Source organism: Myxococcales bacterium (assembly GCA_023898405.1).
Lineage (GTDB): Bacteria > Myxococcota > UBA727 > UBA727 > JABDBI01.
In genome coordinates this window covers 1,268,772-1,312,500 of the sequence record CP060221.1, presented here as the reverse complement: position 1 = coordinate 1,312,500, position 43,729 = coordinate 1,268,772, and the positions used below count along the sequence as shown (strand labels likewise).

Sequence of the window (43,729 nt, the reverse complement as noted above, 5' to 3'; positions counted from 1 at the left end):
TCTAAGGAACTCTGCAAATTGGCACCGTAACTTCGGGAGAAGGTGTGCCTTTTCTGGTGATTAGACTTGCTTTATAAGCTGGAGAAGGTTGCAGTGACCAGGCGGTGGCGACTGTTTATCAAAAACACAGCACTCTGCAAAACCGTAAGGTGAGGTATAGGGTGTGACGCCTGCCCGGTGCTGGAAGGTTAAAGGGATCCGTTAGTCGTATGGCGAAGCGGTGAACTGAAGCCCCAGTAAACGGCGGCCGTAACTATAACGGTCCTAAGGTAGCGAAATTCCTTGTCGGGTAAGTTCCGACCTGCACGAATGGCGTAACGATCTCCGCACTGTCTCGGGCTGGGACTCAGCGAAATTGTGCTTGCTGTGAAAACGCAGTGTACCTGCGGCAAGACGGAAAGACCCCGTGAACCTTTACTGTAGCTTGACACTGATATTCGGGCAAATTTGTGTAGGATAGGTGGGAGACTTTGAAGCGGAGGCGCTAGCTTTCGTGGAGTCGTCCTTGAAATACCACCCTGGTTTATTTGGATATCTAACCTAGGCCCGTTATCCGGGTCGGGGACACTGTCTGGTGGGCAGTTTGACTGGGGCGGTCGCCTCCAAAAGAGTAACGGAGGCGTACAAAGGTTTTCTCAGCCTGATTGGAAACCAGGCGACGAGTGCAATGGCATAAGAAAGCTTAACTGCGAGACCGACGGGTCGAGCAGATGGGAAACCAGGTCATAGTGATCCGGTGGCTCCGTGTGGAAGGGCCATCGCTTAACGGATAAAAGGTACTCCGGGGATAACAGGCTGATCACGCCCAAGAGTTCATATCGACGGCGTGGTTTGGCACCTCGATGTCGACTCATCGCATCCTGGGGCTGGAGCAGGTCCCAAGGGTATGGCTGTTCGCCATTTAAAGCGGTACGTGAGTTGGGTTCAGAACGTCGTGAGACAGTTCGGTCCCTATCTGCCGTAGGCGTAGGAGATTTGAGGGAAGCTGACCTTAGTACGAGAGGACCGGGTTGGACAAACCTCTTGTGAACCGGTTGTCACGCCAGTGGCACAGCCGGGTAGCTATGTTTGGACGGGATAACCGCTGAAAGCATCTAAGCGGGAAGCCTCTCCCAAGATGAGATCTCCCGAGTGAAAAACTCCTAAAGACCCCTTGTAGACTACGAGGTGATAGGCTAGAAGTGGAAGCGCAGTAATGCGTGAAGCTGACTAGTACTAATAGGTCGTGAGGTTTAGTATCTCCAGGTAAGGTCAAGGTTAATGCGTTAACTATTTCACAGCAAACGGATTTTTAAAGTTTATCTAATGATATAAAGTTTTTCGGTGGTTATAGCGGTGGGGTCACACCCGATCTCATCTCGAACTCGGAAGTTAAGTCCACCTGCGCCGATGGTACTGCACGTTTCACGTGTGGGAGAGTAGGACGCCGCCGGATTTTGTTTTTTCCCTCTACTTGCGTAGAGGGTTTTTTTTGTCTTTTTTTTGTCTGGTTGCTAGCACAGAGGTAGTAAAAAACAAAACCATTTTTTGTGATCTTTGATTCGACTGGGAGTTTAGCTAAGCTTATGAAAGCTTGCCTGTGCATCATCTGTGTAAAAGTTGCAGCAAAGCTAAATATGAGCCTAAAGATCCATAGCTGTTTCGTTGGGTAATATTGCTAAAAGAAGGTGAAAGGTGAACGGTAAAAAATAGTGGTTTTTTTGCTTAGGAGCCCGCTGGCAATCTTTATTGCTCGATATAGTGTTTTATAAAAATATGAGAAGTTGATGGTTTTAAATTGTGTAAAAATTTTTTCAGAAAAGACCCAAATTATCACTTGGCTATTCTTGCTTTTTGCGGCAAATGGATTTTCGGGAATCGATTTTTCAAGTTTGGCTTATGATTATTCAGGGCTTCCCGATCTTTCGCTGTACCAAGCCCAGGATAAATCCAGCTTGGATTATCGTTATTACCAATCGCAATCGAATAATTTGATGATCATTTTGCATGGATCCGGATACCATGGCCGCTATTTGCACAAACTTGCTAAAACTATAAGCGACAAAAAAATCGCTCAAGTTGTAATCCCAGACCTGCGTGGGCATGGTTTGAAACCAGCTAGAAGAGGAGATGTCGATTATATCGGTCAACTTGACGATGATTTGGATGATCTGTTGCGGTTTTGTATGGGAAAATATCACCCAGAAAAAATATTTATCGCTGGTCATTCTTCGGGAGGCGGCCTGGCATTACGGCTCATGGGTAACGAAAAAAGGCGACAAGCTGATGGATATGTTTTGCTTGCTCCCTATTTATCTCATGATGCACCCACCACTAACGATAAGTCTGGCTGGGCAGAACCCTCGCTTTTTAAAGTTATTCTCGCCCACACACTCAATGGCTTTGGTTTGCATTGGCTTGATCATTCGGTCACGCTAAGATTTAATTTGCCCGAAAATTATCGAGACGGCACAGAAACGCTGGCTTATACCCACGCATTGATCACATCTTTTAGCCCAATTGATTATCAAAGCGATTTGCAAAAAACAGCTAAAAGAACGCTTGTATTAGTGGGGGAAAATGATGAGGCTATGAATGCATCTGAATACCAAAAAGTATTACCGCAAAATAATAATTTTGAACTTACTATTTTGCCTAAAATTAACCATATGGGCGTTGTAGTCAGTGAGCAAACAGTAAGCGCTATAAACAAATGGCTGCAATAAAAACCTCTGATAGCATTATTTTGGGCAAGGATTGAATTGATTAAAAACAAATTATTAAGATTTTATCTTATCTGTCTCACAGCAGCTGGCGTCCTTATTCATTTTTTTGGTGCCTTGAAACTTTTTCAATTAGATGTACCGCAAGCAAATCACCTCATTATGCTCATTGTGGACAGCCTGGTGGTGTTTGGTCTGTTAAAAAGATCAACGTGGGGCTATTGGCTGGCAATTTTATTGTACATTCAGCAGTCTTTTATGCAGCCGTACTGTGCATATCAAAACTATCTTTTTACAGGTGCTGTATATCAGCTCATATTGACGAGCCCATTGGTAATTATCGCGCTTGTGATTTTGGCTGTGAATAAACAGCTGTTCGTGCAAAGAGGTAACTGATGACCAGGAAGCACTATTAATGAAAAGCTTAACAGTGGTTTGTATGGCTGTGTTATTTAGTTGTGTGCCTGCAGAAAGAGCTGTGAGGAAACAAGTAACAAAAAATGTAGAGAGTTTGGATTTGAAAGAAGTTACTGAGCCAAGGTCAGAGCAGTTTTTACAACAAATGGTAAAGGAAATTCACTTTACTGGCGTAGCATTGGTAATACATAAAGGTGAAGTGATTCATGCCAAAGGTTATGGCAATGCTAGCTCTGTTATGCCAAATACAGTCAATACTCATTTTCACGTTGCCTCAATTACTAAGCAGTTTACAGCTGCCGCAATTTTACAGCTTAGTGAAAAGAAAATTCTTAATATTGATGGCCATATAAATTCATATTTACCAAAAAAGTATAGGTCTCAGAAATGGGGCGGGGTTACAATTCACCACCTTCTTTCTCATTCAAGTGGAATACCTGATTATGCCGTTACACGTGACTATTACCACGTTAAAAAAGGATTTTGCTTAGGTAATACGATCGATGGGATGATTAGAGAAGCGATGGCCAAAGACTTAGAATTTTCGCCAGGGACCAAATTTTCATACACCAATCTAGGTTACACCTTACTCGGCAATATTATTGAAAATCTAACAGGTACATCATTTGAGAAATATCTAAAGGAAAATGTCTTATCTCCCATAGGCATGCATAATTCCGAAGTGCATATAGAAGGGCACACAGCAAGTGCTAAGGAAGCTCAAGGATATCGCTTTAGCCAAGAGCAAAAAAAGCTCATACCAGATGATGAAAAGAGCCTTCCAGTAACAGCGCCTGATGGTGGTCTGATCACAACCCTTAGTGACTTCATTAAATGGATCCAGTTATACCGAGAAAGTGGTTCAAAAATTCTTAAACCCGAGTCAGTGCAAAAAATACTAAAACCAGCGATAAAAACTGGATGGAATGGTCCGGCTAGCATTCTTGATAATGTGGGCTATGGCCTATTTTTAGGCAATTCTTTTATTAGCCACATGGGAGAAATTGTAGGTTTTAAAAGCTATTTTGTTTTTGATAGAGCTCAAGATGTTCTTGTTGTTGTTTTTGCCAACAGTACCACCACTGATCCAATTCAAGTAGCCATTGGACTTATGGAAAAACTTGGATATTTACGAGAATCAGCGTGAAAAATAAAATAGCATCAATATTCTTTGCATTTGTTGTTTTAATATCGTCGTTCTTACTGATTATTAACTACCCGCAATGGTATTATTTTGAGGATAATCTCGAATACAAGCAGTTTAGGATTTTCTACGACAAGCCAATTTCCAAGAATGCTGTGCAAGTACTGGATCGAGTCGAAGAGTTAATTAAGCAATCATCGTTTTTCGAACCGAATTTGAAGTTTAAAATTTTCCTACGCAATGACCCTAAAAAATACAACATATTTCCGTTTCAGTTTAACGACAAAGGATTTGGGCAAACCATCCAGTTTGTGAGTAACAATATTTTTATAAATCATTGTGATTTGGACGCGAATATTTCTTTTAGTGGCCTGAGCGACTCTAGGGATCTGGTTTCAGTTATTGCCCATGAGATTGTGCATGTACTCATAGAAAAGCAGTTCGGATATTTTGCCAGAAGAATAAAACCACTTTTAATAAGGAGTGAATTTTCTTCCTTTGGATATCAGTGGAAAGAAGAAGGTTATGCTGAACATATCGCTGGAGGCTCTCCGGGGCTTGGTTCATTGGGTGATGGTGTAAAAACCTTGAAACGAAATGATGTTCCGGCCAACAAGGTACATCATGCCGAGTATTTTAAATATTGGTTGGCAGTAAAATACCTTCTTGAGGCAGAAAAAATTACTCAAGCGGATATTTTTTTAAGGGACTATGATTTAGAAGAACTAGTTTTAAAAGCCACCAGCTTTTATGAAAAACAAGAGAAACCTGCTCGTAATTTTTAGAATTTAACAACACTCAGATACTCTATGAAAGAAAATGTGACTATTGAACTTAACTCGGCACCACTTGAAGCCAACAAAAATTTTGTTCGTGAAGCATTGCATGAATTCAATGTGCAAAAGATAGGCAAAGATGAGGAAATGTCTTTTTTTGCCTATGATGAAAATAGAAAAATTATTGGCGGATTGATTCTCTATGCCGAAATGCGGTCAATTTTCATTGATATACTTTGGGTTTGTGAAAACCATAGAGGATATGGAATCGGATCTGAATTGATGAGAGCAGCTGAAGAAGAAGGATATCGAAGAGGAGTGACCTACTCCACAACAGATACTTTGGCTTTCCAGGCCGCTAGGTTCTACCAAAAACTCGGTTACCATGAAATAGGTGTGGTGAAGGATTACATAGAAGGCCATGACCGCATTTTTTTTCGCAAAGCGCTCACAAGGGAGTAGCTCATCTGGCCGCCAATCAATTTTGGTTTGGGGAGCAATGAAACACTAAACCGGCATAAAGAATTTATAGTTTGATTTTACCTTTGTTTTTTGCTGTTTTTATTCAAGATTTTTTCTGGCTAAATTTAGATATGCGGTATTTACCCAGCCCTCAAGAATTTTTTGGGATAGCCGATGAAAATAGGGCGCTTAATATAAAATCTACTAATTAATTAGTTGACAGGTGTTCGCTTTGTCGATATTTACTGGTTAGCTAGTAGGAGATCTCGCGATGGTACGCCCCCGTCAACCTGGACTGACCCAAAATGAACTTGAAGTAATAAAAATACTTTGGGAAAACTCCCCCCTCACTGTTTCTGAACTAAGAGAATTATTAAAACGAAAACCAAAACCGGCCTACACTTCGCTGTTAACGCTCATGCAGGCTATGGAAAGAAAAGGCTATGTTTCACACAAAGTTTTGGGCAAAGCCTATGCTTATTTGCCTGTACTCAAGAGAGAAAATTTCCTTACCATCGAAATTAAGAGAATTGCCAAAAGCCTCTTTGGCGGAAGTCCTGGCGAGTTGGTGCTGAATCTTGTTGAGCGCGAGCAACTGAATAAAAAAGAAATAGCTTCCTTGAAAAAGCTACTAGAAGAAAAGTAATGAGCCTCATCGGATTTATGCTCATCTTAGTCTTGCTAGGATTCATGAGCCTTTGTGCAAGCATTTTAATTATATTTTTGGATTTGATTGCCGCAAAACCATCACAGAAAATTTTCTTTTTGAAGCTTAGCTTGGTAATCCTTTTTGCTTCATCCATCGCCGTATCTAGTTTTTCCTATTTTTCAATTCCAAAAATCGTTTTTGAAATAGCCTCAAGCGAGATTTCAGATCCAGTTGAGCAGATAAGTACTTGGCAAATTAAAGTTGCTCAATTTGATCTGTTTATGGTTATTGGGATCGTTTATATTTTTGGAGCTGCTTTTTTGCTTCTTCGAATTTTTCGTTCCTATCTTGCATCATTGCAAATGCTTAGATGCTCTAGTCGTACTTTGATTAATGGGCATGTCGTCTTGCTAAACAAAAATATTACATCACCTTTAAGCTTTGGATTTTTTAGAGGTAAGATTTTTTTTCCCAATGATTTTGGGAGCCGCCTAAATAATCGAGAAGTTGAGCAGGCTCTTGCACATGAATGTGCACACGTTGAAAACTATGATCCTCTTTGGAAATTGATATCCCTTATTGTCCGCTCATTATTATTTTTCGCCCCCTGGGCATACTTTCTTCACAGCAAATTGATGTTTGAAATGGAAGTGCGTTGCGATGAATCAGCACGTGAAAACACTAAATCAAGTGTGAAGGAATATGGCAGTTTTTTACTTGCAATGGCCCAAGAGCGATCTTTAAGTTTGGTTTTTAGCAATTTCACCGGCTCAGTATTAAAAAGGAGAATTACTGCCATGAAAAAGTCAACAACATCGAGACCAGTGCTAACGGTGCTTTTATGTTCTATCTTAATATCGCTTAGCGGAATAGCGACTGCTTCGGTTTGTCGTGAACATTCTTTTAAAAAGCAATTCAAAGTAGAATCCGAGGTGTTTTTTGGTAACCAGCTTTTATCAAACCCTAAACTGATAGCTTTTGAAGGTGAAAAAGCGGTTATTGAAATAACCAACAAAGAAAATAACGAGCTTTTCAAATTTTCTCTGGTGCCATCAACATTTGAAGAAGGACAAATTAAGCTCACATTTGAAATAAGTAGTACCGGTGCCGGTCATTCGTTTGATGTTAAACCCTACATTATTATTGCACCAGGTCAAAAAGGAACCATTAGTGTGGCAACAGATTCAGGAAAAGTTGTTGAATTAAAGACGGTTGCAACTATTCAGACAGGAACCCGGTAAAAGGTGTCCAATTATAGTCTCTTCTTGTCAGCAGCCAACACCAGGAATACCATTAAAAAGAGACTTTTTCTTGAGTACGCTGGGATTTAAATAGACAGTTAAAAGTAAAGAAAATTTATGCCCACTAAGAATAACTAGAAGCAAAGTTTTGTATTTTTAACGTGGGCGAAATCGTTAAATAATTAGAAAAGCTAAATAAGTTTTTGAACTACAACAGTTGGAAGCACATGAGTAATTTTTTGTTTAAAAGTCTTCTTGTGTTCTAATTTTTAAAATAATCAACTTCGGCAAAGCTCAATTATGACAGATTGTGGAGTAATTCTTAGAATAAAAATAATTTGTGTGCATTATAAATGCCAAATTCACCTAAAATAACAGTAAGATAAGAACAAACACGAACTAAATTAAAAATTTTTTGGTTCGCCAAATTGAAAAACATAGGTGAAATTCGATGTTAAGAACTTTAATGTTGGTATCGGTGAGTTTGCTGTTTTTTAGCTCTGCGAGCGGCGCAGAAGAATCTTCGAATAATTCGGGGAGCACTGGTTATGATAAGGGCTTTTATGTTAAATCTTCCAACCAAAAATTTGATCTTACAGTCAATGGACGTGTGCAAGGACGAGCGACCTATCAATACGATAAGAAGAATGAATTGGGTTTAACTTTGCCCGCAGCACGATTAGGTTTTAAAGGGCATGCACTCGATCAGAGATTTAGCTATAATATTCAACTTGGTTTTGATAATGCGGTGCCATCACTTAAAGAGTTTTCTGCAAATTTTGATATTTTTCCTTACGGAATTCAATTTAAAGCGGGCTACTCTACTTCTGTAGGATATTCTTGGTTAGAAGGAGTTTCCTCGGGTAAACAAGATTTTGTTGGGCGTTCAAAGGTGTATTCTGAATTTAGCCTTGGCAGTCTTGTTGGTTTTAGTTTCCACAATGGAAACCAAAAAGGAATTAATTGGGACATTGGAATTTATGAGGCAGGTCCTTCAGCGCTTTCTGGAAAACGTTTAGGGTTAGCTTTGGGTAGTATTTCCTATAACTATGGGGGCATAGATAGCAGCACCGAGACAGATTTTAAAGGTGGAGATTTACGTATGAGTGCTACCCTTGGGGGCTTTATAAAAAGTCAAATTGTTGATTGGAATTTTGTTGGCTATGGTGCATCTCTTGGAGCTTTGGCAAAATTCTATGGAACAACAGTAAATACAGGTATTTATTTGGGTGAACCAGAAGCCAATCCGATGCTTGTGGATGGAAAAACAGAACAGAAGGTCTCCAAAGAAAGCATGCAAATTGGAGCACTTTTGCAAGCTGGCCACATATTCCAAAAACGATACGGAGTCGGTGTGCGCTATGGCCTGTTAAGCGGTGCTGCAAAAGTTACGACTCAGCATGAAGTTTTAGGATCTTTATCTCTTTATGCTTTTCAGCATAATCTAAAGTTACAGATGGACGGTGGAGTTAATATTAAAAAGGATTCAGTCGCACCAAAAATCGAAGCCCAAATACAGTACGCATTCTAGGTATATAAAAAATAAAGAAAGAGAGGCCTTTGAGGCCTTTTTTTTGTGCTTTTTTAATAAAATTTATTTAGTTAATTTTGTATGTAAGATTGATCATAATTTCTCAGCGATACAGATTCCGCTTTGAAGTTGGTAAGAGTGTTTTCAAAACGAAGAGTAGAAAAATACTAAGCATGGCTATGGAAGGAATTTAAACTTTTTCCGAGAGCAATTTCACCCTCAAATAATCTAGCTTAACTATTTTTTGCCAATTATAACTGGTGCTTTGCGCTAATATACTGAAAATTATAGCTCACTTCGTTTTTGCACAGCTGTTGAATCACTCGAAGCAAATTTGATCGTCCAAACAAAAATATTTCATTTAGACGAAAGCAATTATAAAGGCACCGATATTTCCAAGCATAAAAAATGAAAGGCGTAAAAATATTTGCCACTTGTTATAATCAAGATCCATGAGTGGTGGGTAGTTGTGTCGTCGCCCGAACAAAAGAAATGCATACATGCGTATCAATGAAATTCCTATAATCACGAAAATTGTATGAAAAAGAATTATAAAAAATACACCTGAATCTAGTGCCAGGCTAAGTAAAAAATCTTCCCCAAAAAAAGTCGATGATAATGGAAAGGTGATAATTCCTAAAATTCCCATTAAAAGCACATTGGCTGCCAAAGGAAACTGTTGAAATAGTCCATGATAGCGACGAAGATCAATTACGGAAATTCGTTTCAATATATGACTTAGAGCTTCAAAAGAAAGCAAGGCCGATGTGAGAAGACCAATAGAGTAGAGAGCTCCTCCCTTACCACTCTTCAAGCTTAAAAATGCAAAGATTGAACTCAGTATGGCAAAAATTAGTACTTTTCGAGCACTTTTCTTTTCACCGAGTGCGCAAAGCGAAAAAAGAGAGGCCAAGGATAATGAGAGAACTCGCGTTACAGGAAAGATGAAGTTTATCACGTTTACTATAATCAACGAGAACGCCAAAAATAGAGCGGGAGTTACTGAAAAGAGGGTTGGCTCATTTTGCTCTTGCGGTTTTAAATTAATTTTATCGAAAAATTTATTTGTTCTATTGATGAGGGCATTAATTTGATTTGATAAAAACAGGGTCGGGTTTACAACAAAGTAAGCAATCAAGTATTCGAAATATCCGTCATTGACAGCAAAAGCATAAACAGTTGCTTTTAATTTATTTGGAAACAAATGTGGCATAGAAAAATTATTAAGCCAGCCAAATGTTTTTAGGCTTCTTTGCATATGTAAGTGAGTGGTCAAAATTGAGCCTGACACAAGAAGTTGAAAGCATCGCAAAATAGCATTGCCGATCATGTGAATAAAGGCTAAATGTTCGAAACCCAATGAAAGTTCAACTAACATCAGTCCAACTTGTGCGATAGAGGCATAACCAATTTGTCCCTTTATATTTGATTGAACTTGAGCAAATAAAGTTGAACAAAAAGCTGTGAGAAGACCAATTGCTCCCAATAGAAATACAAATCCTGGTGTATGGTACCAAATTGGCATTGTTCTCATGAGAAGAAAAACACCTGCATGAACTGATAGAGAACCATAAAAAATTGCGCTTGAATGAGTGGGGCCCTCCATAGCTTTTGGAAGCCAAAAACAAAATGGAATTTGAGCTGATTTTCCTAACACGGGAAGCAAAATACCTAGACTCAAAATCCAGCGATACATGTTTGGAATATGAGAAAGGATGGAATGAGAATTAAGATTTTGGAAATCTCCAAACAGGCTGACATCTTGCCAGAAAAAATGTGTCACCAATATACTTGTGAGAAGGCCTAAGTCACAAAAACGGTAGATGTAATAGGCCTTTGTTGCGGCGGCGACAGCCTTTGGGCGATGCCAAAAATATGCAATCAACAAAAAGGAAGCTAATCCAACGATTTCCCATCCAGCAAAAATAAGATCCATTGTTCCTGCAAGTACGATGAGATTCATGCCAAATATAAAAGTAGAAATAATAATAAAAAATCTTCTATATTGCGGATCTCTATGAAGATAGCGATGTGAGAAAAATCCGATTAGGCTAGAAATAAATGCTATGGCGAGCAAAAAGGTAATGCTGTAATTATCGTAGAAGAGCCTAATATTTATAGAAAAGTGGGAATCAAGGTGTGCTTGGGAAATATCAAGTGTTCCTGGACTTAAAGATGAAAAAAACCACGTGAAACTTGCTGTTATTGCTGTAATTAAATTTGAAAAATAAAAACAGCGCACGAGACGGTACGAAAAATTTTCTACTTTGACCAAGTCATTGATAAAAAAATATGAAAATCCTAGAATAATAGCAATTATCAAAGGCCCTATAAGCGTAAGCAACAAGGTAACAAAAAATATAGCCGAAGAGATCATGTTGTCACCAAATCATCGAATGAATGCCACGAATGCTGATCGGGGCTAAACAGTGTGAGAGTATTTTTTTGTGGGTGCAAAGAAGCGAGTCTGGTCCATGAATTTTCGATCCAAGGTCGCACTGCTGGATTGTCGTAGATCGCCTGTTCAATAATTGATTCATATTGTTCAATAACAACCAATAATCGGATTGGGTCGTGCAACTCTGTCATCTGAATAGGAATTCCTGTTCTGAGATCGTCATCGAGACCATTACCAACTCCGATTAAACTCATTACATTATGAGATAACTTGCTTCCGCACCCGTAGATGGCTGGATCCAAGCGTGAAAAATAATAATCGAGATTAATGCCTGCGCTAACGGGAATCGCTGCTGTTAAAATAGAACTTAGAATTGTTCCCTGCTGATCTGAAGTTGGATCGTAGCTTTGCAACAGAGCCCTTCTTTGTAAATCAATTTTTTTACTCCGTTCTCGTCGACCAACGACGAGAAGTGCGTTTGAAGCATGACCAAGTTCTGAACGTGGCTCAAATAGAGCACGTGATCGATGATAGACCTCTCGCAGAGCTTGTTCTGGTTTGATATTTTTCGGTACGAGGGCAAATCTTTCACAGCGCTCTTTGGCATTTTTTCTCGATGTGTTGAAAACGTGTTGAGAAAATTCTTGAAAAAGCTGTTGCTTATCGTTGGGAATTTTATCCAAGTCAAAGAACTCAACACGATCATTGCACGTATCGTGATATGCACCAAGGAAGTGAGTTGTTTGTGGAATAGTAATTCCTTTTTTATCTACGAGTGCTCTAACGTCATTTCGATTAGCCATGGTTGCAAATATTCGAGCATTATTATTTCCAGGTTTACTTGAGCATGCACCACAATCATAGGCGGCAAAATGTGGATTATTTACGCTCGATGATCCGTGTCCAAACATGACAACAAGAGGAGAAAAATTATTGCATAGGCCCATATTTTTTAGCGTAGAGTAAACTCGCAATGCCATTTCATCGATGGTGTAGCCTGGTTTAAGCCCATTTATTAGGGCGGAGTTTTCATCGCGTTCGTAGATGGGGCAAGCAAGCTGTTTTTCTTTATTGAGTTGATAAGATTTTTGCCATTTTAATGGTCTTAAAAAACTGCTCAATAACCGGAATAATGAAAGATGCCCAAAAGTACATGCGCTTAAAAATCCCAATAAAGTTGAGTTTGCGCCATGGCGAGCCATAAAAATAGTGAGCTCCACTAAATTTGAAATGGGTGATTTTTCGTTTGAGTTTTCCGAAGTCTCTCTGATTATGTAGCTTGGAGTGATCGCTGGAGGACAAATTTTCTGAACTAACCCTTCATTAGCTTGGAAAAAACTATCTATTCCGTAAAATCCTGGTGTTCCGAAAGTTTCTACATCATCACTTTCAAATTCTAAAATTCTTCTAAACGAACATTCTCTATCATCGATGCAGAAAACCGCTTGGAATTTTTTAATGCTTCTATCGGAAGTTGCACTTGTTGATGATGAGAGTATTAAAGAAACATCCTTGTAATATGTATTTTCTAGGGCCCTATGCCATATTTTTTTTAGGAAATAATCGTTGATGTATCCGATAGATTCTGTAGATATTTTTTTACCAATGTTACACAAAAACCAAGTTGTGGAATAAATATCAGTCATATCCCAGTGATGAGGAATTTCCCTCGTGGCTTGGTAACAATCATAGTCAATTGGATCGAATTTTTCATACCTTTTGAGATACTGGTATTCAAAAGCTATTTTAACATGCAAAAGCTGAACTAAATCGATAGAGCATGGGTGACTTAATGCTTCTGGGTTTTTAGAAATTACATTGACCATACCTGACCAACCTGGATGTGTGAGCAAACTTTCTTGCAGGTAGGGGGTGTAGAGTTTGTTGTCCCGCACAATTTTTGAGAGCATAGCAGTGATTGCTTGCTGTGAAGGCATGGAGAGCCATTCGGCGAGCTCTTTATTATTTATCCATGGCTTAAGGGGTAACTCAGACGATTCTGCTAAATTTTTAATAGCTTCAACAAAAGAAGGTGCATTGTTGATGTATGGCCATAAACTAACTCCCTGATCGACAAATGAACCAAGCAAGCGTATCAATAATTGATGAATTTCGTGATCGAAGTTTACCCCAACCTGCTCAATAATTAGGTTGCGAATAACTTTGGTATTTTTTCGGAAGTGATTTTTTGTATTGCTAACTTCCGTCATAATTTTTTTTATATCGGAGTTTTTAATTGCATTTCGTTTTGCAAGAAAATTAAGCGTTTTCATATCGCTGACAGGTACATAGTCAAACAGAGCTCTTTCAAATATTTCTAAATCGGAATGTTGTTCTTGTGGAAGATGAATTTCAAGTGATCGTTTTAGGCATTTGTAATCAATCACTTTCTCTTGGAATTTGCTGCGATAATAATTGAAATCCATAAAATAGCGAGATTGGAGTATTTCACTCGCACTTAAAACGGCTTCGTCAAACGGCTGTCCTAGGTATGCCAATAAGATATTTTGATGGACAAAATCTTTAATAGGGCCTTGAACCGGCAGTAATTTTTCTAGTTTTTGAACTTCACATAAAAGACAGTATTCAACTTTGTGATTATGCCGATTCATAATTGAGCCTTATGCAAATTTGTGAGTTGATAGAGGATGATCGGAGTTTTTGCTTAATTTTTCAAGTCCAATGAGATTAAGCCGATCAATTCCGATTTCATCAATCCATGAATAGAGGCAAGAGAGAGTAGTATGATCTACTAAATTTGCTTGAGTGAAATCGACGATTACTTTTTTATTGGTATTGAGTTCTCGGTTTATATACTTTTGTAATGAAAAATAATTAGAGAAGATAGCAGGTCCCAACACTGTTATCTGCGAATATGTTGGGAGTTGATCAACTCTTACGCTTATACTGATAATAGTTTTTAGTTTGACTCCTCTGATGAGGTGAATGATGATTTTTAATAGCATGCCGGTAGTAATTCCGACTAGAAGATCTGAGCACAAGGTAACCACAAGTGTTGTCATAAACAAGGCGAGTTGATCAATTCCGATTTTGTAGGTCTTGATAAAAGTTGATGGTGAAGCAAGACGAAGTCCTGTAACTATTAGCATTGCTGCTAGAGCAGCGAGTGGGATTTGTTGTATTAGGGGAGCAGCCCAAACAACTGCGATAAGCAAAAAGCATCCGTGAAAAAAATTTGACCAATGATCTTTTGCTCCATTATCGATATTTGCTTTGCTTCGGACAACTTCTGAAATCATCGGAAGGCCGCCGATAAAAGCGCAGATCAAGTTTCCGATACCGATTCCTAGCAAATCTTTATTAAGATTTGATTTTGTTTTAGTTTGGTCGATTGAATCAACTGCGATGACGGTGAGAACTGACTCAATGCTCCCAATGAGGGCAAGCATGATAATAAATTTATATGCCGTTGGTTCCATGAGCACAGAAAAATCAGGAAACACCAAAGAGTTAAAAATATTACTTGGGATATTAACCAAATTACTTGGCCCTACTAAAAAATCATGATCGAGCACATGATAGGAGTGAGGAATTTTTAGGTGCCATATTATTCCTAAAGGAACCACCACAAACAGAGCAACTAAAGCTGGTGGAATTATTTTTATGATCTTACTGGGAATAAGAGGAATAAGTATCATGCACGCAAGGGTGAAAATTCCGATGAAAGCAAGCTCTGGGTTAATGTTGAGAATGCTGTGAGGAACTTCTCCGATAAGAGCTAAGGTTGTTTTTTGATGAGGGGTTGCCCCCACCAATATGTGAATTTGTTTAGCAACAATAATTATTCCGATAGCTGCAAGCATTCCGTGAATAACTGATGGCGGCATCAGACGCCCAAAGCGTGCTGTTTTAAAAAACACAAGAATTATTTGAAGCAATGCAGCGATTACCGCTATAGCAAGAAATTTTTTATAACCTGCAGTTAGATCACCAGCTCCAAGTTCCATAACTGCACCCATGACAATGACGATCAGTCCTGCAGCAGGCCCTTTGATAGAAAGTTTACAACCTCCAAGAAAGCTTACAATAATTCCGCCTATGATAGCTGTGATAATGCCAGCAATGGGTGGACACGAACTTGCTATGGCAATACCCAAGCAAAGAGGCATTGCAATGAGCGCTATAAAAAAACCGGACCTTATTCCGCTCAGCAAATGTAGAGGCATTTTGATCTCCTGATCTCTTAAAAAGTGATCTTGTCCCTAAAGTTATTCTAGTCCTCTTAAAATTTTGGTGAGCAAAAAAATTGAATACGCTCATTACTAAATGCCAATTGAGTAAAATATATTGCGTTTTAAAGAGATTTTTCATGCTTAAGAATAAAAAACCTAAAAATTATTTGCTGGATCCAAAGAATCTGCTAAATTTTTTCGATTTTTCGTATGCTTTGATCGGAGAATTGGGGAGAAAAAATTATGACTTCATATTGGATTATTAAAAGTGAACCACACAGTTATTCATTTCAACAACTAGAAAAAGACAAGATAACTGTTTGGGATGGAGTGAGAAACTATCAGGCTCGGAATAATTTACAGGCGATGAAAATTGGCGACAAAGCTTTTTTTTATCATTCAGTTGGACCAAAAGAAATTGTCGGAATTGCCAAAGTGATAAAGACCGCCTATCCCGATCCAACCACCAAAGAGAACGCGTGGTGTGCTGTCGACGTTGAATTTCAGAAATATTTGACCCGTCCAGTTAAGTTGAGTGATTTAAAATCAGTGAAAGAATTAACTAACTTAAGTTTATTGCGGCAGGTTCGCTTGAGTGTGTGTCCGATTAGCAAAGATGAATGGGATAGAATTATTCGATTATCGCAAGAGTATTAGTAGGAATAAGTTTTCGTTGAAAGTGGTTTTAGCAGCGCTTGTTGTGTGCAAATGATAGGAAGCACTTATGCGAAAGCTATCCGCTGTTTTGGGTTTTTTAATTATATATTATTCAAACTTAATTTGCGCACAAAATGATGCAGGTGCTCAAGCTGTAGGTAGTATTGTTGCGCTACCGATTATTACCACTTTTTGTCCATGCTATTGGCCTTTTGGAATTGTTACGAGCGCAGGGGTAGGGGCAACAACTTCTGTTGCAGCCATGGGGGGAGGAGCAACATCTTCCACAACCACATCGGGCATATCCACAAGCGGAACATCTTCAACGACGGTTAATCTCAATCATGGAGACATACCTTTTACGGGTAAGAATTGTTATGAGTTTTTAGAAGAATTGCAGCACAACTCTGATTGGCGCATCACTGAGTGGTTTTTTAAAAACTTTAAAAATTTATTTCTCAGTCCTGAAAGCCTAGAAGCATGGGATGAATATTGGGCCGATCGAAAACAGAAAAAAAGAGATAAAAAAGAAGCTAAAAAACAAGAGAAGCAGAGTAAGAAAAATAAGAAGAATCAGAAAAGCAATAAAGCAGAACAGACTGAGATTGAGCAAATCAATGAAGTTGAGATGCTAGAAATTCCAGGACAAACGGTGGATGAAAATGGCAAGGCTGTATCTGCAGTTCTTAAGTGTGAGGTAAAACAAGACCTGAGCGTTGAAGAGTTGTCAGAAAAAAATATTGAGTGTGAAGTTGTTGTTTTGGAAAAAGATAAAGAGTGAAACAAAAAACTTTTTGAAATAAAAAATAAAAAAAACATGTTGGCACGCCATATCTAGCAAATAGAAGGAGTGCCAATGCGCTTTTTGTCAACTTACTTATGTATTATTGTATTGTTTTCTAAGCTTTCTTTTTCTTTAGATAGTATCAACCAAAGGGGCGAGGATATCGGCCAGATGATTCCTGTTTTCTCTACACTCGCTCCTATGGGATCAACAGCACTTTTTATCACGGGGGCAGGAGGAGTGGTTGCTGGTGCTGCCACAACCTCGGCAACTATATCTGGAATATCTACTAGTGCCTGTGCAATCGGTGCCGTAAATTACAACGGAGGGAATGCTCCAATTATTGGTAATGTCTATGTGTTTTTGGAAGGACAAGAAGCTAACTGTAAAAGTGATATCGCTCGTGGAGTAATAAAATTTTGGAAAAGATTCTTTTTATCTCCCAAAACAGATGATGAATGGAAAAGCTTTAAGACAACGGTAAAGAAAAACAAAAAAGCTCAAAAAAACATGAAAAAATCTAAAAAAGAGGAATCATTGATGAAAGAATCTGAATTGATATTGAGCTCTGTACAGGATGAATTTGTGATTGAAGAGAAAGCGTAAAAAATATCTAGGAATAATTATCTGTCGAGCAATGTTAAGGTAATAATTTTGCTCGGCGGTGGGATCTATGACACGTCACTTGGTTTTTTATTTTTGTATTTTTTATGTTGTAAATATTTTCAGTCAGTCTTTTGATGAAGTAAAAATTCTTCACCAAGAATTTTTTGAAGCTATCAAAAATCCAAATAATGACCTTGAAAATATTTTAGATGCAGAACTTTCGAATCTACTAAGAAACATTAAATCACTGGGTAGAGATCATAAAAAAAATATCCAACGAGAACAATTGAGTGCATCCTTAGGGCACCCTAAAAAAAGAAAGGTGATATTTCTTCGAGGACGAGATGTTGAGCAAACTATAAGGCCGCCTTTTAAAGAAGAAAAAATTTATAACTACAAGTTTAAAGATACTCTTAAGAGTTTTACCTTAAGGTGGGCGAGTGACCCGCAATTTATCAAAGAAGAGCCAGACATCGCTTATCGCTTGAGTACATTTTTTGAGATTGATAGATGGGATAACAATGCGCTGCTCGAAAAATCTATGGTTTTTTATTTGGATCGGATGGATTTTAAATTACGCCATCATCTTTGGCCCGTTGTTCTTCATCATGAAAAAATTCATAGTTTGCAATTGTTATCAATGGAAGGTGGAAATTCTCTCACCAATGCTTTTGGTCACAGTGCTCTTCGTATTGTTATGTGTGACCCTGAACGAAGTGAGATCAGTGATGAATGTTTAAAGGATACAGATTTTCATGTGGTATTGATGTTTCGCGCTGAAGTTCCCCCCACATCGCATCTCAATCCACTTAGAGCAGTGACTGGTTCATATCCATCGCGGCTTTTTATGACTTCCCTCAACGAAATACTCGATCATTATTTAGAACGAGAGAAAAGAACCATTATTGCAATTCCCCTGGAATTAAACCGTGATCAGATTGTTTTATTTACGCATCAGCTGATGAGAATAGCCCGTTATGACAGGCCCTATGAATTTTTTAAAAACAATTGTGCAACTGAACTATTAGCCTTACTACAATCAGTGGTGGACGACCAAAGTATTTTCAAGCATGCGGCATTATCGCCAGGTGGTGTGATAAAACGCGCTCAAAAAGCACAGCTGGTTAAAGTTGAATGGCCTATAAAAAATAAGAGTGTGAATAATTTTTTACAGCTAGAAGATAAGGGATTAGCTTTTGTTCCTTACGAAAAAAAACTTCGTTATTTTTTTAGAAATCTTAAAGTTTTATTAAGTAAAAATGATGAAGATATTTTATTCTCACGTTCTGAATTTTTAAACAATAATTCGCAACAAAGAATAGAGTTTTATCAAGGGGTGCTTAAAAATTTAGGTAGTAAAAATATTGATGAATATGAAAGAAAAGTAATGATATTTTTAATGGAAAAAATTGAAGAAGAAATAAAAAGAAGAGTTTTTAAATCTCTTAATCAAGAAGGTAATAAATTTTTTATTGAGGCAAGTAGTAAGCAATTATTGACTGTGAATGAAATAAATTTTGTATCAAGTGAACAAAATCTCAACGAGGAACTCGATAAAATTTCTCAGTCAATAGCTCATGATGGCAATCAGATCGTTTTGGCTAGCGTCGAGGAACTTCGAGTGTGGGAAGAAAAGCAACTATGGATGAGAGAAGTTTTGCGTCATAACTGGGGAATGAAACGACTGCTCAATAATAACTCAAATGAAGAGCTTAATGAGCAAGAACAAATCATTGAATTGCTAAAGTTCCACGCATCAACTTTAAATAATTCCTAATATTCGCCACCACAATCCGCCAACAATAAGCCAGATGGTGATGTTGACTAAACTCATGATGAGTCCAATGCGCCACCAGTGATCAAGTTTGACGTAGCCCGAACCGAATAAAATTGGAGCAGGGCCAATACCATAGTGAGTAAGAGAACCAAATAAAGAACTTGCAAAACTCAAGGCTAATGCAAACGGCAAAGCTTTTGCTCCAAGAGCAATGGCTCCCATCAAAAATGGTAAAAATAAAGCTCCCACATGAGCAGTGCAACTTGCAAAAAAGTAGTGGCTGTAAAAATAGACTGCAAATAACAATGCAACAGCAATGCCAATGTTAAAGCCACTCATGTTAGATGCAACCAATTGTCCAAACCATGAAGTAAAGCCAGTACTTGAAAGTCCTTCAGCAAGGGCAAGTAGAGCACCAAACCAAATAAAAGTCTCAAATGCATTGTGAAGTTTTAAAAGTTGCTCCCACGTAAAAACCTGAACAATAAGCAAAAAGCTCATACCCAAAAGTGCGGCTATTACTGCAGAGACTTTGATCAGAGGTCCTAAAAGCCACAGAGTCATAAGAAGAATAAAACCTAAAGCCATGAGCCGTTCTTTGCTTTTCATGGGACCAAGATTTTTTAGCTCTGTTTTAGCATTGGCGGCAGCATGAGCGGTATCTTTGATTTCGGGAGGAGAAATTTTATACATAACTAAAGGAAGGACGAGCAAACTTGTTAAGCCTGGAACAAAAGCGTAGAGCGCCCATGATAGCCATGTGATTTCTATGCCAGCGCTTTTAGCAAGCTTGGCGGTTAATGGGTTTGCAGCCATAGCAGTCATGAACATAGCTGAAGTGACAACCGTAAAATTAAATAAGCATAAAACTAAATAGGTACCAATGCGTTTGCTTGACTTGTCATTGGGAAAACTTTCAAAGGAGCGGGCGATAGATTCTACCACAGGGTAAATAATTCCTCCGGTTCTAGCTGTGGAACTGGGAGTTCCAGGAGCGAGAATCAGTTCGGTAAGTCCAACACCATAAGCGATGCCAAGCGAACTTTTTCCAAAGGTAGCAATAAAAAACAAAGCGATACGGCGACCTAATCCAGTATGCACAAAACCGAAAGAGATAAAAAATGCACTCAAGATGAGCCATGTAATGGGAGAGGTAAATCCGTTAAAAGCCTGTTGAAAACTCATACTTTTTGTAAGTACTGCCATCGTAATACCCATGAGTGATGCTGCGCCCATGGGAAAAACTCCCAACATAACCAAAGAAATAGTGCTGAGGAAAATGGCAAAAAGTTGCCAAGCACCTGCCTCGAGACCTGCAGGTAAAGGACAAATAAAAACCAGAATGCCTAAAAAAATTGAAAAGAAGAACTTAATAGCGCGCTTTGTGTGATTCATGATTGATGATTTTTACCAACGTATTTGCAAGGTTATCGAGCATTTCTATCGAGCTTTTAAAATAGAACAAGGGGAGAGAAAATTCAAAACCTTGTTTAAAACTTTACGCTGTTTCATTGTTTTTAAATTTTTATTTTACTTTTTATTGTACTATTTTTACAAAGCTAATACTGGAGGTTTTCTATGAACGCTCAATTGATTAAGAAATTTTTTTTATGGAATTCTATTATTAATGGTGGGCTATTAATTATTTGGATAATATTTTTTATTTACGCTGCTGATTGGATATATGAGATTCATGAAAAAATATTTTTTATTTCGAGAGAAAGCTTTGATCAAATATCTTATAAACTACTTGGTGTATACAAGATTTTGTTTTTAGTTTTTAATTTGGTGCCGTATCTTGTATTCTCACTAGTGCTAAAAAGAATAGTGTGTACAAAATAGTCATAATAAAAATTTGCGAACTATGACAAATACTATCAAGGTTAATTGCGCCCTTTTAGCTGCCATGATCCTGTGGGCAAGTTCTTTTATTGCCATTCGCTTGAGTCTTGAGGGATACTCTCCTGGGTCTGTAGGGCTTTTTCGATTTATTTTGGCTTCTATGAGCTTTGTAATTTTTTTTGCATTCTATGCAAAATTTCCCAAGATAAATCTAAAACAATTACTTATGTTGGCAGTTGCTGGAAGTTTTGGTACCGCTGCTTATAGTATATTTCTAAACAGTGGTGAGCAAAGCATCTCTCCTGCTATGGCCAGCTTTTTAATCGCCCAAACCCCTGTCACCAATTCAATTTTTGCCTTTGTGTTTTTAAAAGAGCGCCTGAGTTTTAATACTTTGTTGGCTATAATAGTGAGCTGCATTGGGGTGAGCATTATTGTTATAGGTCAACCGATTGAGAGTGATTTTAACTTTGGAATTATTCTTGTGTTGATGGCAACTTTTTGTGGCAGCCTTCAGTCGACCATTCAGAAATATATTTTGCATCAACTTTCGCCGCTTCATGTCATTGCAATTTCGGTGTGGTTTGCAACAGCAAGTTTGCTGGTTTTTGCTTCGGATTTAATTAGTGAGGTACAGGTTGCGCCACTAAGATCTTCTTTGGCTGTTGTATTTTTGGCTTTTCTTCCCTCTATAGTTGGCCAGTGGTTGTGGGGTTATGGACTGTCAAAAACCACGGTGGCAAAGGCAAGTATCTACCTTTACATGCTTCCATTTCTTTCTACTTTATTTGCATGGATGGTATTTAATGAGTGGCCGGCATTTTTTGAATTTACTGGCGGAGTAGTGGCTTTGATAGGAGTAATCTTAATAAGAAAAGAAGTTAAAAAATAAAATTATAATTTGATTAAATATTTTATAAAAAATATTTTTTTGTTTTTTATTAAAGATCCCGCTTTACCTCAACAGCTTTCTCATTCAAATAGCCCTATGCCTGAAGGACCAGAAGTAAAAACAGTAACGACAACACTTAAAAAGCAACTTATAGGAAAGGAGCTTGGCCGCCTATGGCATAGTTCCCTCTATTTGAGAAAAGCCGTTGACTATGGAGAATTTAGATTTTTTGAAAATAAAAAAATCAGCGATATTTCGTGTTATGGCAAAGTGATTTTTTTCGAGATAGAAAATAAAACTTCTTTGCTTGCTCAACTGGGCATGACAGGTCAACTCAAGGTTGAAGATCAAGACACTCCTCTTGCTCTGCATACGCATCTGAGGTGGCCGCTTAAAGAGAGTGCACAAGAAATTCGTTACGTTGATCCTCGGCGTTTTGGTTTAATCGATGTGTGCGATGAAGAAAAAAAAGAATGTATTATTAATCGCTTGGGTCCCGACCCTTTTTGTATGACAACAAAAGATTATCTACCTTTGATTGAAGCTATGAAAAAATCGAGCCGTGCTATCAAAGAAGTATTGCTCGATCAAGCTGTTATCGTTGGGGTAGGCAATATTTACGCCTCTGAAAGCCTTTTCATGGCGGGAATTGATCCTAAAATCTTGGCCTGTAAAATCAGTACGGCTCGTTATCAAAAATTAATTGCAGCTGTCAAAGATGTGATGCTGCTCGCTTATAAAAATAACGGCACAAGTTTCTCAAATTATGTAGACGGTTCAGGAAAAAAAGGGAGTAATCTTGAGTATTTGAAGGTCTTCCAAAAAGAGGGTGAAAATTGTTCAAGGTGCCAAACATCTATAGTTCGGATAAAACAGGGTAGCCGGTCAACTTTTTATTGTCCAAATTGTCAAAAATAAGTCTGCCCGAGTTCAAGTTTTAGCCTGTTCACGTTAGGCTCCACACAATATTTTGAAAGTTAGGCTATTTATGAATAAAGATTTTACCCATCTTCATTTGCACACCCAGTATTCATTCTTGGATGGCGCGATTCGCATCAAAGATTTGATAAGTAAGGTGAATGAGCTTGGCATGAAACAGGTCGCCGTTACTGACCATGGCAATATGTATGGCGCCCTCGACTTTTACAAGCAAGCCAAAAATGCAGGGGTAAAACCTATCATAGGCATAGAGGCCTATGTTACGGGTTCGGCAGACTATACAGAAAAAGTCAGAGAAAATTTTCACCTCGTTTTGCTTGCAGAAAATGATGTTGGTTATCGCAACTTAAGAAAGCTCAGTTCAGAAGCTTTTGTTAATGGTAAATATTTTTTTCCACGTATAGATAAGAAACTTTTATATAAACATCGTGAGGGGCTGATTGCCTCGACGGCATGTTTGGGTGGTGAAGTTTCCAAGAAATGCGCGCACAATGATATCGATGGTGCACGCAAAGCTGTACAAGAATTTAAGCATATCTTTGGACCAAACAATTTTTTTCTAGAAGTTCAACCTAACGGAATTCCCATACAAGAACGTGTTAATGGCCACTTAGCGCAGCTTGCAAAAGATGAAGGTTTAAGAATTGTAGCGACCAATGATTGCCACTATGTGACACGTGATCAACATGATGCGCAAAATATTTTGATGGCCATACGTCAACAAAAAGCTTGGGACGATCCTACGCTTCACAAACATGAAACCGATGCATTTTACATTCGATCTCACGATGAGATGTATGAGCTTTTAAAAAATGATTATCCTGACGCTTTTGCCAATGCTTGTGAAATCGGTAGACGCTGCAATGTCAATATTGAGTTGGGTAAAACCTATTTGCCGCCCTTTCCATGTCCTGATAATTATCGTGATGAAGAAGATTATTTGCGACATTTGAGTCATCAAGGATTGATGCGACGCTTAAAAGAAATTAATTATCCTATCGATATTGATCACTATACATCTCGTCTTGAAACAGAGCTTTCAGTGATCATCGGTATGGGTTTTCCTGGCTATTTTCTTATCGTTCAAGACTTTATTAACTGGGCCAAGAATCACGAAATAAAAGTTGGACCTGGCAGAGGTTCTGGTGCTGGTTCGCTTGTGGCCTGGGCATTGCGTATTACCGATATTGATCCGATTCCCTACAATTTATTATTCGAGCGTTTTCTAAATCCCGAACGGGTTTCCATGCCCGACTTTGATATCGATTTTATGCAGGAGCGTCGGGGAGAAGTTATCAACTATGTTGCTGATCGTTATGGACGTGAACGCGTTGGACAAATTGCTACTTATTCAGCCTTAAACCCTAAAAGTGCAGTTAAAGATGTGGCGCGCACTTTAGGAATTCCCTTCGCTGAGATAAATGAGCTGACCAAGCCAATGCCATTATTGATAGAGGGCAAGAAGCCGGATCTCAAACAGGCGCTCGAATATGCACCCAATCTCAAAGCTAAAGCCAAAACCGATCCTCTCTATGAGCGAGTTTTAGAAAATGCTCGTGTGCTTGAAGGGCTTTATCGGCAAGCAGGAATGCATGCAGGCGGTATTGTCATTGGCGAAAAAGATCTGGTCGAATATGTACCCATTTTTAGTGGAGCCAATGGGGAAATTATTACCCAGTTTGATAAAGACAAAGTAGAAGAAGCAGGTTTAGTCAAGTTTGACTTTTTGGGTTTAAAAACGCTTGATGTTATTGCCCACGCCGAAAAGATGGTAAATAGACGCATCGATGAGGAAAATAAATTAGACCATGCTAAGCGCAGGGAAAAATTAAAAAATCATCCTCATGCAGTGCAAGACAGCGAAAGCATTCCATATTTGGTTGTGGAACTTTTAGCACCAGAACGCAAAGAAGTTTTTGAGTTGATCGCATCGGGAGATACGCTCGGGGTATTTCAAATTGAGTCGGGTGGTTTTCAGGACATGTGTCGTAAACTTAAGCCTGATTGCTTTGAAGATATTATTGCGGCCGGTGCTCTTTATCGTCCTGGACCAATGCAGTCGGGCATGGTGGATGATTTTATCGAGCGCAAGCATGGCCGCAAGGCTGTGGTGTATCCACACCCCATGCTTGAGCCTGTTTTGAAACCAACCTATGGAACCATTGTTTATCAAGAGCAGGTATTGCAATCAGCTCAAGTTTTAGCGGGCTATACCTTGGGAGCAGCCGATATTTTGCGTCGAGCCATGGGTAAAAAGAAATTTGAGGAGATGGAAAAACAGCGAGCTAGTTTTATTGCTGGGGCTCAAAAGAATGGAGTGGCTGCCGAAAAAGCTGCACAGGTTTTTGATACCATTGAAAAATTTGCCGGTTATGGTTTTAACAAGAGTCACTCTGCAGCCTACGCCCTCATCACCTATCAAACCGCGTATTTGAAACGATTCTATCCTGTTGAATTTATGGCTGCTTTACTGACTACCTCTAGTGGCTCTACAGAAGATGTTGTGAAATATATTCGTGAAGCTCGAGCCCAGGGTATTAAAGTTCTACCGCCGGATATTAATATTTCAACGAGCGATTTTACAGTTGATTATGAAGTTGAAGTTTCGGGAAAAAATTCATACGGACAGATTCGTTTTGGTCTTGGGGCGGTAAAAGGATTAGGGCAGGCTGCGCTCGATTCAATCATAGAAGCGCGTAATCAAAAAGGCCCAGCACAAAGCATGTATCAGTTTTGTCAGAACGTGGCGCAGTCGAAAGTAAATAAAAAAGTATTGGAAGCACTTATAAAATCGGGTGCCTTTGACTGTTTTTCTCGACCACGCAAGCAATTAATGCTTTCCATAGATAAAGCGATATCTCAAGCTCAACGTATACAAAGAGACCATAACCGCGGTCAGACCAGTATGTTTGATATGTTTTCGAGCAGTAGCAGTGAAGAAAGTATAGAAGAATATGCCAATGTCGGAGAGTATGTTTTAAAAGATAGACTTTTGATGGAAAAAGAGGCCGTTGGATTTTATCTTTCAGGGCATCCTCTCGATCCTTATGAAAAAGATGCCAAAGATCTTGGTGCTATTCCTACTGTACAACTGGTGAGTGCCCGACACTTAGAGGAAGTAAGTGTGGTGGGTGTGGTGAGTGCATTAAAGGAACGCCCATTAAAAAGTGGCAAGGGACGGTGGGCTGTTGTGGTGATAGAAGATAGTTTTGGGCAGGCTGAACTTTTATGTTTTAGCACAGCTTATGAGCAAGCAGAGAATTTATTAAAAACCAAAGAGCCTTTGATTTTTAGTGGGCGAGCTTTGATCGATGACGTTGATGATGAAGGTCAACAGCAAAAACCAAAAATGCGCCTGAGCGAGGTGCGATTGCTTTCTGAAGCACAGATAAGCCGATGCTCATATCTTGATATCGATTTGCGTAAATCTGAGGTTGATGAAAATACTCTGCATCAGATCGAAAAATTATTATCTCAGTTCCCAGGAGAAAAGTCTGTTCGTTTGCACATGAGAGTAAACAATAAAATTGAGCTTAAAATTAATTTATCTAATAAGTTTGCTGTTAATCCTGAAGAGCAAGTTATGCTTTTGCTTGAGCAAGAGATTTCTTATCTAAAAGTAAGGAGAACATGAGTTATATCTCTGAAGGAAAAATTTTTGTTTTTTTAAAAAATAGTGATGGAGTAGGTGATGCTTGTGACAAAATATTAGTCCCTATGCCAGTTGGGAATTTTATGCCACCTCTGCCCAATTTAGTACCGGTTCCAGAAATAAAGCCTATTAAAAAAAGTGATGAAGAAATTAGTGAAACAGAGCAAAATGCACCAATCCCAAACAAGGGACAAAGAAAAAAATAAGAACCAGTGCCCAAGCAAGTTTAGGGTGTAGCACTAAACAAATGCCAAATGATTTTATCTTATTAATACTTTTGGTCGCCCTATACGCAAAAAGAAGCAGATCCTTAAGGCTCTTCAAAAATAAATAGTTACTAATATTTAAGTTTAGTGCGGCAAAAATGATGGTGATCCCAATTTAATTCGACTTAACTTGTGATTTTTGTAATTATTTTCTAAGTCACTTAGCGATGATTAAAACATCACATGTTCTCGGGGGGGATCATGAAATCTTTTTTATTTGCATTCATAAGTCTATTTGCTCTTAATGGCCAAACTCAAACAGCAATTCTATCACCTATTGCTTCGTTTCCGAGTGGCCATTATTTGGGGCTCGGTCATTATGTTACTGCTGATAATCAGCATGGAAATTATTCAAGTTATCTCAAGGTAGGTGAAGAAAATTGGCAGATAAGTTATCTAAGAGAGTACGGCAATGAATCCTATGAAATAGAGTTTATGTTTGATGATAATGCTTCATTCATCGCATCGCTCGTGCAATATTCGAGCGATGGAGGAATTTATTTCTACATGGGAGCGGGCTATTGCCACAGCAATCAATGTCATCTGAGCATCGATATGGACGACAGATTTTTTGAAGAAACCCTAAGCTTTTATCCTGAACAAAAGAAAATATTTCGAATTGGTTCAATTTCAAGAAAACAGGATAGCGGTAATCAGCTCTCAATGTCGTGGCAAGAAAATCTCATTAGCGTTGATATGGGCGAAGAATAATTTTTAGGTAAAGTAAAATTGGCCAAAACCCACGCTTGTGGGTTTTTTGTTTTGTAATATCAGAATTTTTGCAAGTCGTTAATTTCGGACTTTTCTAATCTATGCAGCAAACAAATTCTAGCTGCGTAAAATTTTTTACTTCTTCATGAAAAATATTTGTTTATTGATCCTCAAATATCATCGCCAGGTCAATATTATGTGGCGCGAGCCCTCCTTGGTTATCGATACAACTACTTTTGCCTTCTAAAGTTGTAAAAATTGTTGGTTTGATTTTCCAATCGGTACATATCGATTGAATTTTTTGGGCATCAACATTGAAATCCCCCAGCACTTCTATTTTTTTAAAGCCAGAGTTAATAAGCTCACCAACAAATTTTTCAGTATCAGCACATAATTGTTTAAGTTCATTATCTTGGGCAGGATATTTCATGTGAGCACTTATGACGCATTCCTTGCTGCTATCATCGCAGTAAGATTGCAATCTCAGGGGACCACTCACTTTATCAGCTTTAAAACTGCTGTCAGCTTTCACAACTAAAGCAACATCCGGTGCTCTTTCTCCAGCTTGTGGTTGAAGTGGGGATAGAAATTGCAATGGTTTAAGAGCGTTGATGAAAATTTTTCGTAAATTTTTGTTTTCCTCATCACGAGCTGAAAATGTTGGAATTTCTTGCAAAGCCATCATTGAAAGGGAGTGTTCGTCAAACATCTCCTTAATCCTTTCTGCTATTGATTTGAGGCGGGTGGCATAAAATTGGTTTGCTATCCAACGAGGATCTCTAAAATTTTCTTCGCTTAGAGCATCATTTAAAACCCTATCACCATTTTTATTGACCAAAGCTCCATCGTCATCAACTCTAAACTTATGGGTATAATAGCTTTTTTGGGCATTTTGGTAGCGTCGGTGGCTAACTCTCTGACAAATATTCCATGTTGCTCGTGCGCCATAGATAATGGGGGCATGATCGGAAATCGACTTATCTAAACCATAGACACATGTCTCTTGGAAAATACCTTTGGTTTTTATGGCTTGGCCCTGTGTTTTTATTTCTACTGCATGCTGAGTAGCTTGAGGAACATGTGCATTAACTACAGGATCACAGCCTATGTTGAGCATTACAATAAAAAATATGATTGGAATAAATTTGTACATATAAATTCTCCGCGTATGATCGCATGTATGCGTTATCATTGTGCTCTTAAAATGTAAGCGGATTGACTAAAAAATGAAGCGCTTTTTAAGTTGAGTTCATTTTTTAGGCGAAATGTTAGCCAACTAAAATTTGATACCAACTGGCATTGCCAGGTGAGCTCGTGATGTCCATAAGAACTTATGCTTAATGCCTCAAATCTACATCTTTCTTATGCAAATCGTACCATCCTTAATGATGTTTCTCTTTCACTCTTGCCAAAAGAGAGGCTTGCCCTGGTTGGCCAAAATGGGGCAGGTAAATCGACTTTCTTAAAAATTCTAGCAGGAGAAACACCTGATAGCGGCAAAATAGAAAAGAGTAAAAATATTGTTATTGCCTTTCTTAAACAAGTACCAGAGCTTGATGAAAATCTGAGTGTGATTGAAACTGTTCGTTTAGGCATGAAAGAACATCTGGAAGCGATAAAAGAGCATCAGAATTTATGTGAGGATTTAAGCGCAAACCCGCAGGCAAGCAAAGAAATTGAAAATAAAATCGATTACTTAGTGCAATATATCGAACACAAAGGTGGATTTGATACCGATTATCTAGTGGAAACTATCTTAAGTCGTCTTGGGGTGAGTGCTCGTGAGCAAATCATCAAGACCTTATCTGGTGGTGAGCGGCGCCGGGTGGATTTGGCAAGAATTCTTTTGATGGCTCCTGATATATATTTACTGGATGAACCAACCAATCATCTCGATATTAAAGCCATTCAATTTTTGGTTGAATTTTTTACCAAATCAAATTCTGCAGTGCTTTTTGTCTCGCACGATAGAGCTTTTATTGATGAAATGGCCACTAAAATTGTGGAGCTTGAAAATGGAAAACTCTACACTCATGAGCCTCCATTCGCTAATTATTTAGAAAACAAACTGATTCGCGAGTTGATTGAGGAGCGCAGCCTTCATCGTAGAGAGCGTTTGATGGCAGGTGAACTTGCATGGCTCAGAGCTGGAACACCTGCCAGAACAACCAAACAAAATGCACGAATTGAACGGGCTTATGAGCTCATGGATCAGATTACTAAAGACAGCGAAGCACAGCGGAAAAATCAATTGCAGATGTCTACAGCACGAATTAAACGCTTAGGCTCTACTGTTTTGGAACTCGATGATGTTGGCGCACAAATTGGAGAGCGGATTTTATTCAGAAATTTTAATCTTAAGGTCAAGGCAGGCCAGCGTTATGGAATTTTAGGGCCCAATGGAGTGGGTAAGACAACGCTGTTATCTATTTTGGCCGGAAGACGTGCACCAAATTTTGGCCAGATAAAATTTGGTAAAAACACCGAGGTTATCGAATTTGATCAGCATAGAGAAATACTCGATGCAAACGCGACGTTAAAAGAAACTTTGGCGGATCATGGCGATTACGTTTATCTTGATGATCAAAAGATCCATATAGCAAGCTATCTTGAGCGTTATCTTTTTTCTGGTGAGGATGCACGGCGTAAAGTAGGGCAACTTTCTGGTGGCGAGCAAAACCGATTGATGCTTGCAAAATTATTTCGCCACTCAGCTAACTGTCTGTTGATGGATGAGCCTACCAATGATCTTGATGTCTCAAGTCTTGCTGTTTTAGAGGACATCATCATGAATTACGATGGTGTAGTGTTTGTTGTAAGCCATGATAGAAGTTTTTTGGATCGAATTTGCACGCATATCATAGCCTTTGAGACAAGTGATTCAGAAAATAAAGAGAGTCATTTGGAAGTTTATAATGGCAACTACAGCGATTACCGAGTACAAAAATCACGGGAAATAACTCCTGAGCAGCCAATAAAAAAAGCTGAACCCAAAACACCAAGAGAGCGGGTGCGTCCAAAAAAACGTAGTTTTAAAGAAGAACGGGAGCTTGAAACAATTTCTCAAGTGATCGAAGCGTTAGAAAAAGAACAAGGTGAAATCCACCAAGCTTTGTCAGATAGCGAGATATTTCGCGATGCTGCGCTTTCGGCACAAAAAATCCAACGCCTTAAAGAAGTTGAGAACGAAATAGAACGACTCTATGCGCGCTGGCAGGAGCTCGAAGAGATAGGACAATAAAATTGATTTAGAGCTTATTTGGAACTAAGTTCTTTTCTCTTATAATTCGATAGTCTTCTCCAAAACCTTTGTGCAATTCTTGAGTAAGACTTTTTTCAGGCTTTTTCTTACTCATTAGTACAAATTTTTTCTTACTATTCATGAGAGAGCTCCAAACACCTTGAGTTGCACCACATAGCGATTTCTTGCGAATCTGTTCGGGCAGTGTTCCACAAAGCTTAAAAAATTCTTGCACGCTTTGAGTTGAAATCATCTGCTTGATAGTTGGAGTTTGAGGGGCTTCTTTCATGAGCCGGGTTTTTGCAAAGGCAATGCCATAGTGAGGAATATGAAGTGCGTCAGCAAACACTAAAGTTTTATTGGTTTGGCTTTGTTTTTCACTAATTTTTTGCGCCAGCAGCGTATTTCTTTGGGAAAAATTTTCGAGCGGAACAAGCTCATTGTTGAGTGCAGTTTTATCCCAACCATCAACTTTTAGTTCGTCCCATACAGATGCTTTTGACTTTATTTCATCATGAACCGACTCAAGGGCGAGAAGGATATCGAATTTTATTTTATTTGAAATATAGGTGTAGGCCGCTAATGGATCGTCCCAACTATCTGATTTTTTAACCAAATTGTATGCTTTATTTCTGGTGATATAGTTGGAATATATGTAAAATTTATTGTTTTTATGAAGATAGTTAATGATGTTGCTAATTCTTTCAGAGTCAGCTTGGTAAATAATGTTATCGTTTTTTCTTAAAAAGGAATTAGCGAAACGAATAAAATCTTTCGTTACATCAGGGCTATCATAAAAGTCACCGAACACAACAACATCAGCATCGTAGATAGAATTTGTGTTGCCAACAACGTGAAAATCATTTTCTTTGATGGGGGTGAGAAAATGATGATCGTTGAGTGTTTCATTTAGTTCTTTGAAATAAGTTTCTTTGCTTAAATAAACTTTTCTTATAGGTTTTTCGGGTCCACAGGAAGTTTGCATCAAAAGAGCAAAAGTAATAACTGACAAGGCTAAAAATTTTTTATTTAATGACCTCACATTCACCGTGAACACCTCTTTTTATTGTATAGACTATTTGATTAAAAATAAAAGATGTTTTTAAGACAAATAAAAACATAATAAATTGTTTGCGTGTGTGATGTTTCAATTGTGTTGAAAAATATTGTTTAGAAAGCGTTGTTTCTATTTTACGTAGAATTTTTTCACGCTCATTTTTGCCTAGGGTTCGATGAATTTCTTTGAGCTTTTTAGGTAAAACTTTACCTAGGACTTGGGTACTGTGTTCATAAAAGTAAGCCAATTGCTTATCGTATTCTTGTTTTTCAACATCTCAGCACTCATCAGGGCAGTGTTTTTGCAACACTACCGAAGAAATTACTTTGTCCAAAAATCATCCATTAGTAAGAGCGCAAAAAATATTTTTGTATTTTTTTGGGGGGTTGGCTATTGACTAAAATCAAAATCATCTATCCATGGTTGCCAAAAGCAATTTTTTTTGAGAGCTTGCGAGAATAAGAGACGAGTAGTTCTCATAACAAAAAAATAAACCAGTAATTATTTTTTCAAAAATTCGCCCCTTAACTTTGTGCATTTGGGTACCGAGGGGCCGAGTGTTGGATCTGTTTATCCAACCGATAGTGCAATCATGCCATAAAACTAAAGCAAGGAGATTCAAGCTATGATCAAACTTTGCAATTTATCCAAATCCTACAATGGGAAAACAGTTCTAAAAAATGTTTCGCTCGAAGTGATGAGGGGAGAGTCTTTGGCTATAGTTGGTGGTTCTGGTTCAGGTAAAACCACTACGCTTAAAACAATTAATCGCTTGATAGATCCATCCCTAGGCAAAGTACTGATCGATGGAAAAGATACCAGAAAATTTTCTCCTCACATTTTGCGTCGAAAAATTGGATATGTGTTTCAAAAAGTAGGTTTGTTTCCTCATATGAATATTGCTGAAAATATTGCGGTGCCAATGAAATTAGCTGGATGGAATAAGAAAAAAATTCGAACTCGCACAGATGAATTGCTTAGGCTTGTGAGTCTTGATGTCGTTGTAAAGAGTAGAAGGCCGCGTGAACTTTCCGGGGGACAACAACAAAGGGTTGGTGTGGCTCGCTGTTTAGCTGTAAGACCAGAATTAATGCTGCTCGATGAGCCTTTCGGTGCTTTGGATCCAATTGTGAGGGAGCAACTCCAAAAGACTTTTTTAGAGCTCAAAAAAAATCTCGGATTAACGACGATATTGGTTACCCACGATATTTCAGAAGCGATGATTATTGCAGATCGTATCGCTGTTATGAAAGACGGGAGACTCCTTCAGGTTGGCGAGCCACAAGAATTACTTAATAATCCAAAAAATCACTATGTTCAGCAAATAATGGATACCCCGCGAAGACAAACAAAAGCACTGGACGATCTGCTCGGAGATAATGCATGATTGAGCAGCTTCGCCTTTTACCAGAGTACCTATCAGCGCATTTAAATTTGACCTTGACCTCTTTGAGTTTAGGAATCTTAATCAGCGTTCCCTTAGGAATACTTGCCGCTCGTTTTAAACCTGTTGAACGAATAGCTTTAGGAATTGCTCAGATTATTCAAACAATTCCAAGTCTTGCCTTGCTTGCTGCTATGGTCCCTCTTCTTGCGCTTCTTGGGGCTCATAGCATAGGCTATTTACCTGCTTTTATTGCTTTAGTTCTTTACAGTATTCTTCCTATTTTGAGAAATACCGTGGTGGGACTCAGGGCTGTGGATCCTGCCTTTATAGAAGCGGCTAAGGGCGTAGGGATGACAAGAGCGCAGCGCTTATTTCGTGTTGAATTGCCTTTGGCCACACCGATGATAATTGCTGGCATAAGAACCTCTACAACGCTGACCGTAGGGACTGCAACACTTTCCACTCCAGTGGGTGCAACAAGTTTAGGCAATTATATTTTTGTTGGACTGCAAACTCAAAATATAGCGTCTATTACAATTGGCTGTATCGCTGCAGCAGTATTGGCAGTTGGGTTGGATACTCTCGTGAGAGTATTGGCCTATGGGTTAGAGCGAGAAAAAAAATCATGGGTTGCGGGTGCCTTCGCTCTATTTGCATTGTTGTTTTCATACGTAGTTTACGATGCCGTAAAAGAATATTGGCCTTCTAAAAATCAACAGATAGTTATAGGGGCAAAGGCAATAACTGAACAATACATTTTGAGCGAAATATTAAAGCAAAAAATCGAGAATCAGGATGATTGTAAGGTAAAAATTCGTCAATCTTTGTCGTCGCTTACAGCCTATGAGGCATTAAAAGCGAATGAGATCGACGTATTTGTTGAGTATTCTGCGACACTTTGGAATCACACCATGCAGATGAAGGAGCACCCTTTGGATTCAGTATATCTTTATCAAAAGATTGAAAAATTCTTGAACAAAGATGGTGTTGAGTTGGTGGGAAAAATTGGTTTTAAAAATAATTACGCTTTTGCTATCAAGCGTGAGTTAGCCAAGAAATTGGGCATAGAGAACTTGAGCGATTTAGCTCAACACTCAAATCTGATTTTAGCCGGTGATTATGAATTTTTTGGGCGTCCTGAATGGCAGCTTTTTAAAGAGAGTTACAAAATTAGGTTTTCCAAAAAAATCATTATGGATCACGCTTTGGTATATCAGGCAGCAGATAAGGGTAACGTCGATGTAATTGTGGTATTCACCACTGACGGGCACATTGATGCTCATGACATGCTTGTTCTAGAAGATGATAAAAATGCCAGTTTATCTTTTGATGCGATGATACTGACGAGTAAAAAGTTTGGACAGCAATTATCTAAGCTAAATCAAGTTTTAAAAAATTTAGTAGGAACGATAGATGAAAAACAAATTAGAGATCTTAATTTTAAAGTAGATGGAGAAGGGCAAGATCCTGCCGCGGTTGCTCGTATTTTTAATGAAGAAAAAAACAGTCTCTAAGTAAGATCTGGAGACTGTTAAAAATATCCTAAGAAGTAAGTTGACAATTATTTTCAAAACAGCCTTTAGGCAACTATGCTTTGGTTAATTGTGGTTCTGGCGAGAATATAAATAGTGTAAAACTGGGAATGCACATTAAAAAACCAAAGATTGGCAGATTGAGAAAGAGAGCAATACCAATGTGCATTAAGCATGTTGTATAGATCCACCATGCTCGTGTTTTTTGTGGCCAAACAAGTACGCAATAAAAAATTTCTATGGCTAAAACACACCAACCGCTGAACATGGGAAGTGCTGGAACATGAGCCAGCCAATCAAAGTTAACTGTGTTGTATCCGGGGGTATTGAGCGCCTTGTATATCACTTCACCATTCCACCACTGCACTGACGAAGCCTTTTCTATTCCGCTTGTCAAATAGGAGATGCACATATGAAGTTGTAATACCCGTAAACCTAAACGAGCTTTGTATGATGGGAGTCCATTTGTTCGCTTAAAAAATTGATCGAGTGAGTAGTGGTAGCCGCATGGAATCCATATGAGATAAAATAAGAATATGTGGGCATACATATCTGCCCCATAAGCACCACTGTAGCCTGTGTTGAGCAATGACCAATGTAAAAACCATACTAAAAAAGCAAAAAAGTTACTGTAGAGACCGAGCAAAAGAAATATCAGTGCAAAGATATAGCAAGCAGCCAGTGCAATCAAAGCGTGGTGGGTTGAGATTCCCGCTTCCGACAAAAATTGAAGCACGCCATATAAGTTAGGAAGTGTTGGATCGCTGATAATGGCATTAACCTCTCCCTGAATTAAGTTGTGTGGAGAGAAAAAAAACAAAAAATGCTTGCGCATTACAAATGCTTGAACGAGCAAAAGCATACAAAGGAAAATACGAAATAGGGCTAAGGGTTTTGCCGATGCTGGTTTGAAAAAAAAATCGTCAAAAAAATTTTTAAATCTAATCGCAATGCTGTTTTGAGAATATTCTAAGACTGTCATTATTTATTCTCCAATTATCTTGTAGAGCGAGAAAATTGTGCGGTGTAATAATCAGCCCACTGCGAGCGAAGCCCTTGACGATATTCTTCCATGCTTACTGATTGATAACCTTGTATTCGAAGTTTGGCCTCAGAGGCGTCGTTATAGCGTGAAAAGATGACGGCAGCTAAACCTGAAGCTAAGGGTTTGCGGAATTCGGGAAATTCAAATTCTTCACTGGTGAATTCTTCAAAAATTCCTCCCATACGAATCTGAGCTTCTCTTTCAGTTGTTGGTATAAAGTGAATATCTTCGATTTTTTCGCCTGATGTTTTGACAATATCAAAAACGCCGCGGGTTTTTAGGCCAGGTGCTGGAGCAAAAAAACCATAACTGCTATCTGCTCCCGATGCTTTTTGGTACCACTCAATGAAATTTTTTCCCAAAAACCAATCAGCTATTCTTACGTATGAAGCGCTCATTGTTACTAAAGTTAAATGAAGGAGAGCACACGTTAAGAACATTGTTTTAGCGAATTTTTTCATAATAAATTAACCTCGTTCGCTGCGAATTTTTCCTAGATAGTGTGCGTTATCGGCTGATATGCTGTACGAATAGCTTTCTAAAAATGCTTTATTAAAAAAAATATTAAATCGTTGATGAGTCCAAAACGCATAGCTTTGATTATTCTTTAGCCCGATTCGTAAAAGGGCAGCATCAACAAATTTTTTAAGATGATAAGTTGAACCCAGATGCAAAAATTGTTCGAGATGCGATTCATTTACGCTGTCGCTACATAGGCCGCTCAAAGGAATTCTTTTGAGCATTTTTTCATCTCTTTGTAGGAAAACATTTATACAGTTGCTTTCCTGAGTTGGATCATGTTTCAAATTAGCAAGCAAATTAAATAATTTTTTTGAATCAATTTTTTGGTTGTTTTCGTTTACTACTACCCAAAGCAGAGACTGAGCCTGAGGAGTAGGTGCAGCATACATTCCCCAGCCAAATAAACGCCAAGGTGATAAGTGTAGGGTTTGAACAAACAGCATATGAAAAATTGGCCATATAAGCAGCGCTGCAAAAAGGATCAAGGCTGTTTTTTTAGCTAAAGTTCTCAGTTTTGTTTTGAGCATTAAAGCCATGGCTGAACCATAAAAATTAAACACGTTAACAAGACATAGCCGTAGGGTGCTGATTTTGGCACAAACAAGAGCAAAATAGCGAGAGCTGAAAATGCAAAATCAATTTCACCTGAAAAAAAAGCGATTGTAACTTGAAAAATAAAAAGACCAGTAATACCAAGATTACGAAATTTTGGAACTAAAACCAAAATTGGCAGTCCCAGTTCAGCTATAATAGTGAACCACGAACAGGCAAGCAGCAGTCCACGTTGCCAGAGTCCAAAATGGATTACTGCTTGGCTGCAGCAGCCAAATGGAATTTGGCCTGCAAAAGAATCGCTTTGGCCGAATATATTTAGAATGCTGTTGAGGTAGTTCCCTAGGGTAGTGTTATCGGAAAGTGCTTCAAGAGCAAAAAATTCTGCATTCCAGTAATATCCATCAAAAAGTTTATGGACGCCGGAATAAAACCAAACAGATAACATCAAAATTTTTATTAAGTCAGTGCAGGATAGTTGAGACGAGATGTCTTCATTTTCAGGGATGAGTAAGGATAAAATTAATATAAAAAATTCAAGAAATCCATGGTTGATGCTAAATGGCCAGGTGTTCAATAATTCGTTAAAAGAAATTGCTAAAGCAGTGGTAAGTGAAAAAATATAAAATTTTTTTGAAAAAGATAATGCTACAATCCCTGTGAAAATTATCCATGCAACTGGATCGAATGAGCGGGATAATCCGTAAGGAAAAAAGTAAGGAAGAGAAATTTTTATAATTAGGAAGGTGCGAAATAGTCTAAATGCCCAAGTTTTTTGGGTTGCATCACTCGTTGTGCATGCCAAGTTTAGAGAAAAGCGGGCAAACGCATTTGAAAATACTAAAAAACGAGAAGGAAGCAAATGCGCCATAGCCCACCTCATGCTCTACAATAAAATATTCTAGATATTAACGACGATGCCAATGGCCGTGGCCCCAACCATGACCCCATCCGCCATGTCGTTCCCAACCACCACGACGTTCCCAACCGCCGCGTCTTTCTCTACCACCACGACGTTCCCAACCGCCGCGTCTTTCTCTGCCACCATGACGTTCCCAGCCACCGCGACGTTCACGATGATGGTTGGCTATTTCTTCTGAAGAAGAACTGGCCATAATATTTTCTTCGATCAATTCTATTTCATCTATAGAAACAGGATGGTTGTTGGATGGAGCAGCAAAAGATGACCCAGTTATTAACAACGTTCCTGCGATACTAGCTAAAAAAAATTTTTTAACTTTCATTCTTTCCCCCTTCATAAAATGATCTTTGAGATCATTAATGATGCCAAAATTTTAAAGGCAAACCACTTTCTGTTGCAAGTTAAAAACTTTATTAATTTGTTAGATGTTTAAATAATTAAAAACTCTGTCGATGTTTTTCATGCACTTTAAAGTAAATTATCACTCTAGTTTTTATTAAGTGAGCGATATTTTTGGCGCAAAAATATTTTAAATTGGCAAAAAAATAATTCACATAAACACTAACCTATTATTAATTTTCTGCTGTTGATATTCTAAAAATTATGAGCAACGAGGAAAAATTTAATGAGAGAGAACATAGTACTTGAGTCAATGCCAAGCGATATTATCTTAGAACAAGCAAAGGAATTATACGATCTTGATAATTTTGTTTTCATCAGAAAAATGGAAAACATAGTTTATTCAGCAATGCAGCAAAAACAGAAAGTATATGTTCGATTTACCAGTCCGTTAAGAAGAGCGCGACATGAAATTCGTTCGGAGCTTGATTGGATGCAATTTTTATTTAAGTATGGTTTTTCGGTGCCCAGGATAATTAAAAATAAATATCTAGAACCCAGCACAACGCTTATTCATCAAGCTGAAAAATTTGAAGTATGCGTCTTTAATGAAGTAATCGGTCAGCACCCAACACATACTCAAATGATGGATGCAAATTTTCTGCAAAGAATAGGAGCGCTTATAGCAAAAATGCATGAGGCAACGCTACATTATATTCCTGAGGTTTCCGATTTTTATCGTGAACAGTGGTATGAAGAGCGTGGAATACGTCACGCCATAGCAGCAAAAAGTCGAACGAGCGATTTGGAAATGAGAGAAAAGTTTGAAGAAATGGTGCTTTTGCTTTCTTCATGCTCTAGAAATCATGAAAATTATGGACTTATACATTCAGATATTGGCAGAGAAAATATCTTGCTGGAAAAAAATATGTTATCGGTCATAGATTTTGACGATAGCTGTTTTCATTGGCACGTATTTGATATCGCGATTGTGGTATATTTTTTGAGTTTAAAAAATCAACAAATAATGAGTAGTGAAATGCTTGATGACTGTGTTGTAAATTTAGTAACGGGCTATCGCTCTGTTCGTTATCTTCCCGATGAAGAAGTTGAGTTAATACCTCATTTTATTATATTTGCTTTCCTACGATTATATTTTTGGATTGAGGACCATCAATTCCTTGATACCTTTCATGAAAAAGTAAAAGTTAACGTAGAGGAACTTAAGCAAAAAGCCAGGGATTGCGTAGTCTTTTATTCTTAAAAATGTCTGGGATGAAAAAATGTAGACATGTCTACATTCGCAGAGAAAATATTTTTGGATAGTATCTGAAGTTACTGTTTTACTATCGCTTGGTTTTTATTGTCAAAGTAGAAAGCAAATATTGTTACTTCCTAAAGAACAATTAGAACACGTATCTGTCGGATTCTACCAAGGCAATATACTGCCATCAATGTGCCAAAAGTTACCGCTGTTATTGAGGTTCAAATCGTCGATCAAATCTAAAATTTTAGAAGCTGCATCGTGTGGTGGGCGCCCACTGTATGTTCCCAGTACGCGCAGCATATCGGTGTCGACCTGGCCTGGAGAGTATACTCCGACAGCAATACCTTTATTTTTCAAATCGAGTGATAAATTTTTTCCAAGCATATTTAGGGCAGCTTTGGACATGCGATAGGCGTAGCTTTTGCCAATATCATTTTTCGATATTGATCCCATGCGGCTGCTAATCAGCGCAATCTTGCTTTTGAGGTTCATCAGAGGAACCAAGGCTTGCGAGAGCAGGAGAGGAGCAACAGCATTTACATTGTACTGTTGTAGTAACCCATGTGTATCAATGGAATCGAAACAATCATCGAAGCCTATAGCAGCGTTATTGATAACTAGATCTAAATTTGTAGAGCGGAATAGGGTAGGAATTTTCTTGATCTGCTCTGCTGAATTTAGATCTAGACCTTCATGTACATGGATATTTTTAGCGTTGAGTTCATTTGAAGCTCTACGACAGAGCGCAAAAATTGTATAATTCCGTTTTGCTAATTCTTTACAAAAAGCCAAGCCTAGGCCTCGATTAGCACCTGTTACGAGTGCTGTTTTTGCAATCATCACTGCTCCTTAATATATCCATATAAAAAGGTTTAGAGAGCGTTATACTTGGATAATTCCTCATTGATAATCAAAAATTGTGTGTTAGGAAGTGTAGCCTCAACGAGGCTAGCATGCTTAGAAAAACAGGATCAGGTATATTTCATTTTTTTAGCGTATTAATAGCTTTCATATCGGCATTTTTTTATTTTTCAAGTTGCTGTTTTTATTCAAATTCGAATTTAAAACAAATTTACAAGAACAAAGCTGGCAAATTAATTGTTTTCGTTGGTGTTTCAGGAAGCGGCAAGTCTACTCTTGCTAAAGAATTGTCGCTTCTTATTAATGCGAAACTTTTTTTAGAACCAGAAGAAAACAAATGGCCAAAGTTGATTACCCAGAGCCATTTTTATGGTGAATTTGCGGCTATGATGAGCTTAAGAAACCTAAGGGTCAAAAATCTATATGATGCAAAAAAATATAAAGAAGATGGATTTATAGCCATAACCGATTCCTATTACGATAAAATAACCAGCTATTATCTGGGAAAAACAGGGATGGAATGGTTAATTTCTCCTCAAGATCCCTATTTCCATGCTGCTGAATTGCTCACCAAATTAGATACCGAAAATCTTCCTGATGCTGATTGCATGGTTCTTCTAGATATTGATTTTGAAACATGGAAAAAATTCCTGAACAAACGAAAGCGAAAAAGAGATTTTATATCAGGTTTCCAGGAGAATTTTCCATTATACAGAAATTATATTGAAAAATCTGTTGAAAAATTATCTGAACAAAAAAATATTAAACTTATCAGAGTGAAACAAAATGGAGAGGACCCTCAAACTCAAGCAAAAAATATTAAGGAACAACTAGAGAAACAACACGTGTTAACCATATGAGTTTATATGAAAATGATTCATATGTTTTTTCGAAACCTCCCTCATGGAGTAAAAATGCTCTAAATTTAGCCAAAAAACGCTTTCTTTTTAAAAGCGAATTTGCCATTGATGATTGGTTCTATAATGTTGCTAAATGTGTGTGCAGTCATTATGCGGAGCCGGAAAGAGAGTATTACACGAGAAAATATACTCAATTACTTCAATCACGAATATTTTTACCAACAAGTTCTGCTTTGGCAAATACCATTTATAAAAACGGAATTTTTGCCGGCTGCATGGTTTTTCCTTTACCTACAAACTTAGAAGAGATTTTTAATTCGGCTCTCCCTAAGATAATGAAAATGCTGCTCTTGGGAGTTGGAGTCGGACTGGACTTGAGCCACTTTCCACCTCGCTCTCTTCCGATCAATAGTCAGGCTAGTTTAGGCCCTATACAAACGCTTATTACCTTAGCTCAAGCCGTAGAGAGTCCAGCTACTTATCAGGGGATTAAGAGAGCAGCATTTATGGCAACACTTTTTGCTCAGCATCCAGATATTTTTGAGTTTATATCGATGAAGAGACATCGAAGGATCGAAAATATTAATATTTCACTTACTTTCGATACTGCGCTTAAAAAATCACTCGAGGTAAATGGTTATTTACCTCTATTTTGGCAAAATGAAGGTAGTGCAGAGATTTTTTCTCTTGAACACCTTGATAAAATGAAATTGTGTGCTGATTGTCGATCAGTTCAAAAACCTGATTTAGAACTAAGAAATAAAAATAAAATATATAGTAATAGTGTTGGTGATTTCGTTGGGAAATTAATAGGAAATAAAATTTATATCAATACACAAATTTTACTGGATTTTGTTTCGGATACGGCTCATGCATGTGGTGATCCTGGCTTAATAAATCTGGATGCGATTAATCAAGATAATCCGACTCACCCTCGCTATAGCGATATAAAACAAATCGGAATAGGATCTATTAAAAGTACCACGCCTTGTGGTGAACAACCACTCTTGCCTTATGAAGTTTGCCATTTAGGTAGTTTTAATCTGAAAGCATTCATTATCGATCAGAAATTTAATAAGAAATTATTTTCCGACACCATAAAACTTGCACTCAGATTAATGGATGATCTGATCTGTTCTAGTAATCATGGTTTAGATGAAATAAATCGAGTATCGGTAGCAAATCGGAAAGTAGGTTTGGGGGTGATGGGTTTAGCTGATGCTTTGGCTGAATTGGAGATTCCTTATGACTCCGATGAAGCATTAAAATTCTGCGAAGAAGTAAGTTTTTTGCTGCAATCAAATCTGGAAATAGCATCTGAAATTCTAGCAGATGAAAGAGGTGTCTATCCCAATTTTAAATTTTCCAGGCACGCAAATTCACGTCCTCGAAGGCATGCCACATTATCAACTATTGCTCCAACAGGACACATTGCAACTTTGGCAGATTGCTCTTTCGGAATTGAACCGTATTACTTGATAGAGTTTGATAGAAATGCAGCAGGAGTCCAGAGTTGTACGTGCTCAGTTTTGGAGGCAAAGTTACAAAAAATAAATTATAGCCTTGCTCAGTGGATCGCTGATACTAAAAATAGAAATCCATACTACGAATTTGATGGAAGCCTAAAAATGTTGAGCGAAAATATTTTTTCAAAAGAAGAAAAAAATCATTATCTGAAAAGACTAAAATCAGTTTTTAAAACAGCTCACGAAATCGACTATGCAAGTCATCTAAATATGGTGAGCGTTTGGCAAAAGCATGTAGAAAATGGCATAAGCAAGACTATAAACCTATCTCGATATTCAACTCGAGAAGATGTTAAAAATATTTTTAGCTATTTCATAAATCAGAATCTCAAAGGAATAACTGTGTTTAGGGATAGATCTTTAAAAAGGCAGGCTTTGTATAAAACAAAGTCGTGCATAAATTGTTAGGTTATAGAAAATGTCTGTCGGAAAAAATAATATTTCAGAATTACAAATCTTAAGTTGCAAGTCTATCGATGGAAAAAAAAAGTATGACCTACCAGCATATTTAGTTGGAGACAGGGAAAACTATGTTATCTATGCTCGTCCCGATCCAATAATAATTCATCATAAGAAAAATAAAAAATTTTCTTTAGCTCATTCGGAATTGGTTTTGGTAGGCAAAAATGAATACCATGTTGTCTCGGTGGCGATAGATAAATCTTATAATCCTGTAGAAATGTATATTAATATTAATTTGATTCCCGAAAAAAACCCAATTGGTTATCAATGGGTTGATCTTGAGCTCGATATCAAATTAATGCTCAATCACGATAGAAAATTTGTCCCTGTTTTGCTTGATGTTGATGAATATGAAGAGAATATTTCCGATGAAGAGCATAAACAAGTTTGCGAAGCAGAAATTACGAAGACGATGGAAAATATTTTTTCGGAAATGTTTCCGTTTTGTTATCAACAAGCTAAGCAGTTGATTGAAAAATTTTTTATAGAGAAAAAATTTAAAACTAAGGCCATGCAA

35 protein-coding genes and 2 rRNA genes (2 of these 37 only partly in view) are annotated in these 43,729 nt (G+C 38.0%); 25 read left to right on the top strand and 12 right to left on the bottom strand.

Annotation, left to right across the window (positions count from 1 at the left end):
- The 9 genes from H6731_05895 to H6731_05855 form a co-directional block, all read left to right on the top strand.
- Positions 1-1,244: ribosomal RNA gene (locus tag H6731_05895) — 23S ribosomal RNA — on the top strand; it begins 1,738 nt to the left of the window's first position.
- A 75-nt stretch (positions 1,245-1,319) separates the two neighbouring features.
- Positions 1,320-1,435: ribosomal RNA gene (gene rrf / locus H6731_05890) — 5S ribosomal RNA — on the top strand.
- Positions 1,436-1,766: 331 nt separating this feature from the next.
- Complete coding sequence (locus tag H6731_05885; GenBank protein ID USN49812.1) at positions 1,767-2,705, top strand: alpha/beta fold hydrolase; 939 nt, start codon at positions 1,767-1,769, stop codon at positions 2,703-2,705.
- Between the two features lie 412 nt (positions 2,706-3,117).
- A complete protein-coding gene (locus tag H6731_05880; protein ID USN49811.1) occupies positions 3,118-4,266 on the top strand; it encodes a beta-lactamase family protein in 1,149 nt (382 codons plus the stop codon).
- Positions 4,263-5,048: a hypothetical protein gene (locus H6731_05875; protein ID USN49810.1), complete on the top strand. Its 786-nt coding sequence runs from the start codon at positions 4,263-4,265 to the stop codon at positions 5,046-5,048. The genes H6731_05880 and H6731_05875 overlap by 4 nt, the downstream gene beginning before the upstream one ends.
- Before the next feature lie 24 nt (positions 5,049-5,072).
- On the top strand, positions 5,073-5,501 hold the full coding sequence (locus H6731_05870; GenBank protein ID USN49809.1) for a GNAT family N-acetyltransferase: 429 nt from the start codon (positions 5,073-5,075) through the stop codon (positions 5,499-5,501).
- Positions 5,502-5,772: 271 nt separating this feature from the next.
- Positions 5,773-6,147 carry a BlaI/MecI/CopY family transcriptional regulator gene (locus tag H6731_05865; protein USN49808.1) on the top strand — a complete coding sequence of 125 codons (375 nt, stop codon included), beginning with the start codon at positions 5,773-5,775 and terminating at the stop codon, positions 6,145-6,147.
- Positions 6,147-7,391: a M56 family metallopeptidase gene (locus H6731_05860; GenBank protein ID USN49807.1), complete on the top strand. Its 1,245-nt coding sequence runs from the start codon at positions 6,147-6,149 to the stop codon at positions 7,389-7,391. Before H6731_05865 ends, H6731_05860 begins: the two co-directional genes overlap by 1 nt.
- Positions 7,392-7,842: 451 nt before the next feature.
- Positions 7,843-8,922 carry a hypothetical protein gene (locus H6731_05855; protein USN49806.1) on the top strand — a complete coding sequence of 360 codons (1,080 nt, stop codon included), beginning with the start codon at positions 7,843-7,845 and terminating at the stop codon, positions 8,920-8,922.
- A 361-nt stretch (positions 8,923-9,283) separates the two neighbouring features.
- Here the strand turns inward: H6731_05855 and H6731_05850 are convergent, their stop codons facing one another.
- From H6731_05850 to H6731_05840, 3 genes are read right to left on the bottom strand one after another with little or no spacing between them, the layout of a single operon-like run.
- On the bottom strand, positions 9,284-11,299 hold the full coding sequence (locus H6731_05850; protein ID USN49805.1) for a hypothetical protein: 2,016 nt from the start codon (positions 11,297-11,299) through the stop codon (positions 9,284-9,286).
- Positions 11,296-13,932: a DUF2309 family protein gene (locus H6731_05845; GenBank protein ID USN49804.1), complete on the bottom strand. Its 2,637-nt coding sequence runs from the start codon at positions 13,930-13,932 to the stop codon at positions 11,296-11,298. The genes H6731_05850 and H6731_05845 overlap by 4 nt, the downstream gene beginning before the upstream one ends.
- Before the next feature lie 9 nt (positions 13,933-13,941).
- A complete protein-coding gene (locus tag H6731_05840; GenBank protein ID USN49803.1) occupies positions 13,942-15,507 on the bottom strand; it encodes a SulP family inorganic anion transporter in 1,566 nt (521 codons plus the stop codon).
- Positions 15,508-15,756: 249 nt separating this feature from the next.
- On the opposite strand from H6731_05840, the gene H6731_05835 reads away from it, so the two are divergent.
- From H6731_05835 to H6731_05820, 4 genes are all read left to right on the top strand, one after another.
- On the top strand, positions 15,757-16,170 hold the full coding sequence (locus H6731_05835) for an EVE domain-containing protein (protein ID USN49802.1): 414 nt from the start codon (positions 15,757-15,759) through the stop codon (positions 16,168-16,170).
- Between the two features lie 67 nt (positions 16,171-16,237).
- On the top strand, positions 16,238-16,951 hold the full coding sequence (locus H6731_05830) for a hypothetical protein (GenBank protein USN49801.1): 714 nt from the start codon (positions 16,238-16,240) through the stop codon (positions 16,949-16,951).
- A gap of 75 nt (positions 16,952-17,026) precedes the next feature.
- Positions 17,027-17,560 carry a hypothetical protein gene (locus H6731_05825; protein USN49800.1) on the top strand — a complete coding sequence of 178 codons (534 nt, stop codon included), beginning with the start codon at positions 17,027-17,029 and terminating at the stop codon, positions 17,558-17,560.
- A 67-nt stretch (positions 17,561-17,627) separates the two neighbouring features.
- Positions 17,628-19,337: a DUF4105 domain-containing protein gene (locus H6731_05820; GenBank protein USN49799.1), complete on the top strand. Its 1,710-nt coding sequence runs from the start codon at positions 17,628-17,630 to the stop codon at positions 19,335-19,337.
- On the opposite strand, the gene H6731_05815 is transcribed toward H6731_05820, so the two are convergent.
- Complete coding sequence (locus H6731_05815) at positions 19,323-20,732, bottom strand: DASS family sodium-coupled anion symporter (protein ID USN49798.1); 1,410 nt, start codon at positions 20,730-20,732, stop codon at positions 19,323-19,325. The two genes, H6731_05820 and H6731_05815, sit on opposite strands and share 15 nt — an antisense overlap.
- 469 nt (positions 20,733-21,201) lie before the next feature.
- Here H6731_05815 and H6731_05810 point away from each other — a divergent pair, with 469 nt between their 5' ends.
- The 5 genes from H6731_05810 (at position 21,202) to H6731_05790 (ending at position 27,639) form a co-directional block, all read left to right on the top strand.
- Positions 21,202-22,071 carry a DMT family transporter gene (locus H6731_05810; GenBank protein ID USN49797.1) on the top strand — a complete coding sequence of 290 codons (870 nt, stop codon included), beginning with the start codon at positions 21,202-21,204 and terminating at the stop codon, positions 22,069-22,071.
- Positions 22,072-22,080: 9 nt separating this feature from the next.
- Entirely contained in the window at positions 22,081-22,989 is a 909-nt protein-coding gene (mutM, locus tag H6731_05805) for a bifunctional DNA-formamidopyrimidine glycosylase/DNA-(apurinic or apyrimidinic site) lyase (GenBank protein USN49796.1), read from the top strand.
- A 70-nt stretch (positions 22,990-23,059) separates the two neighbouring features.
- The gene (gene dnaE, locus H6731_05800) at positions 23,060-26,644 is read left to right on the top strand and encodes a DNA polymerase III subunit alpha (protein ID USN49795.1); all 3,585 of its coding nucleotides are present in this window, start codon (positions 23,060-23,062) and stop codon (positions 26,642-26,644) included.
- A complete protein-coding gene (locus H6731_05795) occupies positions 26,641-26,868 on the top strand; it encodes a hypothetical protein (GenBank protein ID USN49794.1) in 228 nt (75 codons plus the stop codon). The genes dnaE and H6731_05795 overlap by 4 nt, the downstream gene beginning before the upstream one ends.
- A 261-nt stretch (positions 26,869-27,129) precedes the next feature.
- Positions 27,130-27,639 carry a hypothetical protein gene (locus H6731_05790; GenBank protein ID USN49793.1) on the top strand — a complete coding sequence of 170 codons (510 nt, stop codon included), beginning with the start codon at positions 27,130-27,132 and terminating at the stop codon, positions 27,637-27,639.
- 160 nt (positions 27,640-27,799) lie between these two features.
- Here the strand turns inward: H6731_05790 and H6731_05785 are convergent, their stop codons facing one another.
- Positions 27,800-28,792: a hypothetical protein gene (locus H6731_05785; protein ID USN49792.1), complete on the bottom strand. Its 993-nt coding sequence runs from the start codon at positions 28,790-28,792 to the stop codon at positions 27,800-27,802.
- Positions 28,793-28,972: 180 nt separating this feature from the next.
- Here H6731_05785 and H6731_05780 point away from each other — a divergent pair, with 180 nt between their 5' ends.
- Positions 28,973-30,880, top strand: coding sequence for an ABC-F family ATP-binding cassette domain-containing protein (locus H6731_05780; protein USN49791.1), 1,908 nt, complete (start codon positions 28,973-28,975; stop codon positions 30,878-30,880).
- 7 nt (positions 30,881-30,887) lie between these two features.
- Here the strand turns inward: H6731_05780 and H6731_05775 are convergent, their stop codons facing one another.
- Positions 30,888-31,928, bottom strand: coding sequence for a hypothetical protein (locus H6731_05775; protein ID USN49790.1), 1,041 nt, complete (start codon positions 31,926-31,928; stop codon positions 30,888-30,890).
- Positions 31,929-32,562: 634 nt separating this feature from the next.
- Here H6731_05775 and H6731_05770 point away from each other — a divergent pair.
- Entirely contained in the window at positions 32,563-33,324 is a 762-nt protein-coding gene (locus tag H6731_05770) for an ABC transporter ATP-binding protein (protein USN49789.1), read from the top strand.
- The gene (locus tag H6731_05765; protein USN49788.1) at positions 33,321-34,838 is read left to right on the top strand and encodes an ABC transporter permease/substrate-binding protein; all 1,518 of its coding nucleotides are present in this window, start codon (positions 33,321-33,323) and stop codon (positions 34,836-34,838) included. The genes H6731_05770 and H6731_05765 overlap by 4 nt, the downstream gene beginning before the upstream one ends.
- Positions 34,839-34,911: 73 nt before the next feature.
- Here the strand turns inward: H6731_05765 and H6731_05760 are convergent, their stop codons facing one another.
- The 5 genes from H6731_05760 to H6731_05740 are packed head-to-tail and all read right to left on the bottom strand — an operon-like array spanning position 34,912 to position 38,219.
- Entirely contained in the window at positions 34,912-35,838 is a 927-nt protein-coding gene (locus tag H6731_05760) for a hypothetical protein (GenBank protein ID USN49787.1), read from the bottom strand.
- Between the two features lie 14 nt (positions 35,839-35,852).
- Positions 35,853-36,362, bottom strand: a complete 510-nt coding sequence (locus H6731_05755; GenBank protein USN49786.1) for a hypothetical protein — start codon at positions 36,360-36,362, stop codon at positions 35,853-35,855.
- A 6-nt stretch (positions 36,363-36,368) separates the two neighbouring features.
- Positions 36,369-36,959 carry a hypothetical protein gene (locus H6731_05750; protein USN49785.1) on the bottom strand — a complete coding sequence of 197 codons (591 nt, stop codon included), beginning with the start codon at positions 36,957-36,959 and terminating at the stop codon, positions 36,369-36,371.
- Positions 36,950-37,846: a hypothetical protein gene (locus tag H6731_05745; protein USN49784.1), complete on the bottom strand. Its 897-nt coding sequence runs from the start codon at positions 37,844-37,846 to the stop codon at positions 36,950-36,952. Before H6731_05745 ends, H6731_05750 begins: the two co-directional genes overlap by 10 nt.
- A gap of 37 nt (positions 37,847-37,883) precedes the next feature.
- Positions 37,884-38,219 (bottom strand): hypothetical protein, encoded by a 336-nt coding sequence (locus H6731_05740; protein USN49783.1) that lies wholly within the window; start codon positions 38,217-38,219, stop codon positions 37,884-37,886.
- Positions 38,220-38,522: 303 nt separating this feature from the next.
- Between H6731_05740 and H6731_05735 the strand changes: the two genes are divergently transcribed.
- Complete coding sequence (locus H6731_05735) at positions 38,523-39,500, top strand: phosphotransferase (protein ID USN49782.1); 978 nt, start codon at positions 38,523-38,525, stop codon at positions 39,498-39,500.
- Positions 39,501-39,665: 165 nt separating this feature from the next.
- Here the strand turns inward: H6731_05735 and H6731_05730 are convergent, their stop codons facing one another.
- Positions 39,666-40,343, bottom strand: coding sequence for an SDR family oxidoreductase (locus H6731_05730; protein USN49781.1), 678 nt, complete (start codon positions 40,341-40,343; stop codon positions 39,666-39,668).
- A gap of 113 nt (positions 40,344-40,456) precedes the next feature.
- Between H6731_05730 and H6731_05725 the strand changes: the two genes are divergently transcribed.
- The 3 genes in view from H6731_05725 to H6731_05715 are tightly spaced (at most 10 nt apart) and all read left to right on the top strand, a layout consistent with a single transcriptional unit that may run on beyond the window.
- Complete coding sequence (locus tag H6731_05725) at positions 40,457-41,224, top strand: hypothetical protein (protein ID USN49780.1); 768 nt, start codon at positions 40,457-40,459, stop codon at positions 41,222-41,224.
- A complete protein-coding gene (locus H6731_05720; GenBank protein ID USN49779.1) occupies positions 41,221-43,158 on the top strand; it encodes a hypothetical protein in 1,938 nt (645 codons plus the stop codon). The genes H6731_05725 and H6731_05720 overlap by 4 nt, the downstream gene beginning before the upstream one ends.
- A 10-nt stretch (positions 43,159-43,168) precedes the next feature.
- Positions 43,169-43,729: the 5' portion of a DUF402 domain-containing protein gene (locus tag H6731_05715; GenBank protein ID USN49778.1), read on the top strand. Its footprint extends 3 nt past the window's final position; the window shows 561 of its 564 coding nt (coding positions 1-561); its start codon is at positions 43,169-43,171; the stop codon falls past the right edge of the window.

Bases quoted from the DNA above. Each gene is read 5' to 3' on its own strand.
- H6731_05885 (USN49812.1), top strand. From the start codon at position 1,767: ATGGTTTTAAATTGTGTAAAAATTTTTTCAGAAAAGACCCAAATTATC.
- H6731_05880 (USN49811.1), top strand. From the start codon at position 3,118: ATGAAAAGCTTAACAGTGGTTTGTATGGCTGTGTTATTTAGTTGTGTG.
- H6731_05870 (USN49809.1), top strand. From the start codon at position 5,073: ATGAAAGAAAATGTGACTATTGAACTTAACTCGGCACCACTTGAAGCC.
- H6731_05865 (USN49808.1), top strand. From the start codon at position 5,773: ATGGTACGCCCCCGTCAACCTGGACTGACCCAAAATGAACTTGAAGTA.
- H6731_05860 (USN49807.1), top strand. From the start codon at position 6,147: ATGAGCCTCATCGGATTTATGCTCATCTTAGTCTTGCTAGGATTCATG.
- H6731_05855 (USN49806.1), top strand. From the start codon at position 7,843: ATGTTAAGAACTTTAATGTTGGTATCGGTGAGTTTGCTGTTTTTTAGC.
- H6731_05850 (USN49805.1), bottom strand. From the start codon at position 11,299: ATGATCTCTTCGGCTATATTTTTTGTTACCTTGTTGCTTACGCTTATA.
- H6731_05845 (USN49804.1), bottom strand. From the start codon at position 13,932: ATGAATCGGCATAATCACAAAGTTGAATACTGTCTTTTATGTGAAGTT.
- H6731_05840 (USN49803.1), bottom strand. From the start codon at position 15,507: ATGCCTCTACATTTGCTGAGCGGAATAAGGTCCGGTTTTTTTATAGCG.
- H6731_05835 (USN49802.1), top strand. From the start codon at position 15,757: ATGACTTCATATTGGATTATTAAAAGTGAACCACACAGTTATTCATTT.
- H6731_05830 (USN49801.1), top strand. From the start codon at position 16,238: ATGCGAAAGCTATCCGCTGTTTTGGGTTTTTTAATTATATATTATTCA.
- H6731_05825 (USN49800.1), top strand. From the start codon at position 17,027: ATGCGCTTTTTGTCAACTTACTTATGTATTATTGTATTGTTTTCTAAG.
- H6731_05820 (USN49799.1), top strand. From the start codon at position 17,628: ATGACACGTCACTTGGTTTTTTATTTTTGTATTTTTTATGTTGTAAAT.
- H6731_05815 (USN49798.1), bottom strand. From the start codon at position 20,732: ATGAATCACACAAAGCGCGCTATTAAGTTCTTCTTTTCAATTTTTTTA.
- H6731_05810 (USN49797.1), top strand. From the start codon at position 21,202: ATGACAAATACTATCAAGGTTAATTGCGCCCTTTTAGCTGCCATGATC.
- dnaE (USN49795.1), top strand. From the start codon at position 23,060: ATGAATAAAGATTTTACCCATCTTCATTTGCACACCCAGTATTCATTC.
- H6731_05795 (USN49794.1), top strand. From the start codon at position 26,641: ATGAGTTATATCTCTGAAGGAAAAATTTTTGTTTTTTTAAAAAATAGT.
- H6731_05790 (USN49793.1), top strand. From the start codon at position 27,130: ATGAAATCTTTTTTATTTGCATTCATAAGTCTATTTGCTCTTAATGGC.
- H6731_05785 (USN49792.1), bottom strand. From the start codon at position 28,792: ATGTACAAATTTATTCCAATCATATTTTTTATTGTAATGCTCAACATA.
- H6731_05780 (USN49791.1), top strand. From the start codon at position 28,973: ATGCTTAATGCCTCAAATCTACATCTTTCTTATGCAAATCGTACCATC.
- H6731_05770 (USN49789.1), top strand. From the start codon at position 32,563: ATGATCAAACTTTGCAATTTATCCAAATCCTACAATGGGAAAACAGTT.
- H6731_05765 (USN49788.1), top strand. From the start codon at position 33,321: ATGATTGAGCAGCTTCGCCTTTTACCAGAGTACCTATCAGCGCATTTA.
- H6731_05760 (USN49787.1), bottom strand. From the start codon at position 35,838: ATGACAGTCTTAGAATATTCTCAAAACAGCATTGCGATTAGATTTAAA.
- H6731_05755 (USN49786.1), bottom strand. From the start codon at position 36,362: ATGAAAAAATTCGCTAAAACAATGTTCTTAACGTGTGCTCTCCTTCAT.
- H6731_05750 (USN49785.1), bottom strand. From the start codon at position 36,959: ATGGCTTTAATGCTCAAAACAAAACTGAGAACTTTAGCTAAAAAAACA.
- H6731_05745 (USN49784.1), bottom strand. From the start codon at position 37,846: ATGGCGCATTTGCTTCCTTCTCGTTTTTTAGTATTTTCAAATGCGTTT.
- H6731_05740 (USN49783.1), bottom strand. From the start codon at position 38,219: ATGAAAGTTAAAAAATTTTTTTTAGCTAGTATCGCAGGAACGTTGTTA.
- H6731_05735 (USN49782.1), top strand. From the start codon at position 38,523: ATGAGAGAGAACATAGTACTTGAGTCAATGCCAAGCGATATTATCTTA.
- H6731_05730 (USN49781.1), bottom strand. From the start codon at position 40,343: ATGATTGCAAAAACAGCACTCGTAACAGGTGCTAATCGAGGCCTAGGC.
- H6731_05725 (USN49780.1), top strand. From the start codon at position 40,457: ATGCTTAGAAAAACAGGATCAGGTATATTTCATTTTTTTAGCGTATTA.
- H6731_05720 (USN49779.1), top strand. From the start codon at position 41,221: ATGAGTTTATATGAAAATGATTCATATGTTTTTTCGAAACCTCCCTCA.